At 52.8% G+C, this 57671-nt stretch carries 34 protein-coding genes (1 of these 34 only partly in view); 20 read left to right on the top strand and 14 right to left on the bottom strand.

Annotation, left to right across the window (positions count from 1 at the left end):
* Positions 1–388: 388 nt before the first annotated feature.
* From ACO0LC_RS21475 to ACO0LC_RS21490, 4 genes are all read right to left on the bottom strand, one after another.
* Positions 389–2050 (bottom strand): sulfatase-like hydrolase/transferase, encoded by a 1662-nt coding sequence (locus ACO0LC_RS21475; RefSeq protein WP_423006913.1) that lies wholly within the window; start codon positions 2048–2050, stop codon positions 389–391.
* A gap of 59 nt (positions 2051–2109) precedes the next feature.
* Positions 2110–2925 (bottom strand): metal-dependent hydrolase, encoded by an 816-nt coding sequence (locus tag ACO0LC_RS21480; protein WP_423006915.1) that lies wholly within the window; start codon positions 2923–2925, stop codon positions 2110–2112.
* A 9-nt stretch (positions 2926–2934) separates the two neighbouring features.
* Positions 2935–4605 carry an AMP-binding protein gene (locus tag ACO0LC_RS21485; protein ID WP_423007122.1) on the bottom strand — a complete coding sequence of 557 codons (1671 nt, stop codon included), beginning with the start codon at positions 4603–4605 and terminating at the stop codon, positions 2935–2937.
* A 359-nt stretch (positions 4606–4964) separates the two neighbouring features.
* Positions 4965–5735 carry a hypothetical protein gene (locus ACO0LC_RS21490; RefSeq protein ID WP_423006917.1) on the bottom strand — a complete coding sequence of 257 codons (771 nt, stop codon included), beginning with the start codon at positions 5733–5735 and terminating at the stop codon, positions 4965–4967.
* A gap of 213 nt (positions 5736–5948) precedes the next feature.
* On the opposite strand from ACO0LC_RS21490, the gene pgeF reads away from it, so the two are divergent.
* The 3 genes from pgeF (at position 5949) to ACO0LC_RS21505 (ending at position 9529) form a co-directional block, all read left to right on the top strand.
* On the top strand, positions 5949–6695 hold the full coding sequence (gene pgeF, locus ACO0LC_RS21495) for a peptidoglycan editing factor PgeF (RefSeq protein WP_423006919.1): 747 nt from the start codon (positions 5949–5951) through the stop codon (positions 6693–6695).
* A gap of 63 nt (positions 6696–6758) precedes the next feature.
* Positions 6759–7250 (top strand): (2Fe-2S)-binding protein, encoded by a 492-nt coding sequence (locus ACO0LC_RS21500; protein ID WP_423006921.1) that lies wholly within the window; start codon positions 6759–6761, stop codon positions 7248–7250.
* Positions 7247–9529 (top strand): molybdopterin cofactor-binding domain-containing protein, encoded by a 2283-nt coding sequence (locus ACO0LC_RS21505; protein ID WP_423006923.1) that lies wholly within the window; start codon positions 7247–7249, stop codon positions 9527–9529. The genes ACO0LC_RS21500 and ACO0LC_RS21505 overlap by 4 nt, the downstream gene beginning before the upstream one ends.
* A gap of 169 nt (positions 9530–9698) precedes the next feature.
* On the opposite strand, the gene ACO0LC_RS21510 is transcribed toward ACO0LC_RS21505, so the two are convergent.
* From ACO0LC_RS21510 to ACO0LC_RS21535, 6 genes are all read right to left on the bottom strand, one after another.
* Positions 9699–10349, bottom strand: a complete 651-nt coding sequence (locus tag ACO0LC_RS21510; protein WP_423006925.1) for a polar amino acid ABC transporter permease — start codon at positions 10347–10349, stop codon at positions 9699–9701.
* Positions 10346–11920 carry a transporter substrate-binding domain-containing protein gene (locus tag ACO0LC_RS21515; protein WP_423006927.1) on the bottom strand — a complete coding sequence of 525 codons (1575 nt, stop codon included), beginning with the start codon at positions 11918–11920 and terminating at the stop codon, positions 10346–10348. The genes ACO0LC_RS21510 and ACO0LC_RS21515 overlap by 4 nt, the downstream gene beginning before the upstream one ends.
* A gap of 78 nt (positions 11921–11998) precedes the next feature.
* Positions 11999–12826, bottom strand: coding sequence for a class I SAM-dependent methyltransferase (locus ACO0LC_RS21520; RefSeq protein WP_423006929.1), 828 nt, complete (start codon positions 12824–12826; stop codon positions 11999–12001).
* Positions 12823–13719: a transporter substrate-binding domain-containing protein gene (locus ACO0LC_RS21525; protein WP_423006931.1), complete on the bottom strand. Its 897-nt coding sequence runs from the start codon at positions 13717–13719 to the stop codon at positions 12823–12825. Before ACO0LC_RS21525 ends, ACO0LC_RS21520 begins: the two co-directional genes overlap by 4 nt.
* Positions 13716–15794: a SpoIIE family protein phosphatase gene (locus ACO0LC_RS21530; RefSeq protein ID WP_423006933.1), complete on the bottom strand. Its 2079-nt coding sequence runs from the start codon at positions 15792–15794 to the stop codon at positions 13716–13718. The genes ACO0LC_RS21525 and ACO0LC_RS21530 overlap by 4 nt, the downstream gene beginning before the upstream one ends.
* Positions 15795–15848: 54 nt before the next feature.
* Positions 15849–16292, bottom strand: a complete 444-nt coding sequence (locus ACO0LC_RS21535; RefSeq protein WP_423006935.1) for an ATP-binding protein — start codon at positions 16290–16292, stop codon at positions 15849–15851.
* A 377-nt stretch (positions 16293–16669) separates the two neighbouring features.
* On the opposite strand from ACO0LC_RS21535, the gene ACO0LC_RS21540 reads away from it, so the two are divergent.
* The 13 genes from ACO0LC_RS21540 (at position 16670) to ACO0LC_RS21600 (ending at position 47930) form a co-directional block, all read left to right on the top strand.
* Positions 16670–17356, top strand: a complete 687-nt coding sequence (locus ACO0LC_RS21540; protein ID WP_423006937.1) for a hypothetical protein — start codon at positions 16670–16672, stop codon at positions 17354–17356.
* Positions 17357–17485: 129 nt separating this feature from the next.
* A complete protein-coding gene (locus tag ACO0LC_RS21545; RefSeq protein WP_423006939.1) occupies positions 17486–26290 on the top strand; it encodes an aminotransferase class III-fold pyridoxal phosphate-dependent enzyme in 8805 nt (2934 codons plus the stop codon).
* Complete coding sequence (locus ACO0LC_RS21550; RefSeq protein ID WP_423006941.1) at positions 26287–27336, top strand: TauD/TfdA family dioxygenase; 1050 nt, start codon at positions 26287–26289, stop codon at positions 27334–27336. Before ACO0LC_RS21545 ends, ACO0LC_RS21550 begins: the two co-directional genes overlap by 4 nt.
* A gap of 28 nt (positions 27337–27364) precedes the next feature.
* The gene (locus ACO0LC_RS21555; protein WP_423006943.1) at positions 27365–31303 is read left to right on the top strand and encodes a non-ribosomal peptide synthetase; all 3939 of its coding nucleotides are present in this window, start codon (positions 27365–27367) and stop codon (positions 31301–31303) included.
* A gap of 66 nt (positions 31304–31369) precedes the next feature.
* Positions 31370–35998 carry an amino acid adenylation domain-containing protein gene (locus ACO0LC_RS21560; protein WP_423006945.1) on the top strand — a complete coding sequence of 1543 codons (4629 nt, stop codon included), beginning with the start codon at positions 31370–31372 and terminating at the stop codon, positions 35996–35998.
* Complete coding sequence (locus tag ACO0LC_RS21565) at positions 35995–37233, top strand: hypothetical protein (protein WP_423006947.1); 1239 nt, start codon at positions 35995–35997, stop codon at positions 37231–37233. Before ACO0LC_RS21560 ends, ACO0LC_RS21565 begins: the two co-directional genes overlap by 4 nt.
* A complete protein-coding gene (locus ACO0LC_RS21570) occupies positions 37230–38252 on the top strand; it encodes a 1-aminocyclopropane-1-carboxylate deaminase/D-cysteine desulfhydrase (protein ID WP_423006949.1) in 1023 nt (340 codons plus the stop codon). The genes ACO0LC_RS21565 and ACO0LC_RS21570 overlap by 4 nt, the downstream gene beginning before the upstream one ends.
* Positions 38249–39190 carry an MsnO8 family LLM class oxidoreductase gene (locus ACO0LC_RS21575; protein WP_423006951.1) on the top strand — a complete coding sequence of 314 codons (942 nt, stop codon included), beginning with the start codon at positions 38249–38251 and terminating at the stop codon, positions 39188–39190. Before ACO0LC_RS21570 ends, ACO0LC_RS21575 begins: the two co-directional genes overlap by 4 nt.
* Positions 39187–40962 carry a fatty acyl-AMP ligase gene (locus ACO0LC_RS21580; protein WP_423006953.1) on the top strand — a complete coding sequence of 592 codons (1776 nt, stop codon included), beginning with the start codon at positions 39187–39189 and terminating at the stop codon, positions 40960–40962. The genes ACO0LC_RS21575 and ACO0LC_RS21580 overlap by 4 nt, the downstream gene beginning before the upstream one ends.
* 25 nt (positions 40963–40987) lie before the next feature.
* The gene (locus tag ACO0LC_RS21585; RefSeq protein WP_423006955.1) at positions 40988–41272 is read left to right on the top strand and encodes an acyl carrier protein; all 285 of its coding nucleotides are present in this window, start codon (positions 40988–40990) and stop codon (positions 41270–41272) included.
* A 7-nt stretch (positions 41273–41279) separates the two neighbouring features.
* Positions 41280–42437 (top strand): efflux RND transporter periplasmic adaptor subunit, encoded by a 1158-nt coding sequence (locus tag ACO0LC_RS21590; protein WP_423006957.1) that lies wholly within the window; start codon positions 41280–41282, stop codon positions 42435–42437.
* 105 nt (positions 42438–42542) lie between these two features.
* The gene (locus tag ACO0LC_RS21595) at positions 42543–45602 is read left to right on the top strand and encodes an efflux RND transporter permease subunit (RefSeq protein WP_423006959.1); all 3060 of its coding nucleotides are present in this window, start codon (positions 42543–42545) and stop codon (positions 45600–45602) included.
* A 75-nt stretch (positions 45603–45677) separates the two neighbouring features.
* Positions 45678–47930 carry an ABC transporter transmembrane domain-containing protein gene (locus ACO0LC_RS21600; protein WP_423006961.1) on the top strand — a complete coding sequence of 751 codons (2253 nt, stop codon included), beginning with the start codon at positions 45678–45680 and terminating at the stop codon, positions 47928–47930.
* A 69-nt stretch (positions 47931–47999) separates the two neighbouring features.
* Here the strand turns inward: ACO0LC_RS21600 and ACO0LC_RS21605 are convergent, their stop codons facing one another.
* Positions 48000–48311, bottom strand: coding sequence for an STAS domain-containing protein (locus ACO0LC_RS21605; RefSeq protein ID WP_423006963.1), 312 nt, complete (start codon positions 48309–48311; stop codon positions 48000–48002).
* 270 nt (positions 48312–48581) lie between these two features.
* Here ACO0LC_RS21605 and ACO0LC_RS21610 point away from each other — a divergent pair, with 270 nt between their 5' ends.
* Positions 48582–48815 carry a hypothetical protein gene (locus tag ACO0LC_RS21610; protein WP_423006965.1) on the top strand — a complete coding sequence of 78 codons (234 nt, stop codon included), beginning with the start codon at positions 48582–48584 and terminating at the stop codon, positions 48813–48815.
* A gap of 82 nt (positions 48816–48897) precedes the next feature.
* Here the strand turns inward: ACO0LC_RS21610 and ACO0LC_RS21615 are convergent, their stop codons facing one another.
* Positions 48898–49692 carry a 4'-phosphopantetheinyl transferase family protein gene (locus tag ACO0LC_RS21615; protein ID WP_423006967.1) on the bottom strand — a complete coding sequence of 265 codons (795 nt, stop codon included), beginning with the start codon at positions 49690–49692 and terminating at the stop codon, positions 48898–48900.
* A gap of 56 nt (positions 49693–49748) precedes the next feature.
* Here ACO0LC_RS21615 and ACO0LC_RS21620 point away from each other — a divergent pair, with 56 nt between their 5' ends.
* The 3 genes from ACO0LC_RS21620 to ACO0LC_RS21630 all read left to right on the top strand — a co-directional run bounded on the left by ACO0LC_RS21620 (position 49749) and on the right by ACO0LC_RS21630 (position 53685).
* Positions 49749–50414 carry a thioesterase II family protein gene (locus tag ACO0LC_RS21620; protein WP_423006969.1) on the top strand — a complete coding sequence of 222 codons (666 nt, stop codon included), beginning with the start codon at positions 49749–49751 and terminating at the stop codon, positions 50412–50414.
* 390 nt (positions 50415–50804) lie between these two features.
* Positions 50805–51815 carry a ferritin-like domain-containing protein gene (locus tag ACO0LC_RS21625; protein WP_423006971.1) on the top strand — a complete coding sequence of 337 codons (1011 nt, stop codon included), beginning with the start codon at positions 50805–50807 and terminating at the stop codon, positions 51813–51815.
* 16 nt (positions 51816–51831) lie between these two features.
* Positions 51832–53685, top strand: coding sequence for a hypothetical protein (locus ACO0LC_RS21630; protein WP_423006972.1), 1854 nt, complete (start codon positions 51832–51834; stop codon positions 53683–53685).
* A gap of 104 nt (positions 53686–53789) precedes the next feature.
* On the opposite strand, the gene ACO0LC_RS21635 is transcribed toward ACO0LC_RS21630, so the two are convergent.
* Together ACO0LC_RS21635 and ACO0LC_RS21640 are read right to left on the bottom strand one after the other, a co-directional pair.
* Positions 53790–56366 (bottom strand): DUF4962 domain-containing protein, encoded by a 2577-nt coding sequence (locus tag ACO0LC_RS21635; RefSeq protein WP_423006974.1) that lies wholly within the window; start codon positions 56364–56366, stop codon positions 53790–53792.
* A gap of 430 nt (positions 56367–56796) precedes the next feature.
* Positions 56797–57671: the end of a di-heme-cytochrome C peroxidase gene (locus tag ACO0LC_RS21640; RefSeq protein ID WP_423006976.1), read on the bottom strand. 1162 nt of this gene lie beyond the right edge of the window; only the last 875 of its 2037 coding nucleotides appear in the window; the start codon falls outside the window, past its right edge — the gene reads right to left on this strand; it ends in the stop codon at positions 56797–56799.

Consider the following 57671-nt stretch of genomic DNA (forward strand, 5'->3'; position numbering starts at 1 on the left):
AGCAACAGCAACAGCAACAGCAACAGCAACAGCAACAGCAACAGCAACAGCAACAGCAACAGCAACAGCAACAGCAACAGCAACAGCAACAGCAACAGCAACAGCAACAGCAACAGCAACAGCAACAGCAGTAATGCGACGTCCGGTGCTATTACTTGACGTGTGTATTACACATAAAAAAAGCGAACAGCCTTAACCATTCGCTTTAAAGAACCTTATTACGAAGAGCCTGTTTACGATCTGTAGCGAGCGGGCGTCAGCGGGGTCAGGGTAACAAAAAACGCAGCGCAAAAAGCGGAATGTACTCTAGTACATGAGCATTTTGAGCAGCGCATGAGCCCCGATCACGCTCGCGCAGTAAGATCGTACACAGGTTCTAGGCCCGCTTTCAATTTGCCCAGTAGGTGTACTCATCATTCTTGTCACGCGGCTGGTCCAGGGTTTTGTCTATGTAGATAGGGGCGGCGACCAGGGATGGCCAGAGCGATGCAGGCATGCTGGCGTGGTGTTGTTGAAGTATGAGCTTTAACTCACGCAATTTCTCTGGCTGCAGTACTGCCAGGTTGGTTTTTTCTGTGGGGTCGGTTTGCAGATTGAATAGCCAGTCTTTTTTTGGCAACTCGGATGAAATCAGTTTCCAGCCCTGGTAGAGCACGGCGCGGTAGTCGCCGTCGCGCCAGAACAGGGGGCGCTGGGCTTGTGTGGCAGGCTGGCTGCCCAGGAAGGGCAGGAGGTTGACGCCATCTATGCTGCGGCCCGTGGGTAGTGCAGCGCCCGTGGCGGCGGCGATGGTTGGGAGCATGTCGATGTTGGAGACGGATTGTGCATAGCGTTGGCCAGGCGTGATGTGGCCTGGCCATTTCGCCATATAGGGTACGCGTATGCCGCCCTGGAAATGGGTCAGTTTCCAGCCACGGTAAGGGCGGTTGACTTCTGGCAGGCCTATATACCCGGGAGCACCGTTGTCGCTGGAGAAGATCACCAGGGTATTGTCATCCAGACCTTGTTCGCGCAGGGTTTGCAGTATCCTGCCTACGCTGCGGTCTATAGAACGCACCATGGCGGCGTAGACACGCTGGCGGTGATCTTTGATACCGCTCAGTGCGTCGTAATCGGCCTTGCTGGCTTGTAACGGCGTATGTACACCCCAGTGTGCCAGGTACATGAAAAAGGGGCGGTGACGGTTTTTCTTGATGGCAGTGACGGCTTCGTCAGTGAAATAATCGGTCAGGTATTTGTTGGGTTCAAACCATTTTCCACCGTTATAGCTGACACCAAAGCGCATGTTCGGCCACAGGAATTTATCGATAGGATCAAAATCCTGTTTGGAATTGACCACGTCAGGACTGTCCTGAGGCAGGTAGAGGCCGCTTTCCATGAACAGGCTTTCATCAAAGCCCTGGTTATTTGGTCGCATGTCTTTAGTGCTACCCAGGTGCCATTTTCCGATGTGGATATTGTGGTAGCCGCGTTGCTTCAAGACTTCTGCGATGGTGACTTCAGACGCTGGCATGCCCAGGTCATCAAAGTCTTTCATCTCTGTGATTCTCTCTTCATTCAGGATGGTGGGATGCAGTTGGTCTGCTTCGGTATTGAGCTTTGCCACTACCCTGGCCATAGCACCGGGCAGGGGCGTGAACTCTACCCCAAAGCGCCAGGGATAACGGCCAGTCAGCAAGGCCGCGCGTGATACCGTGCAGACGGCAGCACCAGAATAGCCTTCAACAAAATTGACACCATCGCGGGCAATGGAGTCAATATTCGGGGTTGCTGCCCCTAGCCTGGTATAGCCGCCACCATTGGTGCTGACATCATTGATGCCCAGGTCATCTGCCAGGATGATGATGACATTCGGCAGGCGTGGACTAGTACTTGCGGTTTGCGCTGGCCCATCCATCCACTGCACTGGCCTGTAAGACTCCCGCGGATGCTTGATATCGGTGTACCAGCCCAGTGAATAATGCAGGATATTGATGCGATTGAGATACAGCGTGCCAGCGGCGACGACAATAAAGCCCAGTGTTACCAGAGTTGCAGATTTTAATTTCATGCCAGATTTTTTTGTAAATGTGTTTTATGCAGAGCTTGCTCGCTATTACTTCAGTACGGTCAACCCACCACGGCAAATTGCCCAGCATTATCCGCCAGCCATTGCTGAGACAGGCTGGCATCATGCTGATCGGGATGAAAATCCTGGGCCAGATAATCACGCCATGCCTGGCGATTGGCACTGATGATGCCGTCCCTGCCAAACAGAAAACGCCAGCCACTGCGCCAACTGGATAACTTGAACAGCGCCCCATCGTGCCAGAGATTACGCATGGTCTGGTACAGCACATCCGTCATGAATACCATGGTGATATAGCGAAATACCTTGATGCGTTTGGGATAGTCACCGCCTGCGGCTTGGTAGATGTCATAGGCGGTGCAGCGATGCTCGGATTCTTCTGCACTATGCCATAACCACATGGTTTTCAATCTGTCTTCACTGCCCTGCAAGGCATGTGGATGACGCAGCATCCAGTTCGCCAGGATGGCGGTGAAATGTTCAGTCGCTGCCGTGGCTGCCAGATGCAGGCGTACATCGAGATGGGCATTTTTTTCCAGGCGTCGCAAGGCCCGTCTTTCTATAATGTTGGGAAAGCCCAGTTGCTCCAGATGGGCATTGAAAAGGCTGTGTATGCGTCTGTGGGTTGCCTCTTGCCCTATGAAACCGCGCACTTCCTGTTCATGCTTTGCGCGTGCGGCATCCGGCAAGGTCTTCAAGCCAGCTTTAACAGAATCGATGAAGTATTGTTCACCCACAGGAAAGCTCATCGACAGCGCATTGAAGAATGCCGAGCGAAAGGCATCGCCGCCATTCCAGCGTGCCGGTACAGGGGCGGCCAGGTCTATCAGCAAACGGCGGACGACAAGTTCAGTCATGATTTTTCCTCAGTCCAGATTGCGCAATTCACGGCGCAATATCTTGCCCACATTACTCTTGGGCAGTTCGGCGACAAAGCGTATTTCTTTGGGGATTTTATAGCCTGTCAGATGCTCGCGGCAGTGGGCCAGTAAGCTTGCTTCATTCAAGGCGGGGTTCTTTTTGACGACAAAGATTTTCACGACCTCACCCGCATAGGCATCGGCCTTGGCGACGGCAGCCACTTCCATGACCTCAGCATGCATCATGACGACTTCTTCAATTTCATTGGGGTAGACATTGAAACCGGACACCAGGATCATATCCTTCATCCTGTCGACGATTTTCAAGAAGCCCTGTTCATCCATGATGGCGACATCGCCAGTGCGCAAATAACCATCGGCTGTCATGACCTTGGCGGTTTCGTCCGGGCGCTGCCAGTAGCCCTGCATGACTTGCGGGCCCAGTACGCATAATTCACCCGCTACCCCGGGCGGCAATTCCTGCCCGTTGTCATTGCGTATTGATACATAGGTAGATGGCAGGGGCAGGCCTATGCTGCCACTGTATTCTTTCATGTCCAGAGGATTGACGGTGACCGAAGGCGAGCACTCCGTCAGGCCATAGCCTTCCACCAATGGTGAGCTGGTGACTTGCTGCCAGCGTTCTGCCACCGGCCTTTGCACGGCTGTGCCACCACCTATGGCAAAGCGCAACTGGCTGAAATCGACCTTGGCAAATTCAGGGTCATTCAGCAGGCCATTGAACAAGGTATTCACTGCAGGCAAGGAGACAAAGGGATACTTTGCCAGTATCTTGACAAATTCAGGTATCTTGCGCGGATCAGCCACCAGTACATTGGTGCCACCCAGGCCAACAAAGCCCAGACAGGAACCCAGGGCAAAGATATGGTAAAGCGGTATCGCCGTGATACTGGTGATCTCTTGCGACTTGTCGAGGAAAGGCGCGCTCCATAACTCACCCTGCTTGGCATTGGCGAGTATGTTCAAGTGACTGAGCATGGCTCCCTTGGATACCCCCGTCGTGCCACCGGTATATTGCAGGAAAGCCAGCTCATGGGGTTCTACCCTGACAGTGCGATAGTCAGCTACCTTGCCCTGTGCCAGCACATCCAGAAAACTGACATGCCCAGGCAGTTTATAGGGCGGCACCATTTTCTTGACTTTGCGTATCAGGAAATTGCCCAGCATGCGCTTCACAGGCGGCATCATGTCAGCCAGGCCAGTGACGATGACATGTTTGACGCTGGTATTGGCAATCACCTTTTCCAGCGTATGCGCATATAACTCCACCACGACCATGGCGACTGCACCACTGTCCTTTAACTGATGCTCAAGTTCGCGCGGCGTGTACATAGGGTTGACATTCACCACCACATAACCAGCCCGCAAGAGGCCAAACAGGCAGACAGGATATTGCAGCACATTCGGCATCATCAGTGCCACCCGTGCCCCCTTGGACAGCTTCAACTGATTCTGGAAGTAGCTGGCCAACTGCCGTGACAGCAGATCGAGTTCATCATAGGTATAGCTGACACCACTGCTGCCGCTGATGAAAGCACGGCGCTTGCCATAGGTCTTGACGGCTTGCTCAAAATACTCGCCTATCGAAGTCAGCGCCGCCACGTCGATATCTGCCGGTACCCCGGCACTATAACTGCGCGTCCAGATTCTCTCCACCATCAGCAGTCTCCATATTGGATTTGTTTTCAATACAGTAGTGTATTGAAAACTGGATGTCAATGAGAATTGTGTTGCAAAGTGGAAAGCGGGATATGGACAGCTTTTTTTGTGGGAGGCGATGGGGGGCATGACCGAGGTAGATAGTTCGGTCAGTGCATCGGGACAGCGGCAGGTAGAACAAGGTAAGCGCCAGGTTGCCTTGTCGTTGTAGGAGCGGCTTCAGCCGCGAATTTCCGATGAAGGGTATTGCCCAGTCTCAAGATAAGCCTGGGTAGTCAATGTTCGCGGCTAAAGCCGCTCCTACGAAACAGGCACTAGTTGACTCAATATATGACCGAAACGCTTGCTTTAGTACGTCAATCTATCAGCGTCTTGACCAGAATACGCCCATCCGGCATTTTGCCCTCTTGTCTCAGCATGACCTGGCTTTGCTTGGCAAACCAGAATTTGGCCACAGATCCGGGGCGGTTGTAATCACTGGTCACCAGCCAGCAATCGACATTACCATTGGGCCCGGCTATGCTTTCTTCGCCTATTACTTTGAATGTATAGTAAGTCGGTGCAGTAGGGCTGCCGGGGTGGTAGAAATTGACCCTGGTTTCATAACCCGGCGCTAGCGGCAGGGTCTGGAAAAATTCCAGGTCGGTTTCAAAATTGTAGCTGGGCTCAGCCGATGGCATGAGGAAGTCTTTCTGACTATTCTCTGCCAGGTCTTTCATGCCGGTTATTTTGTCGGCGCTAAACAGAAAGCCTTCAACCAGATGCTTGCCATCTTTGTCGGTGATACGTTCGTGGCTGATGGGTTTGAAGCTGGGGAATTGAGCCCATGAATCCAGACGCTTGGTAGTTGCTGGACTGCCCGCCGGATTGCCCGCACCATCCCAGCGTTGGCGGATACGTATGCGTTGCTCACCATCCCGCTCAACAATCTGCAACTCACGCGACCAGATGTCCAGAGGCGTATTGCTGTCACCATCCTTGAAATAACGCAGATAATGATGCGTGCCTTCTTTTAACAAAGCTATGCGCGACAAGGTTTTGCCAGGGTACAAAGTTTCACTGGCAGCCTGAGCTTGGCTGATGCAGGCAAAGAGCAGGGCCAGGGTAGGAAATACAATTGATTGCATGATAGTCTCGCTGAATAAGGATTATTAAGGGTTATGGGTATTGCAAGGCTGAATTCTGGAATCAGACTTATTCCTTATCACTAAGTTCCAACGCAGAGGTAGGAGCGGCTTTAGCCGCGAATATTGAATATGCCTGATATTGAATAAAAGCTTCGCGGCTGAAGTCGCTACTACAAAACAGTAGTGGGTATTTAAAAGCAAAACCTGTTGCACATGCCGGACCAAAAACTCGCTAAAATCTTGCTCTCAACGAATTTACTGGAGCCAGCCTTGTATCAAAGCCATCATAGCCAACACCATAGCAACATTCTCTCCAGCGTCCCCGGCATACACTATAGCTTTGGTAATGCCCGCAATTTCGTTCCGGCCATTTTGAGCGGGTATTGGGATGCCGTACCCAATAAATTGCAGGTTCATGGCATGCGCGTGGTGGAAGTGACTGAAAAATTTCAGCAATGTGGCGATGCTGATGCTTTTTTCACGCGCCTGCCTGGCATACCCGTAACCGTCATCACTGCAGATTGCGTGCCAGTCTTGCTGGCCAGGCGGGACGGCAAGATGATAGCCGCTGCCCATGCGGGCTGGCGCGGCATCGTCGGTGGTGTGGTGCAAGCGCTGTGGCAAGAGTTGGCAGCGCAAGGTGAGCAGCCGCAAGACTGGGTGGCGGCCATAGGCGCGCATATAGGTCCATGCTGCTTTGAAGTCAGTGAAGAACTGGCAGCGGATTTTGTGCGGCAATTTCCTGAGCTGGAGGCCAGCGCCATTAACCCGCGTTATCGTCACATTGACTTGAGTGTGTTGGCACGCCGCGCCTTGCAAGAAATCGGCATCAGCGAGATTGATCATGCCGTGCCATGCACCATGTGCAGCAAGACGGTGGAAGGCAAGCATGTCTACCGCAGTTACCGCCGTGGTGACCGTAATTCTTTTCAGCATTCAGGGCTGGTGATTTTGCCGTAGAATCTCTGCTCAGACTGAATCCTTAACCAGTATTTTGTCGGCCAATTATGGGATGGACGCAATATGAGCAAACAGACTCTTAATATCAACGGCAAGGGGCAAGCGGTGGATGTTGCACCGGATACACCACTGCTTTGGGCGCTGCGTGACAGTTTGAACCTGGTTGGCACCAAATATGGCTGCGGCGTAGGGCAGTGCGGTGCCTGCACCGTGCATATCAATGGCTCACCTACCCGCTCCTGCATGGTGCCGGTATCTGCCCTCAGCAAACAAAAGATCACTACCATAGAAGGCCTGGATGCCAAGGCCATGCACCCATTGCAAACTGCCTGGCAAGAACTGGACGTGCCGCAATGCGGTTATTGCCAGGCAGGCCAGATCATGACGGCTGCCGCCTTGCTCAAAGACAAACCCCATCCTACTGATGCCGATATTGATGCGGCCATGGGCGGCAATCTGTGCCGCTGCGCTACCTATATCCGCATAAGAGCTGGCATACACAGGGCAGCTGAGCTGGCTAATGGCAAGAGCGGCAAGAAGAAGGTGGCGAAATGAACAAGATCGAGAATAGCTCGACACAGCCAGAAGTCAGCTCCCCGGCTCGCCGTGACTTTTTACGCATGTCGGCATTCACGGGTGGTGGTTTGGTATTGGCTTATCTGGGGGCTGGTGACAGTGCGCTGGCACAGATCAGCAAGCCTGCGGCTAATGCAATGAGTGCCACTACAGATTTTGTCCCGCATGCCCTGATACGCATAGGCAGCGATGGTACGGTGACCCTGGTATCCAAACAGCCAGAGATAGGCCAGGGCATCAAGACTTCTTTGCCCATGGTGATCGCCGAAGAGCTGGAAGTGCGCTGGAAAGATGTGCGCATCATCCAGGGTGACCTCAATCCCGCTTACGGCAGCCAGGGCGCTGGTGGTTCAACTTCCACGCCAACGAATTACAATGAATTCCACAGGCTGGGTGCGACGGCGCGTACCATGCTTGTCAGCGCGGCTGCACAAATCTGGAATGTACCAGCATCTGAATGCCATGCGGCTGACAGTGCCGTGCACCATGCCGCCAGCCAGCGCAAGCTGACATATGCAGCACTGGCCGCCAAAGCTGCTACATTGCCCGTGCCAGATGCCAGGGATGTCAAACTGAAAGACCCTGCGCAATTCAAATTGCTGGGCACCCGCATAGGCGGGGTCGATAATCCATCCATCGTTGCTGGCAAGCCCTTGTTTGGTATCGACGTGAAATTGCCCGGCATGTTGTATGCCGTGTATGAAAAATGTCCGGTCTTTGGTGGTAAGGTCCTCAGTGCCAATCTCGAACATATCAAGGCCCAGCCTGGTATCAGGGATGCCTTTGTCATTGAGGGTACAGACAACCTGCGTGGCCTCATGCCCGGTGTCGCCATCATCGCCGAGACTACCTGGGCAGCCTTCAGCGCCCGCAAATTACTGGAAGTAAAATGGGATGAGGGCAAGGGGGCGAACGCCAGTTGGGCAGACTTTACTGAGCAGGCGAAAAAACTATCTACCCAGCCGGGCACGACTATGTTGCGCAAGGATGGTGATGTCGCTGCTGCCTTTAGCAAGGCGGCCAAGACGGTGGAAGCTGCATATAGCTATCCCTTCATCTCACATGCCAGCATGGAGCCACAAAATTGCACAGCTGCATATAACGCGCAAGACAGCAGTCTTGAAATATGGGCACCAACCCAATTGCCAGAATCTGGCCAGGCATTGGTGGCCGATGTGCTGGCCATGCCCAAGGAAAAAATCAAGCTGCATATCACCCGTAGCGGCGGTGGTTTTGGCCGTCGTCTTAGCTCAGACTTTATTGTGGAAGCTGCCGAGATTGCCAGACGCGTCAATGCACCGGTCAAGCTGACCTGGTCGCGTGAAGATGATATGCGGCATGATCATTTTCGCGCGGGTGGTTTCCACTTCTTGCGTGGTGGGCTGGATGAGAAGGGCAAGCTCACGGCTTGGCATAATCACTTCGTCAGCTTTGGCAATCAAGTCATGCGGGATGGCAAGCCGCAATTACAGGCCGGTAGTGGTGCTAGCTTATCCGGCGATGAATTCCCTGGTCGCTGGCTGGAAAACTGCCTGCTGGAACAGACGCTGATGGATAGCCATATCCCCATGGGCCCATGGCGTGCACCTGGCAGCAATGTGTTTGCCTGGGTATTCCATAGTTTTATTGATGAACTGGCCCATGCAGCAGGGCGTGACCCTATGGAGTTCCGCCTCGATATCCTGGGTGATAAAGAGATCGTGCCCGGCACAGGTGAGCGTGGTCAGCCTTATCATGTGGGGCGTATGAAGCGTGTCTTGCACGAAGTAGCGGTCAAGGCAGGCTGGGGTAAAAAGAAATTCCCACGCGGCCAGGGCCAGGGCATCGCCTTCCATTTCAGCCATCGCGGCTATATTGCCGAGGTGGCCGAGGTCACCGTCAGCAAGCAGGGAGAACTCAAGGTCGACAGGGTGGTTGTGGTTACTGATATAGGTTTGCAAATCGTCAACCTTAGCGGTGCTGAGCATCAGGTGCAGGGCTCAGTCCTGGATGGTATCAGTACCCTGATGTATCCTGAGCTGGATATTCAGCATGGCCGTGTCGTGCAGGGTAATTTCAATGAATACCCGCTGCTGCGCATCAAGGACAGTTATACCAAGGTGGAAGCACATTTCCTGAAGACGGATTTTCCCGTGACAGGCCTGGGTGAACCGGCTTTTCCGCCGCTGGCACCGGCGGTGTGCAATGCGATTTTTGCAGCGACCGGCAAGCGGGTCCGGCAGTTGCCGTTGACGCATACGGATTTGAGTTGGAGTTGATGGGGTGAAATCCCGTTGGGCGGCTTCGTAGGTTGGCAAGCGGTGTAGGTTGGGCTACGATTCACCAGCCCAACACTCTGCGCTTAAATAACGTATACGTTTGCAGATGCCAAGTGTTGGGCTGATACCCCGTAGCCCAACCTACGAATTTGCCCAACCTACCTGTACCTCAACTCTCCATCCCATACCGCAACTTCAACTGTCTTGAAATCCGCTTCATCAACAAAGTCAGCGGATAACAAAAACAAAAAAAGAACAGACAGGCATACAAATAAATCGGTAGCATCAGCCGCGTATTCCCTGTCGCATTGATGACGGTATTGCAGCGACTGACGAGTTCGCTGACGCCGATGATGGATGCAGTGCTGGATGCCATGACGATGATGAGGGCATAGCTGGTCCAGCTGGGGATGAACAGGAAGGCTGCATGATGGTTACCTTTCTTCCACTCGTCCATGGCGATAGTCAGGTTATCGCTGGTGAAACCGATGACGGCGATCGCCAATGCCAGTGCCGCCTTGATCCACACCGGGAAGCTGATGATGGTTTTGAAATAGGGCAGCAAAATTTCGGATGGCAGCATGAAGGCCAGGTAAAACTGGAACACGATAGTGGGTATGCTGCGTGAAAATTCAGTTGCCACCAGGCTGATTTTGGCGCGACGCGCATGGCTGGACAGGCGCAAGGATGCCAGCAACCAGCCTATGCCCGTACCTATCAGCATCGCGACGATGGATATCCAGATATTCATGGCAAAGCCACCCAGCAGATAGGGTGTCCAGGTCAGCAGATGCTGGAAGACTTCAGCGGTTTCCATCATGCTACCCTCGCCAGGATTTTTTGTTCAAGCTTGCGTATGACACGCACCACAGCAAAGATGATGTGCAAAAAGGTCAAGAGCAGGGCATTCATCATGACACCGACATTGCCGCGTTCATTAATGATGGATGTCGTGGCTGACAATAGTTCAGGCACGGCGACCGCAGACGCCATCATGGTGGCCTTGGAGACATTGATGAGAGATGCCGTGACTGAGCCGCTGGCCAGCCTGGCGATGTGGGAAGTGTTGGCAAAACGCAGGCGGAATTCGCCATGCTGCAAACGGTAGGCAGCGGCAGCATCCAGCAAGGCAGTCATGACCCCTGCACCGGTGTACACGCTGAGACAAAATACCACCACACCAAAGGCTGGCAGCGCGATGCCGACAATTTCACTGAGTATCGCACCCACGCCAAACAGCAGCAAATACATGCACAGCAGAGGCGGCGTCATGCGGCCCACTGTGCCCAGCAAGCGTGCGCTGGCAGACAATAAGCACACGCTGGATTCGGCAGACACTGCACCAGCCCAGCCCAGCAAGAGGCTGCAAGTGATGCACAGGATGGTCAGCACCAGCGTGACCAGCAAGCCATAAAAGAACTGGCTGCGGTCAAAGCTGTCATACACCAGGGTCAGGTTGATACCCGTGGTTTCATTGAGCCATAAACCAAGTTGTGCCAGGCCGCCTACATCGGTTGATGTCAGGAAAACCTGGTTACGACATTCTGCGCGCCAGTTACCATCTGTCATGCGATGGCAAAAGGCGGTATTGTCGTCCTCATTCTTTTTCCAGAGTGCGTGAGTATCGGCCAGGAATCTGGATGGGGGAATGCCCCAGATTTTTTCTCTTTCCTGCAAAAAACCGCTGCGATGCCAGTCTGCGACTATGTCACCTAGCATTTTTTCAAACTCCGTGCCTTTTTCATCTTTGCTGATGGCCATCGCCCAGGGCGTATTCAGGGTAGGTGGCAAGGGGGCCTTGTAGCCCTGCCATTCAGGGTTGGCGAGATCATTGATGACAGCTGTATTGTCAAACAAGTAGCCTATGCAGCGGCCATCCTTGACGGCCAGCTTGGCATCTCTGGCATTGTTATACATCTGCAATTCCATCAGGTAGCGTTGTTGCATGATGCGGTTGAAGTAAGAGCCTTGTGTCGCGCATACAGGATGACCGCGGGTATCTGCCCAGTCCTTGATATTGGCTGTCGGTGGCATGAACAGGGTGACGCCAGAGGCATAGTAATTGGGCTCTATCATGGTCACTATCTGGCGACGTTCTGCCGTATCGCCGGTCGTGGCAACAACCAGGTCTATCACGCCTTCCTGCAATTTTTGCAGACGATTACTACCAGTGACGCTGACTTTGCGCAGTTGGACGCCCAGGCGTTTTGCGATATCGGCGGCCAGGTCATGCTCAAAACCTTCGGGCACGCCATTGGTGTCCAGCATGCCAAAAGGTGGGTAATCGGTTTTGACACCGACGATGATGGCGCCACGCTCGTGTATCAGTGCCAGCCTTTCACTGGGGCCGGGGTTTTTTGCTGTTTGCGTCTCAGCCTGAACTGCGCCCATGAAGAAAATGAGAGGCAAAAAAAGCAGGCGGCAATAGGATTTTATTTTTCTCGGATACATCGTCATTTTGTATCAATTTTATGTGGGCACAGCAACCGCACGTATGCCATACCCAAGGGCGGCAGGCAGCAAGGGCAGCAGGGCTTCATCAAGCTTGCCCAAGAGATCAGACTGGGTAATCATCCATTCTGGCAACAGGCTTTCTGGCGACAGGGCCGTAATGGCAAAGCCAGCTTCCTGCAATTCTGCACGCAAGCTGGCGACTGAATACAGGTGATAAAAAAACTGATGCGCCTGTTTGTCTATATTGCGGGTGAAGAAAATATTACCTGGTTCTTTTTGTGTGTCGCGTGCCTTGCCTCTCATGCGTTGCCAGTAAGCGGCAAATAATTCCAAAGGGCGGCGGCGGAAAATGCTGGGTACACTGAGTACCAGCTTGCCCTCAGGCCGCATCAGGCTGCGCAATTGCCTCAATGTGGCTATCCTGGCGGTATGGTCGCCGACATGGCTGAGTACCCCAAACAGCAGCATGATCATGTCATAGCCACCCTGGGCGTTGAGTTTTTCTGCGTCACCATCGAATAAACGCATGCGTGCTGCATCTGGGTGGTTTTTTAAAAAACGTGACAGTTCGGCAATCGCGGCATGCGAGATATCATAGGCCGTCAGCCTTGCCTTAGTCTGTTGCAGCAGGGGCAGGGCATAGCGGCCATTGCCACAACCAAAATCGAGGATGTCTTTTGCTTCTTTTGCACCATTGTCGAACAGGAAGTGCAGGGTGCTTTGGTTAGGCTTGGGATAACGTTTTTCGTATTCATGGCTGGTGTAATAGCGGTCATACAAATCCGTCATCGCCTCGGTGATTTGATGATTGTCACGGATAGGTGCTGGCAAATCATCTTTCACAGGCATTCTTTCGGTGTGCTGGGGCTGATACTCTCACCGCATAACCATTGATGACCGACTTTCTTGTTCCAGGTTTTATGCATGTCATCGAGAAAGCGCGATGGCGGTATGGACCAGGATTTTTCGACTTGCTGCAAATACCCATTTCTGTGCCAGTTGATGATGGTTTTGGACAGGTATTTTTCCAGTTCACCACCACGTTCTGTGGGTGCAATCGCAATCGACCAGGGCGTAGTGAAGATGGTCGTCATAGGCATGACAAAGTCATTCGCCCATTCTGGTGCGCGCAACATGGCGGCTATCGCTGTGTCGTCATACACCAGGGCGGCACAGCGGCCATCGTGCAAAGCCTGCTTGGACCAGTCATTCGAATACAGGGCAACTACGTCAGCACCATAGGTGACAGTGACACGGCGATTATAAAAGGCACCACGGCGGCTGCAGACGCGGCGGTTTTTCAAGTCTGTCCATTCCTTGAGGTTTTCAGTCTTGCGGGTCAGCAGGTTGACGCCTGAGCTATAGTAATGCGGCAGGATAAGATTAAGTTCTTTTTGCCTCTCCGGGGTATCCGTCAGGGTGGCGATCAGGATATCGACCTGGCCGCTTTTGACGGCGTCTATGCGCTCAGCCGTCAGCACACCCACCAGTTCCAGTTGCACACCCAGCTCAGTGGCGATACTCTGTGCCAGATCAGGTTCCATGCCTATGATTTTGCCGCTACCTGTATCCTGGTAACCCCATAGCAGCACGTCTTTTTTAACGCCGACGACGAGCTTGCCGCGTTGCTTGATTTCTGCCAGGCTGGTCGCCTGCACGACGCTGCCCGGCATTAATATTGTGCTGAGCATTGTTGCATAGGCCAGGCTAAAGATGCTGGATTTGTATGTCATCATGAGGCCTGCTGATCTTCTTGTGGTTTATTGTCGGCTGCAGGGTCTTTTACAAAATGGAAGTGCAGGGCGACACAGGTAATATCATCTGATTGTGCTGCGCCATTGGCATGCAGGTCTACATCAGCCACAGTGCGGTTGACTGCTTCATTGACATCTGCAATCGGGCGGTGTTCAAACAGGGGTGGCAGGCGCTCTGGCGTGTATTCTTCATTTTGCGGATTGAAGGCTTCAGTCACGCCATCGGTATACATGAGTACATAATCACCTGCCTGCAACTGTATGGTTTTTTGAGCATAAGATATGCCATCCATGATACCAAGTGCACTGCCACCCGTCATGGGCAGGAATTCAGTGCTGCCATTACTATGTATCAGCAGCGGTGGTGGGTGGCCACCATTGACATAGGTAAGTATGCCAGTCGCTGGATCAAGCACTGCATAAAAGGTGGTGACGAAGATGCATTCATCATTGTCTTCCGCCAGTATGTCATTGGCAATGGCGATAATCTCGCCAGGCTCGCTGGCATTGCGGGTGGCGGTGGCGCGTATCAGGGTTTTTGATACCATACCGAATAGCGCTGCAGGCACACCCTTGCCGCTGACATCGGCTACAACTATGCCTATCTTGCCATTGCCTAGCGAGAAGTGGTCATAAAAATCCCCGCCTACTTCTTTGGCCGAGCGCATGATGCCCCATAGTGAAAATTCTCTCTCATTCGGCCAGTGACGCGGCAAAATCGATAACTGCATATTGGCAGCAATATCGAGTTCCTGGCGTATGCTGACGAGTTGCAGGCTTTGCTTGAAGGCTTGCGAGATGGTTTCAAACCAGGGCTTCCAGCTGCCGGGTACTGCCGGTATAGGGGCGGGGGTGAACTGGCTTTCTTGCGCGATATGTGCCACCAGTTTGGAGGCCGGTGAAATGAATTCGCGTGTGGTCACATAATAAGTGACTACCATCAGCAAAGTCAGACCCAGTATCACCAGCAGCATGATGGGGCCGCGTTCCCACAAGAGATTTTTCCAGAGCTGGTTCTTGGGAACGACATATACCAGTTGCCATGGTGCTGAAATGAAGGGATGGCGTATCAAGAGGTAGTCACCCAACTCGACTGCCTGATTGGCGGGAATGTCGGTCAGGCGTTTGCCATCTCTGAGTATGCCTGCTGGCATGATTTTTTCTAGTCTTTGCGTCGCTTGCACTTCCAGGGCATTGGCGTGAGCCTCAGGATGGGCAACCACTTCGCCATAGGCATCCACCAGGAAGGCAGTGCCAGGCGTATAGGCAAAGTCAGCATTGATGCGGTTCAGATAATCGAGACTGGTATCGATGGTGACCACGCCGCGGAATTTGTCGTCATGATAAATGGGGGCCGCAGTCGGCACCAGCAAGCCTGCAGCCGTGCCACCGTAATATACGGGAGCCCAGTACTTTTCACCGGTTGGGTTTTTCTCAGGCGTGCCCATGAGCCAGGCCTGGCTTTGATATACCTTGTCGCTATGCGGACGCTTGGCAGAATCCATCCATGGATAGGTATTGGAAAAATGATCGACCGAAATGAAACGGCTTTCACTGGCATTTGGCAAATTGAAAGCGATGGCCTGGAAGATCTGGTTCAGGTTCAGCGCCATTTCCACATCCAGATAAAACTCAGGTGTGCGGCCTGACAGTTTGCCTATACCATTCAGATTGCCAGTGGCATCTTTTTCTGGTGCCTTGTTGAGATCAAAGCTTTGCGCTTCCTGTTCCAGTTTTTTGAACAGAGGAGTATGTCCGGGATGCGTTTCTGCTTCGCTCCATACGGGTGGCGCACTATCGTAGAAATCGGCTGCTGAAATGCGCATGGCTTCCAGGCTATCGAGAGATGAGCGCAAGATGAATTCAACAAACTGCCCATGTCTGTCTACATGACCTTGTATGACCTTGATTTCTTCCGTGTGTTTTTGCCGTATCTGGAACAGGAAAAACCCCATGGTCAGCACGACGATGGCGATATAGGTGAAACCAACCAGACGATTATAGTTGCGGAAGAAGTTGATATTGTCATTGTTGACTGGTAGCACAGTGCTGGGCATTTTCTGATCCGGTGTCTGGGGGCTGGGTGTCTTTGGTCTGTTTTCTGGAAATGTTCAGGATGGAAAACTCTTGCTAAAGCGCACTTCATTGATCTCGCCATCGCGGCGATAAGCAAAGCTGTCAGCCATCTTCCTGACAAAATGCACACCCAGGCCGCCGATGTCACGTTCATCAACATCCAGTGTGGTATCTGGCTCGGCGATAGAGAAGGGGTCAAAGGCAGGTGCGCCGTCGCGTATGATGACTTCAATGCCATTGGCGATGCTCAGCACTGTGACTTCGATTTCGCCACTATCAGTTTTTCCATAACCATGCATGACGACATTGGTCAGTAATTCATCCAGCATGAGGATGATACTGTTGACAGTGCGCGCAGGTATACCCAGCCTGTCGGCCCAGCCACGCAAGGCTTCAGTCAGTGCTTCAATTTCGGCGATATGACCGGGAATGACGTGGTGGAATCTGGCATGGTCCGGCGCTGTTTTGTCATTCGGCATTCATGACTCCTCAACTGATGGTATTCGCCCGTCTATAGGATAACAAACCTGGCAATATAAAGACTCAGTATGCACATGGTTAAAGAATGTTAAAACTGATTGCTGGAAAACTAGCCGCGGGGAAAGCAGTAAAAGGTCAGTGCCATGCAGGAATTCCAGATCTATGGACAGCCATCGAGAACTGATGCGACTAACCCAGACTATTATTCCCTCGATGGAATTTTTTGTCGATGATTTCTAACGCAAAATAACAGATTTGTCGTGTTTTCTTCGCAATTTATTTTATCTGTCCACAAGTGTTGTTTGCCTGCATTCATATTGCTGTGGTGCTGCCAGATGGGTTAAACTTTTTACATCGACTCAGCCGGTTAAAAACAATGAATTCTCAATGGTTGTTTCCTACCCCGTATTGTCTTTTCGTGCGCCTGTCTGTGCGCCGCGAGCGCTATGTGCAATTCAAGGAACTGGCTGGCAAAGTGGCTTTTGCCTATCAACAGCATAGCCGTCGCATGCGCTGGATGGCTTATGCTACCGTTGCTGGCCCCGCCAATTATGTCTATATCATGCTGCCACTGGCTGAGCTGGCAGACATGGACCGTATGCCTTCACTGGACCAGGTCTTGCACGATGTGTATGGTGCTGAGAGCACGCCCTTGCTGGAAAAATTCCAGGAATGCGTCTTGCAGATGGAAAGCTTTGTACTCAACCGTGTCAATGACGGCATAGACCCGATAGAGCGCGAAACCCCACCCCCTTATTTGTATTACCTGAACCTGCAAGCCCAGCCGGGCCGCATGGGCCAGCTCATGCAAAACCTGCAGCAACTTGGTGTTGCCACCGCTGGCAGCCCCTTGTTCTGCTTCGCTACCTTTGCAGGGCCGGTCAGGCTGCATGCTTTTACCATGGGCAATACTATAGCTGAGCTCGGTGAGGTTGCCACGCTGGAAAGGCGGGTCGTGCAACACTATGGCGCCGAAGAGGGGCATAAAGTCATCGCCCAGATCCATGACACCCTGGTCGATATCGATGCCTCGATATTGCGCTATATAGGCCATCTGGATTAAGGCCGCTATGCATACCAGGGATTTGATAGCCATGTTGAGCTTGGATGCAAAAATAATTTACCGATGCATTGCCTTCAGGCATGATTTCCCCTGTCTTTTGATTTGTCCATCATGAACGATGAAAGGGCAATGACTACAAGAGTCGCATCACATGCGATTGCTGTCATCGGCATGTCATGTGTTTTTCCTGGTGCTGCCAATATAGAGGCATACTGGTCCCTGCTTGAGCAGGAAGTATGCGCCGTAAAACGCATACCGACCGAGCGCTGGGACGCGGCAGACTTGCCCGTCTCGGCAGCTCCCTATGCGGGCTTTATTGATGATGCAGCGTGTTTTGATCCAGCCTTTTTTGGCATCTCACCCAAGGAAGCATCTGCGCTGGACCCACGCCAGCGTCTGACCCTGCAACTGGCCTGGTGGGCACTGGAAGATGCTGGCATAGCTGCCGACAACCTGAAAGAAAGCCGCCTGGGTGTTTTCATCGGTGCAGTCAATGGCGAATTCCTCGGCAGCTTTGCTCATACTGATGATGTGGAAGCCCATATGGGCATAGGCATGTCAAATGCCATCATCGCCAATCGTATTTCCCATGTGCTGGGTTTGCGCGGCCCCAGCATGACGATAGACACCGCCTGTTCATCTTCACTGGTGGCAGTACACCAGGCCTGCCGCAGCTTGCAGGCAGGCGATGCCGACATGGTGCTGGCTGGTGGTGTCAGCCTGATGTTGAGGCCAGACAGTAGTGTCGCTCTGGGCAAGGGTAGCATGCTGGCTCCAGACGGCTTGTGCAAGACCTTTGACGCATCAGCCAATGGCTATGGCCGTGGCGAAGGGGCGGGCCTGGTCTTGTTGAAACGTCTGTCAGATGCTCTGGCAGATGGTGACCGTATTCATGCCGTCATACGTGGCTCAGCTACTAACCATGACGGTGTCTCGAACGGTATCACCGCCCCCAATGGACTGGCGCAAGAGAATTTGATACAGGCAGCGATTGCCGATGCTGGCTTGTCGCCATCAGCGATACAGTATGTAGAAGCACATGGCACTGGCACCTTGCTGGGTGACCCAACCGAGACCCGCGCTTTGGGGCGCACCCTGGGCCAGCAGCCAAGGCAAACACCCTTGCTGATAGGTTCAGTCAAAACCAATATCGGCCATCTGGAAGCAGCTGCCGGTATCGCTGGCCTGATCAAGCTAATCCTGGCGCTCAAGCATAAAAAAATACCTGCCAGCCTGCATTACACCCAGCCTAATCCACACATCAATTTTGAGCAATTGCGCTTGCAGGTGGTGGCGCGGACGATGGACTGGCCAAGCAATCCTGAGGCTGGCGCGCGAGCTGCTTCCATCAGCGCCTTCGGCTTTGGTGGCGCCAATTGCCATGTTGTGCTTGAAGAATTTATTCATGGATCAACAACGGAAAATCTGCAAACCAGTGAGCCAGGGATTTTGCTCTTGTCAGCATCCAGCAATGAAGCCCTGAGCTTGCTGGCACAGCAAACAGCACAAAAGCTGAAAGCTGGTGTTCAGCAAGACTTTGCCGCTATTTGCCAATTGTCTCAGCATGGTCGTGCGCACCTGCGTCACAGATTGGCGCTGGTGGCGGCAAGTGGCGGTGAAGCGGCTACACATCTGCATGCATGGCTGGATAAAGCCTATGCTGAGCAAGTTGTCACTGCTGTTGCTGCCAGAAGACCACCCAAGCTGGCTTTTCTCTGCCCCGGTCAGGGCTCGCAAAGGCCAGGCATGGCCAGGGGTTTATTCCAGTTTGCCAGCTTCCGCGCCACAATCGCAGAAGCTGATGCGGTGTTGCCCTGGTCGCTAAGCGAGTTGCTGCTGAATTCTGATGAAAATATCGACCAGACTGCTTACACCCAGCCAGCTTTATTGGCGTTGGGCGTAGGGCTGGCGCGGCTGTTGGCTGAATATGGCATCAAGCCCACGGTAATGGCAGGGCATAGCCTGGGTGAATATACGGCGGCTGTCATTGCTGGTGCTTTGAGTTTTGAGCAAGCCCTGCGTCTGGTTGAAAAGCGCGGCAGGCTCATGGGTGCCTTGACTTCAGATGGCGCCATGGCTGCAGTGCGTGCTGATGAGCAAACTATCCTGTCTTATCTGGCTGGCACAGATATCAGCATCGCTGCCGTGAATGGCCCGCAATCCGTGACTATTTCCGGTGCCAGAGATCAGCTGGATATACTCAGCCAGAAGCTGATTGCAGATGGCATACGGGTGCGCATGTTGCGCGTAAAAACTGCTTTCCACTCAGTGTTGCTCGAACCCATGCTGGCAGAGTTTGAACAGGCTTTGCAAGAGCTGGAGTGGCAGCCACTGCAAGTGTCAGTGAGCTCTAATCTGACGGGTGAATTGCTGCCCGTCGGCCATGTTTACGATACAGCTTACTGGTTAAAACATACACGCGAAGCCGTGCGTTTTGCTGACAACATCGCCGCGCTGAGTAAAACCGGCATTGATGTTGCACTGGAACTGGGTGCCATGCCCGTGCTGTCAGGCATGCTTGAAGATGTTGCAAGCGCAAACGCCAGCAATATACGCAGCCTGCCTTGTCTGGATGTGACTCAGGATGACAGCGTCGCATTCCTGAAAACAGTCGCGCACCTGCATGTACTGGGTAGCAAGCTGCAATTTGCAGACAAAAAAAATACCGCGGCTGGCGATTTCTTGCCCTCGTACCCTTTTGCCAAGGATGTCTTCCCCCTGCGCCTGGGTTTGAACAGTTTCAATGGTGGCGATGGTGGCAATGTTGTAGCGCCATCAGGCAAGGCTGTCGCAATCAGCAAGCCAGTAACAGCAAGCGCGCGCATGGTCATCAGCGATCCACTTGTTATCCGCAAACGCATCATTGCCATCATCGCAGGCTTGCTGGCGATAGATGCCAGCAAGGTAGATGCGGCTGCGCCCTTGCTGGAAATTGGTGCGGATTCATTGATACTGATGCAGGCTGTGGGCCGTATAGAAAACGAGTTCGCGGTCAAGATACCGGTACGTGCTTTCTTTGAGAATTTATCATCCATTGAAGCAGTGGCAACTTATTTGGCGGAACAGCAAGTTGCTAAAGTATCGACTGATGCAGCCGTCGAAAAAGAAGTTGAAACTGATATTCCAATAGAACCTGTCGCCAAACCCAAAAGCAATATCCTGCTCAGAACAAATCTGAGCGAAGTGCAGCGCCAGCATCTAGCGGAATTTAGTCTCGACTATTGCAAAAAAACTGCTCTGTCCAAACAACAAGCCCAGCAATACCGTCACGTGCTGGCAGACAGCCGCGCTTCGGCGGGTTTCCGTTTCTCGATCAAGGAAATGCTCTATCCCATCGTGGGCCAGCGTGCTGCCGGTTCCAAAATCTGGGACTTGGATGATAACGAGTACATCGATATCTCCATGGGTTTTGGTGTGCAGTTGTTTGGGCATGAGCCGAAATTTTTAAAAGAAGCATTGGCAGAAAGCCTGTCGCGCGGCATACGCATAGGGCCGCAGTCAGACATGGCTGGCGAGGTTGCCAGCCTCATCAGTGAATTGACGGGAGTAGAGCGCGTTGCCTTTTGCAGCTCAGGCACAGAAGCCATCATGACAGCGCTGCGCCTGGCACGGACTTTTACTGGCCGCAACAAGGTAGCGATATTCCGCGACAGTTATCACGGTCATTTTGATGGTGTGCTGGGTGAGGTCAATGATGACCCATGGAAAGTGATACCACGTGTGGCTGGCATTACACCTGGCATGGTCAGTGACCTGGCTTTTTTTGAATACGGATCGGCAGAGGCACTGGAGTTATTGCGTGGCCGCCTGCATGAATTCGCTGCGGTGCTGGTCGAACCTGTGCAAAGCCGTAACCCCAGCCTGCAGCCGCAAGACTTCTTGCGCAGCCTGCGTGCCATGACCAGGGCGGCTGGCAGCTTGTTGATCTTTGATGAAGTGCTGGTCGGTTTCCGCATACACCCCGGTGGTGCCCAGGCGCATTTTGATGTACAGGCCGATATAGTCACCTACGGCAAGATAGTCGGTGGCGGTTTGCCTGTGGGCGTCATTGCTGGTCGTGCCGATATCATGGCAGGTATTGATGGCGGGCATTGGCAATATGGTGATGCTTCTTACCCGGCGGCGGATACGACTTTCTTCGCTGGCACTTTCAACAAGCATCCGCTGGTGATGGCCGCAGCCCATGCTGTACTGACCGAGATCAAGCGAGGTGGCCCAGCTGTCTATCAAAAACTGAATGACAATACCGCCAGGCTGACTGCGGAACTCAATCAGGTTTTTGCTGCGGCCGGTGCACCTATACACATGAAGAATTTCGGCTCGCTGTTTCGCTTCGTGTTCAGCGAAAACCTTGATCCCTTCTTTTATCACTTGCTGTATCGCGGCCTGTATGTGTGGGAAGGACGTAATTTATTCCTGTCGACTGCGCACACTGATGACGATATAGCTCAGATAGTCAGCCGGGTCAGTGAGAGCGTGGCATCCTTGAAATCGGCGGGCTTTATTGCCAATGTACCTCAAGTACCAAAAACAGTAGAAGTAATTCTCTCTTTATCCAAAGCACAAAAACAATTAGCAACACTGGCAGCTTTATCTGAACAGGGTTCGGCAGCTTATGTCGTCAGCGTTGCTTTGGATTTGCAGGGCGATATCAACCATGCTGAAATTGCACATGCATTTACAAGACTGGTAGCCAGGCATGATGCCCTGAGGGCATCCATAGACCTGGAAGCAGGTGTGCAAAAAGTCGCAGCTCATGTAGATGTAAAAGTGCAGCGCCATCAAGTCACTGCCAGCACGTTGGATGCAGCCTTGCAAAACAGCGTCGCAGCCAGTTTTGACCTGACGCAGGCTGGCGCTTTCCGCATAGACTTGTTTGAGCTTGATGCACACCATGCTGTTCTGCTGTTTGCTGCCCATCATGTCTTCATCGACGGGCAATCCATGCAGATGCTGTTTGAAGAATTTGCCGTGCTCATGCATGGTCGGCAGCCAGACAGCAAACCAGACTATGCCTTATTGGCGCAACGCATGACAGATGCAGGCTCATCGCCAGAAGAACAAGAGCACAAGCAATACTGGTTAAATAAATTGCAGCAAGCACCAGTTGGCATAGAGCTGCCATGTGCCCATGCCAGGGCCAGCATGCGAGGTTTTGCAGGCCAGCGTCTGACACATGAACTTGACAAGGCCATCTTGCGCCAGCTGGAGCGAAAAGCAGGCAAACTGGGCATGTCATCCAGCATGGCACTGATTGCGGCCTTTGCTGCGACGCTACGGCGTGCCGGGGCAGGGCGGGATATGGTACTCGGAGTCCCCTATTCTGGACGCGATGAAGCGCTGGCGCATACGCCTGGGTATTGCGCACATCTCTTGCCCTTGCGTCTGAACATTCCTGCGCAGGCGAATACCAGCACGGTGCTGGCAGAAGTGAAGCAGCAATTTCTTGATGCCATCAGCCATGCCAACTATCCGCTGTCGCAACTGGTGGATGATCTTCGTCTGGCGCGCGACCCAGCCAGGCCGCCATTGGTGAATATCACCTTCAACGTCGACAAACTGGCGACCATGCCGAGCTTGCCGGGCCTGACGGTGCAGGCGTATTCCCTGCCTATACGCCATGCACGTTTTGACCTGGGTTGTAATCTGGTCGATTGGCAAGACGGTGCGCGAGTAGAACTGGATTACGATAGCCAGTTATTTGATGCTGCGGATATGCAAGAATTGCTGGACAGTTTTGTCGCCATGATAGAACGCATGGCAGGCACTGACCAGGATTTTGATGAGCGTGCTGCTGCCCGGGCTATCTGGTTACCTGCCAGGCTTGTACCAGTTTCTGATAAGCCTGGTTTGCTGCAAACATTCCGTCAGTCAGTTGAACAAGACCCGCAAGCCGTTGCCTTGCGTGTAGATGCAACTGAGCACATGACGCGTCAGCAGCTTGACCGCTTATCAGACAGGCTTGCGCGGGATATTTTAAAAGCTGAACAAAGTGCAGGCCCTGTACTCTTGCTGCTGGGCCGCAGCCTGGCTTTCCCCGTTGCCATGCTGGCGGCATGGAAGGCAGGTAAAGCTTATCTGCCGATAGACAGCAATCTGCCACAAGGACGCGTACTGGAATTGATAAAACAGGCAAAGCCTTGTTGCGTCATCTTACAAGACAATCAGGATATGGGTGATGCCTTGGCAGCACTGGACATTCCCTGCCTGCAATTGCCAGCCAGTCTTGCAGAAATCAGTGTCCCGGATCATCAGCCATTGTCCTTGCCTGAGATAGATCCTGAGTCATGCGCCTATCAGCTATTTACTTCAGGCTCCACAGGCAAGCCCAAACTGGTTGCTGTGCCACAAAGAGCAGTTCAGCATTATCTCGATGCCATTATCGCCGCCTTTGATTTGCAGCCTGGTTTGCGTTATGCCGTGATATCGACTTTTGCGGCTGACCTGGGGCTGACTACGGTTTTGCCCGCACTATTCCGCGGCGGCTGCCTCTCTATTATCAGCAACGCCCTTGCGCGTGATGCCGACGGTTATGCAGCATTGATGCAACAAACGCCGGTTGATGTATTAAAGATAGTCCCTTCGCATCTGGAAGCCATGCTGGCAGCGCAGGATAAGAAGACCATCTTGCCATTGACGCATCTGATACTCGGTGGAGAAACTGCCAGCGTCAGGCTCCTGCAAGAACTGGGTAAGCTGCAACCAGGCTGTGCCATCTTCAATCACTTTGGCCCAACCGAAGCGACCATAGGCGTCATGGTGGGCAAATGGCAGGGCGATTTGAGTGGCATGCGCTTCAGTCAGCCTTTGGGTAGTAACCGCATACACATACTCGATGCCGCAGGGCAGCCATGTGCTTTTGGCGAGGCTGGCGAGATTTATCTAGGTGGCCCTGGCCTGGCACTGGGTTATGTAGGTGTGCCTGAAGATGCTGCCAGCTCTTTCCTGTTTGCCGATATCGCTGGTGAACCTGAGCGTCTGTATCGTACGGGCGACCTCGCAGTCATGCATACGGATGGCCGCATACAGATACTGGGCCGCAAGGATGAGCAACTGAAAATACGTGGCTATCGCATAGAACCTGCAGAAATCGTCGCTGTCCTGATGGCGCAAGAGAATGTGGCGAATGCGACGGTGATCTTGCATAAGCCCGAATCCGCAGAAAAAGCAGGCCGCCCATATTTACTGGCTTATGCCGTTGCTACCGATCAGAATAATCCACTTGATACGCAAAGCCTGCTGGAGAAACTGAAGCAGAATCTACCCGACTATATGCTGCCTAAAGCTGTGATCGCCATAGACAGCATTCCGTATACCTCGAATGGTAAACTGGACATGGCTGCCTTGCCCAGACTGGATGATGAACAAGATAATCCAGTGACGCCAAATGCCATAAGCTCAGAAGCCGAGACTGTGGTACTGGTAATCTGGCGCGAACTCTTGCAGCGCGAAAACCTGAATACGCAGGCAGATTTTTTCCAGAGCGGTGGCGATTCCATCCTGGCGATACAGATGATAGCCCGTTTGCGCCAGGCTGGTTGGCAGGCCAAGGCCATGGATTTATATGCAACGCCGCAATTGGCGGATTTTGCAAAGAAACTCTTGCCTGTCGGTGAGGTGGCTGGTGCGGATATTTCACCTGAAGGCATATGTGGACTCTTGCCTGCGCAACTCAGATTGCAAGAGCTGATGCATGAGATGCCGGCGCATTTCAATTTATCCGTCTTGCTGGAAATGGCAGACTGGGTCAGTGCTGAAATGCTGGAGCAGGCATTGCAAGTGCTGATAGCGCAACATGATGCATTGCGCCTGAGCTTTAGTGATGAAGCTGCGCATTTCAATGAACTTCCTGATACGCCAGTTTTACATCTGACTAAAGACTACCAGAAAGTGCAGGCCTCATTGCAGCCTACACAAAGGTGTTTGCTGGCTGCGGCATGGACACCTGCAAGCGAAGGACGCGCATCGCAACTTTTGTTAGTAGTGCATCATCTGGTCAGTGACGGTATCTCCATGCAGATTTTGCTGGAAGGCTTGCGGCAGACACTGCTGGATTTGCAGGCAGGCCGTGCCCCTGCATTGGGTAGAAAAACAGCATCAGTACAAACCTGGGCAGAACACCTGAAGCGCCAGGCCAGCCAGGATGCCGTACTGGCAGAGGCTGAGTATTGGGAAATCTGCACCTCAATCCCCGCGCCGGAATTACCTGGCAGTGGTGATGGCTATGGCTGCATTGCCGAAGAAGCACAAATCAGCGTCATCCTGCCCGCAGAAATCACCAGCCGCTTTTTACAGGGTCTGCCAGATGCAGCAACGGAAGATATTCTGATTGCTGCCCTGACTCTCTGCCTGGGTGACTGGACAGGCGAGCCTGTCGCTTATCTGGAACTGGAAGGCCATGGTCGACAACTGGAACAGGCTGAGCTGGATGTCAGCCGCAGCGTGGGCTGGTTCACCAGCCGTTACCCGGCCTGGTTTGACCTGACAGATATCAATGCAGAGTCTGCTGCCAGTGAGATTGCAGCGCAGCGCAGCGACATACCTGCGCATGGCTTTTCTTATGGGCTGTTGCGCTACCTCGGCCCGGACAAAGTGCGTGCCACGCTGGCACAAGGGCAGATGCCTGAGATCAGCCTGAACTACATGGGGCAGATCAAGCCACCGCCTGATGATGTCTGCAAGCTCTTGTCATGGTCGCCAGACCGTCAGGATAGAGATGCAGAAAGAGCAGGGCACTTGCCACGCCTGCACAAGCTCGCGATAGAAGCTTACATTGTTGATGGTTGCCTGCACTTGCTGTGGCAATACCATGCAGCCAGTTATCAGGAACAGGAAATACGTAGCGTCGCGCAGAAAATGGCGGCACACATTGCCAGCATCTTGAACAGCAGCACTGCGACAGAGGTAAAACATAGGAAGGAAGAAATAGCATGAACACGATGCCCAAACCCGGACTGAACCTGCGCCGCCCTGCTGTGCGCCTGTCGGATGGCAGCCTGGTCGATAAGCAGCCCTTTAACAGTGAATCAGGTTTGCCACTGGTCTTGCGGCCACATGCAAAAGGAGTGGATTTTCTGGGCTGGATCAGAGACAACCAGGCGCAGTTGCAGCAGGATTTATTGCAATACGGTGGTTTGCTATTCCGTGATTTTGATATGCGCGGCGTGCAGGATTTCCAGGCTGGCCTGAATGCCTTTGGCGTGCAGCTCATGAACTACATAGAAAAAGCCACGCCGCGCAAACAGGTGGATGGCCAGGTATATACCTCGACCATTTTCCCGCCTGAACATGTGATTGCCCTGCATAATGAATTGTCTTATGTACGCCAGTGGCCGGGGCGTATCGCCTTTTTTTGCGAAGTCGCTGCCGAGACTGAGGGCGAGACGCCTATCGCCGATGTGCGCCGTGTATTGGCTGCGATAGATACTGAAGTTAAAGAGAAGTTCCGCCGCCTGGGCTGGATGCTGGTGCGTAATTTTGGTTCTGGCATAGGGCCATCCTGGCAGCATTCGCTGGCAGTAGAGAGCAGGGAAGAAGCCGAAGCCTATATGAAAAAATCAGATACGCAATGGACCTGGATGGAGGGCGACAGGCTGCGCACTTCACAAGTGCGTTCCAGCATACGCTGCCATCCGCAGACCGGTGAAGACCTGTGGTTCAATCACATCGCTTTCTGGCATCCATCCAGCATGACAGATGAAATCCGTACCTCACTGACAGGTGACCTGGGTGTGGAGAACCTGCCGTATAACACTTTCTATGGCGATGGTACGGTGATCCCGGATGAAGTAGTGGCGCACCTGCGTGCTGCCTATGATGCAGAAACCGTCAAGTTTCGCTGGCAACCGGGTGACCTGCTCTTGCTCGACAATATGCTGGTTGCGCATGGCCGTTCCAGGTTCACCGGTGAACGCAAGATACTGACGGCCATGGGTGATGAAGTGCACCCGGCCAGTGTCTTGCCAGGATCAACAAGCTAAAAAAACAAATGAAACCAGGGATGCGCAAGTGAGCAGCAAATTAAAAAGCGGTTTTTCATTGTCACCAGTCCAGCAAAGACTGTGGCAACTGGCGCAAAGAGATGGTCAGCAGACTTATCTGGTCAGCATTGACTTTCGCTGCGCTGGCGTGGATGAAGTAATATTGTGCCGTGCCTTTGACCATGTACTGGCCAGGCATGAAATCCTGCGCATGGAATTTGGGGTATTGCCCGGCATGCAGTTACCCGTGCAGGCACCTGCCGAAACACTGGAATCTGCACAAATAGCGCCACCGCAGTTGGCCGCGATCCATGAAGATCAGCGCGCCTGCCTGCAAAGACTGAATGACAGTCATTATCGGCTCGGTCTGTCTGCGCTGTGCGCAGATGCGCAGACTGCCTTGCTGATATTGGGAGAAGTCGAAGAAGAACTGGCAGAAGGACTGGCAAATACAGCATGGCGTGCCGCGCCGCATGCTATAAAATTTGAGGAAGAAGACCTGCCTTTCACCAGCCTGGCGCAATGGCAGCACGATATGCTGGCAGAACCCCAGGATGTGCAGTTGCCAGTCTGGGATGCGACAAACAGTCTGGGGGCAGGCAATCTGCCAGACTGGCCTTTCATGCGTAGGCAGCGCCAGGCCACACCCTATGTCAAGCGCCAGCCACTTGCATTGCCAGCGGACTTGTCCGCCGCCCTCAATGCCCTGGCTGACAAAAACCAGTTGCCAATCGCGCATTTGCTTTATCTCTCCTGGGCAGTATTGTTATACAGATTAAATCTGCATTCACCTGCCGTGGCCTATCAGGCCAATGGCCGTGCTTATGAAGAAATGGCTACAGCCATAGGGCCTATGGCTCGGTTTATCCCGCTGCATACTGTCATTAATCCGCATGCCAGCTTTATTACATTGCTGAAGACGTATAGCACTACCATCGATGAAGTCTGTGCCCTGCAAGACTATATCGCGCCGCTGGATAGCAAACAGGGCCTGGCGTCAGGTTTTTGCTGGCAGCAGGCGAGCCCAGGCAAACTGATAACAGCAGATGCGCCTTTCGCCTGGACAGATGAATGTCTGCTGGTGTTGTCAGCTTATGCAGACGCAACAGGCCAGCTGCAACTGTATGTTGATTACGATATGGCAGTCTGCGACTCTGCCTGTATGCATCATCTGGAAGAAGAATTACTGACCCTGCTGGCATCCATAGTCGAGAGCCCGGACGCACAGATAGATCAATTGACACTGCTAGGCCCCAATGAGCGGCAGCAGATCATGCATGAATTTGCCGGGCCGTCAGTGCCGCCAGCAGGACCATGGCAGGCACCAGTGCAAGATATTCTTGCTAGCCTGGCAAAGCATCCCGAACAGATATTCATACAAAGCCCGCTGACACTATTGAGTGGCCAGGCTTGTTCACATCGCATAGCGGAACTGGCACAACATGTGTTGCTGGCCAGGCAGCAGGACGAAGCCAAGGCCAGGGTGGTGGCAGTATTGCTGGACCGCAGTGTGGACATGATCACCAGTATGCTGGCGATACAGGTGGCCGGGGCAGCTTACCTGCCGCTCGATACAGCATATCCTGAAGAGCGCATTGCCTTCATGTTGCAAAACAGTGGCGTCAGCGTATTGCTGACCAGCGCGGCTATTGCAGCTCAATTCAAGCAGCAAGCTGCATTTGCAGGTTTGCTGGAAAAGATAAAACTGATCACGGTTGATACCTTGCCTGCACTTGAAGATATAGCGGAACCGCAATTTCCTGTCTTGCGAACCATTGACCTCGCATACCTGATTTATACCTCGGGTTCGACTGGCCAGCCCAAGGCTGTCGCCGTAACACATGGCGCACTCGCCAATCACATGCAATGGATGCTCAGGGATTTACCGCTGGATGCAGACGATGCAGTGCTACAAAAAACTGCCATCAGTTTCGATGCTTCGGTCTGGGAAGTATTTGCCCCCTTGATGGCAGGCGCCAGACTGGTACTGGCTGCACCCGGCGTCGAAAGAGATCCAGAAGCCTTGTTGCAGACTCTGCAGGATTTCGATATCAGCGTGCTGCAACTCGTGCCCAGCATGTTGCGCATGATGGTAGGTCAAGCTGAATTCGCCAAATGCCTGCGCCTGCGTCGCCTGTGTTGTGGCGGTGAAGTGCTGGATGCCGAGCTGGCGCGCCAGGTGCTGGCGGCTTTACCAGCCGGTGCAGAGTGTATCAACCTGTATGGCCCTACTGAGGCCACAGTGCAAGTCGTCTATGAAAAAGTCAGCATGGATGATGTGGTGCTTGCCATCGGCAAGCCCATAGACAATACCCGCATCTATGTCCTTGATGAATATCTGCAGCCGCAAGCCATAGGCGTACGTGGGGAAATGTATGTGGCAGGTGCCAGCCTGGCGCAAGGCTATTACCAGCGTGATGCCTTGACGGCAGAACGTTTCGTCAGCGATCCATTCGTGCATGGCGAACGCATGTATCGCACGGGCGACCTTGGTGCCTGGCGCATGGACGGCAAACTCGATTGCTTTGGCCGCGCAGACCGGCAAGTCAAACTGCGCGGCTACCGTATAGAACTCGGCGAGATAGAAGCCATTGTTGCCGCACAGACCGGGGTGTTGATGGCTGTCGTGGTAGTCGATAGGGATGCCGCAAACATAGACCAGTTATTGTGCTTTTATACGCTCAAGCCAGGGGCGAGCCTGACAGTCGCCAGCATCAAGGAGAAATTGGCTGCTGCCTTGCCTGACTATATGCTGCCAAACTGGCTGATACCGATTGATGACTTCCCCTTCATGCCCAATGGTAAGGTCGATAACAAGGCCTTGCTGAAGCTGCGGCCATCGAACACCGCCATCTCGCAGGCACCGCGCGACACGCTGGAAATGCGTTTGGAACGTATTTGGGAAAGTGTCCTGCATGTATCCCAAGTTGGTATCACCAGCAATTTCTTTGACCTCGGTGGGCATTCCCTGTTGGCCGTACGCCTGATGGCTGAGATAGAAAAAGAATTTGCACACAGGCTGCCACTGACTTCGCTATTTTCTGCGCCCACCATCGCAGCCCAGGCAGAGCTGTTGCGCAATGAGAGCCTGCAACTTGATCCTGTCGTGATACCTATACGTGCAGGCAATCCCCAACATACGCCCATCGTGCTAGTACATCCTACCGGCGGCAGTGTCTTGTGTTATCGCGACCTCGCCAGTGGTCTGACGACAGACCGGCCAGTCATCGCCCTGCAAGACCCTGGCCTCATGGGAATAGCGATTTATGAAAGCGTGGAGGAATTGGCTAGCCTGTATCTGGACAAGATTACCCCACTGGTCAAGGACCAGCGCTATCTGCTGGCAGGCTGGTCATCGGGTGGCGTCATCGCCTATGAAATGGCAAGGCAGGCGCTGGCGCGCGGTTATGAAATTGCCTTCCTGTGCCTGATAGACAGCCAGGTTGCACCTTTGGCTGAATCTGCGCCGCCGCGTGAACGTTTATTGCGCTCCATCTCACGCCTGATTGCGCACAAGGCAGACATCGCCTGTCCAGATTTATCTGGCCTGCCATTTGATATCGCATTGCAGCGCTTGCTGGAACTGGCACGCGAAGCCGACTATGTACCACCACATGCCGATGAAAAAGAAATCGCCCGGCTGTTCCATGTGTTTGAAAAAAATGTGACTGTCATAGGCCGCTATGCTGCTGGCCCTTTGCCACGCCGTACTTTGCTCATGAAAGCCACACAGGCTTTGCCAGAAGCGATACGTGAAGCAGCAGTGCACTACAACTCGGAAGAAAAACACCTGGGCTGGGACAAACTCTGCTTTGTCAAGGTGCGCGATATTGTCGGCGACCATATGTCGATGATGGAGACACCGAGAGTCAATGCGGTAGTAGTAGCCCTGGACCAGGAATTGAAGGAAGTCGAGCGCCTGCATGGCCTGGGGCGGCAAATACTCTTGCCCATGCTGGGCCTGTAGCTAGTAATGAAAAACTTGTTTTTGTACTTTTCCCTACTGTAAACATTGATGAGGGCTGGAACAAATATGGAAATGGTTTTCCCCCTGACGGCCATGCAACAAGGCATGCTGTTTCACCACTTGCGTGAACCGGCCAGCGCTGCTTATTTCCAGCAATTGCAAGTGCGCCTGCAAGGTGATCTTGATACCGCAAAATTGCAGCAAGCCTGGGAAACCGTCATTGCCCATCACTGCGCCTTGCGCATGCGTTTCTTGTGGACAGGGGATCAGCCGCGCCAGCAATTGCAGGCTGCGATCGTCCTGCCATTCAAAGTCGTCGATTATCAATGTTCACCCAGGTACGAGCATGAAGCCTTGCGCCAGCAATTCTTACAGGCAGACAGCCAGCAAGGCTTTGCACTGGATAGCGCGCCGCTGATGCGCGTCAGCATATTACGCTGGGCCGAACATGAATGGGAGATGATATGGAGCCATCATCACCTGATACTCGATGGCTGGGCATCTGGCCTGGTGCTGGCTGCGGTGGCACAACAGTATGCAGATTTATTGCAGGGCAAGGCAGCCAGCCTGCCAGCCGAGCGCCCCTATACTGACTTTTTACACTGGCTGGGCAAACGCGATAACCTGGCAGCAGAAGATTACTGGCGTCATACCCTGCGCGGCTTTGAGCAAGCGACCAGTTTACCGGTGTTGAAACGCAACACAGGAACGGCTGCAAAAGTCCTGGCTTTTGAAAGCCTGCTGGCTGCTGATGACTTTAGTGCATTATCAGCCCTGTCGCAAAAAACTGGCGTCACCACAGTCAGCGCCATCATGGCTTGCTGGGGTTTGCTCTTGTCACGATATGCAGACAGCAAGGACGTGCTGTTTGGCATCACCACATCTGGCCGGTCTGCTGAACTGGATGGGGTAGAGCAGATGGTGGGCCTGTTCATCAATACTATCCCGCTGCGCGTCAGGCATGGCGCAGACCACAGTATTGCCAGCCTGCTGAGCGATGTGCACAGACACCTGGCAGCATCGCGTGAACATGAGCACAGCAGCCTGAGTCGCGTGGCTGAATGGAGTGAACTGCCGTCGGGCCAGGCACTGTTTGACACTATCGTCGTCTATGAAAATTACCCGCTGGCGGTGCAGGGCAATCAACTGGGTGGTGCCAGCATCATCGATTACCATTTGCAGGAAGAATCGAATTATCCGCTGACCTTGATCGTCGAGCCGAAAGATGATGGCCTGCATTTGCGCCTGCTGGCAGACACTACGCGCATAGAGCCCGCAACAGCGCAAGCCATGCTGTATCAATACCGCTTCTTGTTGCAGCAACTGGCGCATGCGAATAGCGAGCAGCCTGTCAGCGATTTGTATTTGCTGACAACAGAGCAGCGTGAACTGCAATTACAGCAATGGAATGACACTGCCTGCGCATATGACACTACGGCCACGCTGGCGAGTATTTTCATAGATCAGGCAGCTCGTACACCGAACGCAACAGCCCTCATTGACGCGCAAGGCAGTATGAGCTATGCCAGTTTGCAAGACAGGGTCAGCCAGGTGGTGCATGCCATCAATGCCCTGGGATTGAGCGCGAATTCACCAGTCGCCATCAGACTCACGCGTGACCGCGACATGCTGGTTGCCCTGTTGGCGGTAGTCGCCAGCGGCCATCACTATGTGCCTATCGAACCGCAACTGCCTGCTGCCCGCGTCATGGCAATTTTTGATAGCCTGCCGGTGCGCTGCATACTGACGGTCGGCACTTTGATGGATAGCACGCAGGCCCTGGCAAATGAACGGCAATTGCAAGTCGTCTGTGTTGATAAGACGACAGTCTTGCCAGTCGCAGCCTTGCAAAATCGGGCACGCCCGCAAGACCCGGCTTATGTGATTTTTACATCCGGTTCCACCGGCAAGCCCAAGGGTGTGCTGGTCTTGCATCAAAAAGCCATTAACCTCATAGAGTGGGTGAACCACACATTTGACATAGACGCGCAGGACAAACTCTTGTTTGTCACTTCACCCGCATTTGATTTGTCCGTGTATGACATCTTTGGCATATTGGCCGCAGGCGGCGTCGTCAGGATCGCCAGTGAGGCCGAGATTGCTGATCCTGAGCGTTTGCTGAAAATAATAGAAACGGAAAATATCAGCTTCTGGGATTCCGCCCCTGCGGCTTTATGGCAACTGGAATCATTATTGCCACAAGGTTCTGCGGTCACTGCCACTGCCAGGCTGCACCTGATCTTCCTCAGTGGTGACTGGATACCGCTGGCCCTGCCAGACCGCATGAAAGCCGCTTTCCCCGGCGTCTGCGTCGTTGCCCTCGGAGGTGCGACTGAGGCGACGATCTGGTCTAATTACCATATCGTGGGACAGTTACAGCCAGACTGGGTCAGCGTCCCTTATGGCAGACCTATACAGAACGCCCGTTACTATATCCTTGATGCAGACTTGCAGCCTTTGCCTGTGGGCCTGCCCGGCGACTTGTATATAGGTGGTGATTGCCTGGCCGAAGGTTATGTGGGCCAGCCTGAGTTGACGGCAGAGCGCTTCCTGCATGATCCCCATGCAAGACCGGATGTGCAGGATGCACGCATGTACAAAACGGGCGACCGTGCCCGTTTTTATGCTGATGGTGTCATGGAATTCCTTGGTCGTCTCGATAACCAGGTCAAGATACGCGGCTTTCGCATAGAGCTGGGTGAGATAGAAATCGCCATGGGCAGGCATGCAGCGATACGTGATGCGATTTGCATAGTCCATGACCACAATGACGCTGGCCCGGCCTCGGGTAAATCCGACAAGGAATTGATTGCCTACTATGTCCTGCACCACGGCCAGAATTTGGGAGCAGAGGAGTTGCGCCTGCATCTGCAAGCGCAACTGCCCACCAGCATGCTACCCTCGCATTTCTTGCAGCTGGACAGTGTGCCAGTGTCAGTCAATGGCAAGGTGGACAGGAAAAACCTGCCACTGCCTGAGCGCAAGGGCAATGCACATGCACAGCAGCAGGCTAGTACTGATGCCGTGCAGGACATCATTGCAGCGGCCTGGTCAGAAGTATTGTCTGTGCCGGGCGTGCATGCCAGTGATGATTTCTTTGCCTTGGGTGGGCATTCATTGCGGGCAACAGTCGTCATGGCAAGGTTACGCGCTGCCTTCTCGGTGGACCTGCCTTTGCGCCTGATATTTGAATATCCAACCCTGCATTCTTTGGCAAGAGCAGTACGCGAATTACTGAGCGGTCATGCGCCAGTAGAGGCTGCGGCTTTACCCACATTGAATCGGGCTCAGGGTTTGCCCTTGTCACGTGCGCAATCGCGCCTGTGGTTTTTGCACCAGATGGAGCCAGCCAGCGCCAACTACAATGTCGCACTGGCGGCACGGTTGGATGGCAATCTGGATCAGGCTGCTTTCCAGCGCGCGGTACAACAAGTGGTGGCACGCCATGAAATCCTTAACCTGTGCATACAAAAGCAAGGGCAGGGTGCTGTCATGCAGGTTGTGGCTGATGACGCTGAGTTGTCAATTAATGTTGAAGATATCGCTAAAGAAAATCTGGATGAAATACAGATCAATGCCAGACTCAAACAACTGGCCAGCCAGGTCTTTGATCTGGAAAATGAAAGACCGGTACGTCTGAGCCTCTTGCTCAATGGCGAGCAGCAAACCTATGTGCTGATACTGATACATCACATCGCCACAGATGGCTGGGCGATTGCGCTGTTTGCGCAAGAACTCTTGCAAGCCTATGCCGCTGAGATAAGCAACGCCCAGGCATTTGCAGAACCCGCATTGCAATACGCTGACTTCAGCCACTGGTGGGAACAACAGGTGCAGGCGCAATATCTGGATAAGGAAATGCAATACTGGAAGCAGCAACTTGCTGCCTTGCCACGCTTGAACTTGCCTGCCGATTTTCCTCGCCCGGCAAACAGCAACCATGCTGGTGCGCGTATCGGTTTCGGGTTTGATAGCAAACTGTCCGATGATTTGCGCCGTGTCGCACGCCAGCATTCCGCTACCCTGTTCATGCTCTTGCTGACGGCTTTTCATGTCGTCCTGCGCCACAGGTCTGGCCAGGATGATATTGTTGTTGGCAGCGATATCGCAGGCAGGGATCATCCACTGGCAGAAAAAATACTGGGCTTCTTCGTTAATCAACTGGTCTTGCGCAGCAATTTTGCTGACTGCCACAGCTTTGCCGATATACTGGGCAAGGTCAGGCAAACCAGTTTGCAAGCCTATTTCAATCAGCACCTGCCATTTGACTTGCTGGTGCAGGAGTTGAACCCACCACGCGATGCTGGCGGCATGCCACTATTCCAGCACAAGTTTGTTTTGCAAAATGCACCGCTGGCGCAACTCGACAATAAACACTTCCAAATACAGGCAGTCGATTTACATACTGACACCGCCAAATACGATTTGCTGCTGACTGTCATTGATGAGCCACAATTGCGTGCCACACTGGAATTCAGTACTGACTTATTTACCGTAGCAACTGCACAAAGCATACAACGAGAATTTATCGCCGTGCTGGGCCAGGTCGCTGCCGACGCCAGCATCAGCTATGCCAGCCTGACCAGCATGTTGTCACTCGATGGTGCAGAGCGTCAGGAAGCGGCAAAACGTGATTTGCGCAAGAGTGGTTTGCAAAGACTGAAAGAATTGCGCAAGCCAGGGGTAACACCATGAGCAACACCATCATGAAAGATGCGATGACGGAGCAAGCAAGCATTACTGCCCATAAAGTAGAACGGGTTTTGTGGGATGTGACGACAGTAGCGGCTGAGCTGCATACAGCCCTGTCAGCCATTTTGCCCGATCTCGATGCGCGGCTGGCAGCACTGCGTGTCAATCTGCCTTGCGCACATGGCATTAACCCTTTTCAGTCTGGTGCATACCAGCGGCCTTATCGCCACTTGCGGGCTTTTTACCAGGATACTGGCGCAGGTGTGCTGGCGCACAAGGGTACGGAAGTGTATGCGCATGACCGTGACCAGCATCTGGCGGTCCTGGCGCAATTTCGCATTGATTATCCCGTGCGCGGTAAGTCGCTGTTTTCTGCGGCTGAGCATTTTGCCCTGGTCGAACAAAAAATCCCGCTGGCCATCAGTGCCTTTGAAGCAGTGGAGGATGCGAAAGCTGCCTGCATGTTGCAGCAGGCGCATCTACGGCGTTTCGGCCAACTGGCTTGCATACCGACGCCCTTGCTGGTGCTAGCCTGGCCTGCGTCGGCACGCGATAGCCATCTCACGGCCTTGCGTAGTCTGCTGTCAGAAAGGGCAATGCGCATAGTGGAAACTTCATCCGCAGATGGCCTGGCGGCAATTATCTATCATTACCCCAGTCTGCCATTACGTGTTGCGCATTTGCCTGTGGAATTGAAAAAGCTTGGCGATACACCCTGGCTGCAGAGACTGAGCAGCCTGACGGCGGGCTATGGCCTGACACCAGAACAGGTGGTAGACCGCTGGATAGACCTGGTCGCCCGCATGCTAGTACTGGGTTTCTTGCCTGGCCGCACAGAACACATAGGCATAGGTCATTGTCTGGAAATGCAAAATGCCGTCATCGATGGTGGTTTTGTCGATCTGGGTTCCATCATCCCCATGGCTGAAGTCAGGAGCGATGCTGCTTTCATGGAAATGCTGATGGCTGCTTTTGCTGACCTTAGTAAAACCGTGCGCCACTTCATGCTGGGGCCGGTGGCCGATGTAGAGGCGGAATACCGCAACCCATCCCTACTCATGCTGGCCTGCCTGCAAAGAGTCGTGCCTGCACTCTTGCAAAGATTGCGCACCTATCCTGATCTGGAGCCACGCCTGCAAGCTTATCTGGATCGCAGTGAGGCTAGCTGTTTCAGTGCACTGGCGGAAGAATTTCAGTACCTGAGCCCGGCCATGCTCAATCCAGCGGAGCATGCATGATGACAGCGCGACTGCTTACCGCCATGGTGCCCGGCCTGGATGCGATGTATAAACCTGTCGATCTGGTACAAAGGCCGACACCCATCAGCCATGAAACCAGCCTGGCAGCACGCTGGAATTTGCAAGCGCTATGGGTAAAGCGTGATGATCTCAGCTCACCGATATACGGCGGCAGCAAGGTCAGGAACCTCGAATATTTCTTTGGTGACGCTATCGCCAAAGGCGCGACCAGCGTCGCCACCATGGGGCCACTGGGCAGCCATCAGGTATTGGCGACAGCGACTTTTGCACGCATACACGGTCTGCATGCACGTGCCTTGCTGACACCGCAGCCAAATGTACATGAGGCAGGCTTGAACAAGCGCCTGCTGCCAGCATTGGGGATGGAATTCCTGCGCTGTGAGCGCTTCCTTGACGTGCCGATGGCTTTCCTGCGCATACGTTATCGTCGTCATCAGGGACAGCGCCCTTACTGGATACCACCAGGCTCGCATCATCCCATAGGCGTGCTGGGCGTCATCGAAGGCGCTCTGGAAATTGCGGCTGCCATCAAAAGCGGTGAGCTACCGATGATCGATGACATCGTCATACCCACCGGTACTTGCGCCACCGCATCCGGCGTCTGGCTGGGCCTGGCAATGGCGGGTTTGCCCATACGTGTGGTGGCGGTGCGCATGGTACCGATGATGATCACGGGGCCTGCCAAGATGAAAAAACTGGCGATGAAAACCCTGGACCTGTTGCGCCAGGCTGGTTATGCCAAAGAACCACAGTTTGGCGACATACTCTGGGTTGATGACTTTGCCGCACCAGGTTACGGGCAAAGCAATGCAGATGCCGACGAAGCTGCCAGGGAAGTGGCAGAGGCCAGCAATTTCCGCACCGAGACTACCTATATTTCCAAGACCCTGGCGATGTTCCGCAAATCCACCTTGCAAGGGCGGCGTGTGCTGTTCTGGAATACCTATAGCGCGGTTGATCCTGACCCTTCCACAATCACTGCAAAGGCGGCCGCATGAGTAGCTTGAGCTTATCCCTGCTGGATCTGGGTATTATTGCCCCCGGCCAGAATGGTGTCGATGTGGTGGCGCAAACCTTCAGGATGGCGAAGCTGGCCGATCAACTGGGTTATGAGCGCCTATGGCTGGCCGAACACCACGAATCCCATTTCTCATGGGCAGCACCAGAAATGATGCTGGCTGCGCTGGCGCAAGCCACGCAGCGTATAGGCCTGGGTTCTGCGGCCGTATTGTTGCCGCTATATAGCCCGCTGGCCGTGGCAGAGAATTACCGCGGCTTATCTGTCTTGTCAGGTGGTCGTGTCGTGCTGGGAGTTTGTGGCGGCGTGCCTGCTGATCCAGTTGCATTGGCCGCATTGACAGGTTCTGATGAACCACCCGCTGTCATCACCAAACAGTTTGCTGAAAAGCTGGCGAATCTGAAGCGCTACCTGGATGGTGATTTCCCTGATGGACACCGCTTTGCCCACGCAGCAACGCCATGCTTTGCGGAGCGTCCGTCACTGTGGATCATGGGCTCAGGCTTTGGTACGGCAGAGCTGGCAGCAAAGTCGGCAGCCAGCTATGCCTACTCGCTATTCCACCGTGCCAGTACGCAAGATGCTGCCATCACCGCAGCCTATCAACGCCAGTATGGCGAATACCAGGGTAATACAGACAAGGCAAAAATCGCCATTGCCCTCAGTTGCGTCTGTGCTGATACCGAAGAGATTGCCCAGGCTCAAAAGCAACAGGTAGAAAGCTGGATAGGCAGTACCATGTGCGTCAATATCTGTGGTACGCCAGCATCCTGCCGCGACCAGATACTGGCGATACAGGAGCGCTACGATGCCGACAGCATCATCATCTACCACATGTGGCATATCGAAGAACGCAAGCGTGCAGCCATAGTCGCACTGGCTGAATTATTTCAATTGCCAACGGATATGCAGACATGAAGGCCAGTCCCCTGACATTACTGGATCAATACCGTGCCCACATGGACTTGGATGCTGATGCCGCAGCCATGTCCTGGGTGCCAGAACGCTCGCAAGACCTGGCCGAGCACCTGAGCCGTCAGGAGCTGTATGCCGCCAGTGAAAGCATAGCCCAGGGCCTGTTGCAATTGAGCTGGACTGATGATCATCCGCGCATGATGATACTGGCGTTTTCGCCGGGGCTGGATTTCATACTGGCTTTCCTGGCTTGTCAGATTGCGGGCATCATCGCCATCCCCATTGCCATGCCCAGACGTGGTCGTGAGGCGCATATACTGGAAGCCATCGTCAGCAATTGCGGTGCGACGATGTTGCTGACCAGCGAGACTGAAGTGTTGCGATTACAAGATGTGTTTGCCTCCAGCCCGGTTCTGGAAGGCATGCATATACTCAGCACTATACAGTTGAAAGTATTGGGTGTGGGCAGGGACATGACGGGGCGCAAGGCGCAAGACTATGCCTTCATCCAGTACACCTCCGGCTCCAGCAGCTTACCCAAGGGCGTGCTGGTCAGCCACAGCAACCTGGCTGCCAATCTGGCGCAGATACAAAAAGACTTCAGGGTCGATCCCGAGTTTGTCATGGTTAACTGGCTGCCGCATTATCATGACATGGGTTTGATAGGTGGCTTGTTGACGCCCATCTACGGTGGTATACCCTGCGTCAGCATGGCACCATCGGCCTTCATCAAACGCCCGGTGCGGTGGCTGCAACTGGTGTCGGCGCAAGATGATGGCCGCAAGGTCATGTCCGGCGGCCCCAATTTTGCCTATCAGCTTTGCGCTGACCGGATAGCGGATGAGGATATATGTAGTCTGCACTTGCAAGCCTGGAAGACAGCCTACAACGGTGCCGAACCGATACGTGCCATCACCCTGCAAAAATTTGAACATCGTTTTGCCCAGGCCGGCTATTCCAATACAAATATGCTGACCTGCTATGGCCTGGCAGAAACCACGCTGTTTGCCACCGGCAACCATGATCCTGTCATACGCATGGTGTCGGTATTGGGTTTGGAGCAGGGCAATCTAGGTGCACCGCTGAATGAAGATGACAGCCGTCAACTGGTCGCCAGTGGTTATGCCGACCCTGAGCGCATAGCCATTGCCGACCCTCTCAGCAAACTCAGGCTGGTCGATGGCAAGATAGGTGAAATCTGGATCACTGGCCCCAGTGTGCCCGAGACCTATTTCAATAACCCTGAACAAAGCCAGCTGACTTTCCATGCCCAGCTCGCTGACCAGCCTCAATCGCGCTATCTGGTGACAGGCGATATCGGTGCCGTTGTTGATGGGCAACTCTACGTCACCGGGCGCAGCAAAGAGTTAATGATACTGAATGGCCGCAATATATATCCACATGATGTGGAAGCATTGATACAGAATACAGTCGCCGGGATTGAGGATGTTGCCGTTTTTTCCTATGATGATGCGAGTGCCAAAAATGAAAGCATTATCGTCATCTGCGAGTTGGCACGTACTGCCAGAAGCTGGTTTTCTGACAGCCATGAACAGATCCTGAATACGGAATTGGAAAAACTCGCCAACCAGATCAGGCTGGCGATAGCACCGGCAGAAATCACGATTACGCATCTGCGTTTTGTTGGCCCCATGGGCATCAGCAAGACCACCAGTGGCAAGACCAGTTATGGGCAGAACCGCAGGGTTTTTGCAGAATTGCCTGACAACATCAGATCACGCACTGCATCGGCAGAATATCGCAATAAAGAGTAAGTCAAATTACATTCCAGGGTAGACAATGACGGACGCAACCGCAAATAGACAATGGAAGGCAGATCAGCTGGAAGACTGGCTGGTCAAGCGTGTGGCAAATATACAGGGGCAGTTGGCGGACGATATTGATCCCGACATGCCCTTCAATAGCCTGGGCCTGGATTCTGTTGATGTCATGGACCTTATCGTGGAACTCGATGAATTACTGGGTATGGAAATTGAATCAACCATCATTTGGGATTATCCGACGATACGCCTTTTGTCTGGCTATCTTGCCGATTTGCTTTCCGGGACACACGCACTGAAATGAGGTCATCATGTCAGTTTCTCGCCGCATCGTATTCTGTGATCCGAGACAGCACTGCCTGAGCAGTTTGCTGTTATTCGTTTTGCTGCCTTTTTTCATGGCTGCCTGTGGTGACAAACCCAAGGCAGTACAGGCAGATATCACCCCCAGGGTGAAAACTGTGACGGCACAGGCTGGTGGTGAACAGCGCTTCCGTTCCCTGGTTGGGGAGTTGCAGCCAGCAGAGGTTTGGAACCTGGCATTTCCGGTACAGGGCAGGGTTATACAACTTGCCGTCAATGAGGGGGATAAGGTTAAGAAAGGTCAGGTGTTGGCCAGGTTGGACCCCATGGCCTATGAACTCAAGTTGAAAAACGCCCAGGCCGGTCTGCAAAGTGCGATGACAGAGCGCAAAGAAAAGCGCGATGCCCTGGCCGCCCAATCCAAACTCAGGGAGCAGGGCTATATGACAGGCAATATGCTGGAGAAGCAGAGGGTGGAACTGGCAGCTTCAGAGACTCGTCTCAGCAATAGTGAATCTGCCCTGGCGCTGGCAAAACGTGATCTCGATTACACCCTGTTGCTGGCACCCGCCGATGGCAGGATTTCTGCCCGCCTGATAGAAGCCTTTGCCGATGTGAATGCCGGGCAAGCCATCATGCGCCTGGATGGGGCAGCCGGTTTGCGGGTAGCGATACGTGTACCCGACAAGCTGATGACTGGCTTTGATCTGGGCACAGCCGTCAAGGTGCAGATAGGTGAGCGCAAGCTGGAAGGCAAGGTCAGCCGTATTGATGCCAGGGCCACGGCTGGTGATGCTTTTCCCAGCTATATCAGCCTGTCTGGCGATACCACGGGTTTGCGCCCTGGTGTGACGGCTAATGTGCAGTTTGCACTTGCAGGCGTAGCAAACCAGGAAGTACAGTTCGGGAAAAACATTATTGTTCCCCTGCAAGCCATTGTTCCAGGCAACGCGCCAGGCCGTGGTTTTGCCTTTGTGCTGGATGGGCAGAGCAGCAAAGTCAGGCGTGTGGAAGTCAGGATCAAGGCAGTCAATGAGCAGGATGTAGAAATCGATGAAGGGCTGAAGGCTGGTGACGAAGTGGTGGTGGCAGGCGTGGCTTTTTTGTCGGATGGGCAGGTGGTGAAGGCTTTGCTGAAAGATGGCAAAGGCGGCAGCAGGATTTGAATGGGGTTCCCTGCTGGTACCAGGCTGGGGTCAAGGCCAGGGCTGGGATCAGGAGTTAACGGGCATCCGGCAGATTATCCGAAGTGATTTTTCACAGGCTTAGTAATGATCAAGCTCACCGCATATGCATTCAAGAATCCACGTCTGCTGCTGGCCTGTATCGTCCTGATTACTGGCCTAGGCATCAGCCTGTTCCTGAATTATCCTGCGCAGGAAGATCCACCTGTCAAGGTCAGGGAAGCCATCGTCAGTGCATATTATCCCGGTATGTCACCAGAACGGGTAGAGCAACTACTGACACGCCCACTGGAAGAAAAGATACGCGAAATCCCTGAAGTGCAAAGAATCACTTCCACCGCCTTTACTGGCGGCACCATCATCAGCGTCAAACTGTATGACAAATATTTCCAGCTTGAACCGCTATGGCAAAAGCTGCGCAACAAGATGGCGGATGCCCGTTCATCCCTGCCAGATGGTATCAGCGGCCCCAGCGTCAACGATGATTTTGGTAATGTCGCAATCGCCACGCTGGCCATCACTGCGGATGGTTTCACCATGGCAGAGATGCGCCAGGTGGCGCTCAAGTTGCGTGACAACCTGAGCAGTTTTCCTGGTGTGCGCAGAGTCGAAGTGCATGGACTGCCGTCAGAAAGAATATACCTGGAAGGTTCACCGGCACAGTTGTCGCGCCTGGGCCTGTCGCTAGGTGATGTGCTGGCCAGCCTGCAAAAGCAAAATGTGGTCTTGCCTGGTGGCCAGGTCGTCGCAGACAAAGCCATCGTCACGCTGGAACCTACCGGCAATTTCAATGACATGGCGGATATAGAAAAAACCCCCATCCTCATCCCCAGGACCGGCCAGGCGATAGCCCTGTCCGATGTCCTGACTTTGCGTCGTGCCTATGTAGAGCCACGTAGTACCGGTGCCTTGTTCAATAACAAGCCCGCCATCGTGCTGGCCATCTCCATGGCGGAAGGTGGCAATGTGGTGGCCTTTGGTAACAGCCTCAAGGCACGCATAAGCGAAGTCAAGGCCGGTTTACCGCTGGGTTTCATGCTCGATTTTGCGACTTTTCAACCGGAAGTGGTCAGTCATCTGATCGCCGATGTGGAGCGCACTCTGTATGAAACCCTGGTCATCGTGCTGATCGTGGTCATGGTTTTCCTGGGCATGCGCACGGGTCTTATCGTGGGCATCATCGTGCCGTTGACCATGCTGATGTCACTCATCATCATGAGCCTGATGGGCATAGAATTGCAGCGTGTCTCCATCGCCTCCATGATCATTGCCCTGGGTTTGCTGGTGGACAATGGCATCGTCATCGCAGAAGATATCATGCGTCGCCTGGTGGCTGGCGAAGAGCGCCGGCAAGCCTGCATAGATGCAGGCGTCAGTTTATCGACCCCCTTGCTGACCTCGGCCCTGACGATAGTCTTGGCCTTCATGCCACTCTTGCTGGCAGATGACCAGACCGGGGAATATGTGCGCTCACTGGCCCAGGTGACCAGCATTGCAGTGCTTAGTTCCTGGGTGCTGGCGCTGACTTTCACGCCTCTGGTCTGCTACCATTTCATGAAGGTATCTGCCAGCCATCAGCAAGAATCAGAAGAGCATTATGACAGTCGCTTTTATCGTGGTTACCGTCGCTTGCTGGAAAGCATACTCCGGCAGCCACTGATTTTTCTGGGTGTGGTCAGCTTCGCTTTTGTTCTTGCCATTTCAAGCTTTGGTCTGGTGCCACAGCAATTTTTCCCGAATTCTGAACGCAACCAATACATGGTGCTCATCAATCTACCGGCTGGTTCTCCCTATGCGGAAACCGAGCAGGCCATCAGGAGGCTGGATGCCTGGCTGCTGGATAAAAAGACCAACCCCGAAATCAGTAGCGTAGTTGCTTATGCAGGTTATGGCGGCCCGCGCTTTGTGCTGGCCATGGCACCGGTAGCGGGTGCGCCGCATCGTGGTTATATCGTCGTCAATGTACCGCTGGGCACCAGTGTCGATGCGCCGCTGGAGCGCACCCGCAACTACCTGTATGCCAACTTCCCTGAATTGCGGGCTGAGGTCAAAAAATTCTGGCTGGGTGGATCGGAAACCGGCCTGGTTGAATTTCGCATCACCGGTAGTGATGCTACCGTACTCAAGACCCTGGCAGAACAGTTGAAGCAACAGATGCGCGGCCTGCCAGACACCATTGATGTCAAGGATGACTGGGAAAACCGCACCTGGAAATTGCAGGTCAAGATAGACCAGGCCCTGGCCAGGCGGGCAGGCATCACCTCTTCTGATGTGGCGCTCTCCCTGAATGGTGCACTGACTGGCATACAAGTCAGTGTTTTTCGCGATAGCGACCAGACCATCCCTATCGTCGTTACGGGCAAGGACAAGGAAATGATGTCCTACGACAGGTTGAAAACCCTGAATGTGTTTTCCGAAAATGGTCAGACCTCGGTACCACTGGTGCAAATCGCAGAACTCATAGGCGTGCCAGAAGACGGTGCCATACGCAGGCGCAATGGTGTCAGGACTGTGACAGTATCCGGTAAAAGCCTGAGTCTGTCAGCCAATGCACTGGTCAAACTGATGCGGCCACAGATAGAAAAGATCAAGCTTGATGAGGGATACCGCATAGGCGTAGGCGGCGAGCTGGAAACCTCGGGCAATGCCCAGGGGGCACTGGTGAAATTTTTACCTGTAGCACTCGCATCCATATTGCTGTTGATGCTGTGGCAGTTTTCTTCTTATCGAAAAGTATTGGTCATCGCCATCACCATACCCTTATGCCTGGTCGGTGCGGTTGCCGGTTTATTGTTGACCAGGGCGAATTTTGGGTTCATGGCCATCATGGGCATTCTGGCATTGGCAGGCATCATCATCAACAATGCCGTCTTGCTGCTGGAGCGTATCGCCGAAGAACTCCATGAAGGAAAATCTCATTATGAAGCCGTGGTCATGGCTGCACTTAAGCGCTTGCGTCCCATAGTCATGACCAAGCTCACTTGCATATTGGGCCTGGTGCCCTTGATGCTTTTTGGCGGTGAGTTATGGTTTGGCATGGCAGTTGTGATAGTGGGCGGCCTGGCCCTGGGGACGGTCTTGACCCTGGGTGTCATACCGGTGACATACACAATTTTGTTCAGAGTTAAAAAGCAGATTCAGAGTTAAAAAGCAGAAACAGTCAATATGAGTTATCTCACTTCCACAGATGCAGTGACATCGAATCGGTAAACTGGAGCAACCATGAGCAATCAAACGGTAACACCCAAGAATGAATCAGGTAAGACAGGGGAAGAACATAAAGTCAGTTTCTGGGGATTTATCGGTCAGGCGCTGGGCCTGGCTTTCACCTACAGGTTGCTGGCCAGCCTGGTGGCACTGGCTTTGCTGGTGCAAATTGCCTTCAATCTGCTCATGCCTTTAAGCTACCGTTACATCTTCGATAAGGCCATCGTCAACAAGGACATGGGTTTGCTGGCGATCTTGCTGGGCGTCCTGGCGGTCGGTTTCATACTCAATGCGGGGGCAGGCTTGATGCAGGATTATGGTACGGCCACCATAGGTTCGCGCATCTCCAAGAGCTTGCAGGAAAGAATGTTTGCCAACCTGCAAAAGCAATCCACTGACTTTTTCAGCAAGACACCACAGGGCGACATCATCGCCTGTTTTGGTCCTGACGTGATGGCGATAGAAACTGCCCTGGTGCGTGGCCTGCCCAGTTTTTGTATGCGCCTGGTCACCATCGTCACCAGCCTGACCCTGCTATTCGTCATTGAATGGCGGCTGGCCATGGTGGCGCTGATACTCATGCCCATGATTGCCTTTGCGCCCAAGCCTTTTGGCCCACGTGCGCGCAAGTTTGGCCGCTCGCGTGATGACCTCCAATCCGGGAATGCCGGCATGGTGCAAGAGAATTTACTGAATCATCTGACCATACGCACCTTCAATCTCAGCAAATACCGCGAGCAGCAATTTGGCGACAGATTGACACGTTTGCAGGAAGATGATTTCAGGGCTAATTTTTTCACCTCCATGATAGGACGTTCAACCAATGTTGCCGCCGGTTTCCTGCAGATAGGTGTGCTCGGTGTGGGTGCCATTCTGGCTGTCATGGGTTTTCTGACCACGGGTTTGCTGATTGCCTTCATAGGCTTATTGTTGAACATTGGAGGAGCCACTGACAACCTTACCCAGGCCATCCCCTTGCTGGTGCAGGGTATGAACAGTTATTCGCGCATACAAAAACTGCTGGGTGCGCAGGCAGCATTGCCGGATAGTCCAACTGCAAAGGTGCTGCCAGCGATACAAGAGAATTTGAAATTGCAAAGCGTGGAATTTGCCTACCAGGCCGACCACCCCATCTTGCGTGGCGTTGATATAGAAATCCCGGCGGGCAAGACAGTGGCCATCGTCGGCGGTTCAGGTTCAGGCAAGTCCACGGTCTTGTCCTTGCTGATGCGACTATATGATCCCAACAAGGGCAAGATATTGCTCGATAACGTGGACTTGCGCGATGGCACAGAGGCATCGCTGCGTGCACAAACCAGCGTGGTCTTGCAAAACACGGCCTTGTTCGATACCAGCATCGCTGAAAACATACGCATGGGCAGGCTGGACGCAACAGATGAAGAAATTATCGCTGCCGCCAAGGATGCTGGCATCCATGACTTGATCGAGACTTTTCCGAATGGCTATCAAAGCGTGGTCGGCAGCCAGGGTGGCAGCCTGTCTGGTGGTCAGCGTCAGCGTATTGCGATTGCGCGGGCACTATTGCGCAATCCACGCATACTCTTCCTGGATGAAGCCACCTCGGCACTCGATGCCCATACCGAGGCCGAGATAGGCGCGACCCTCGATGCCATCTCTGCCGACTGGACCGTGGTATCCGTGACCCATCGCTTTACCCATATCACTAATTACGATCTCATCATCGTCATGGAAAAAGGTCTGGTGGTCGAGTCTGGCACGCATGAAGAGTTGCTGGCCAAAGATGGCCGCTATGCCATGCTGTGGCGCAAGCAAAGCGGCTTCACGATTACCGACGATGGCAAGGCCAGTGTTTCTGTCGAACGCCTCAGGGGTATCCCTTTCCTGTCAGAATGTTCGGACGAAGTCTTGCAAAAACTTTCAAAATCACTGGTGTCAGAATCTTTTGCCGCAGGCAAGCCGGTATTTGAAGAGGGTGAGCCTGGCAGCAAGTTCTATATTGTTGCCCGTGGCAAGCTGGAAAACTACGTGAAGATAGAAGGCGACAAAGAAACAACGCTGGGCATGCTGGATGATGGCGACTACTTTGGCGAAATGGCCTTGATACGACCAGTACCTCGTACCTGGTCTGTGCGTGCCGTGGTCGATAGCACTTGCATCAGTCTTGACAGACAACAATTCATGGAACTCATGGATGCTGATCCTAAACTGAAAGAAGCGGTGACGACGACAGCCTATGAAAGAGCGGCAGAGTGGACGCTGGCTATCATGGAAGCAGCAGACGCTTGATGTTCATTGCGCAAAGTCAAAAGCCCTCGCAAAAAAAATCGGGGGCTTTTTTATGACCGTTTGATGAATTCAAAAACGTGCCAGCGCCGCATCCTTGTTCGCCTGTATATCCAGGATGGTATTAAAGCCACTGACCAAAAATACTTCATTGATAGAATCATTCAGGCTGCAGAGTACCAGCTTGCCGCTGGCGGCCTTGGTTTTCTTGGCGGTCAGCAAGATAACACGCAGGCCCGCACTGCTGATGTAAGCCAGCTCAGAAAAATCGATGAGTATGTGTACTTCACCAGCCTCGATAGCAGTGAGAATTTCTTTCTCAAATGCAGCAGAATTATTGCTGTCGAGGCGGCCAGCAGGCGTAAAGGTTTTTATATTCGGCATAATGATCCTGACAGGAAAGTTTGTGGTCCAGATGCTGCATATTCTAGACGTAATTTTGATCCAAACCGTACTTTTTACAACGCAAAAATAATAATATATTTTTATGATTTGTTAAAAGCTAGACATCATTTCTGTGCGCGTGTAGTATAGCCTTCGCTGCCTAAAATTTGAGCTTTGGTTTGAACTTGAGTTTTAAATTTGCGGCAGCAGAGAGTTTCGTTTCATTCCGATAAAATCTTCGTTGAACTACGTAAACTAGGGGTAAGAAAAATGGCACATTTATATGACCAACTGGCATCTGCAATCGCAAAATCCGCACAAGATCCTGCATATCGTACCAAATTGCTGTCTGACGCAAATGGCACACTGAAAGCTGATGGCGTTGACATCGGCGGTGCAAAAATCACTATGGAATGGACAGAAATCACCAATGTTTTGAGCATCCTCGTTGAAAACGGTGGTGCAAACTGGAATGGTTCTATCGTCCTCAGTATTAAGAAATAATTCCCCGCTAGCAGAGTAGAGCACATGGCTCATCCGGGCTATGTGCCTGATGCATTCAAGTCTGACATGATCTCGTTTTTTACTATCTCGTTTTACCTGAGCAAAAATCCCTGAACAAAGACGCTGCATCCATGAAAATAGTCATGCCCTGCGCTGATATGCCTTTGTCTTTTAGTTTCATCCCTGATGTTTTTCTTCTTGCGAGTGCGAATACGTGCTGCTGGTCATATGGTTTCAGTAAAAAGTCCCATGCATGACCCGGGCTATTGTCCAGTCCTTGCAGTAGGCTGACTGCAGATCCATAATCCACGCTGAACACCAGCCGTCGGGCATCGGCAGACAAACCGTCGCCAGTGGCTTTCAGATAAGCTTCTTTTAATACCCATAACTCGTAGAATTTTTGTGTCCGGCTTTTCTGATCACGGCGATTGATGGCAGCGATTTCCCGGCAGTCGCAAACCACGCCCATCAAATCATCAAGATTGACATCGTGATGTAATAATTCCACGTCGACACCGATATCGGCGTCATGCCCTAATGCCACGACGACCAACTCGCCAGCATGCGAAATGCTGATGGCCGGTGCCTTGAAATCCTGCTTCGCAAGCGCTATCGCTGGTTTGCCGGATGATGCCAGAATGATGCTGATATCTGTCAATGGCAGGCCCGTCATTTTGGCTGCCGCCAATTTGGCGATGGCGCGGCCGCCCAAATACCTGTCCCTGTCATCCTGTTGCAAATAGCGCGCGCAACGGGTATGTTCAGTATCGCTCAATAGTGCCAGTAGCTCTTGCCTGTATTCGCGCAGATCCGTGAGTCTGGCTATCCAGATTTCTGCCTGCGCATTCAAGGTCGGATTGTTATTGTGGTCGGACATGCGTGACTTATATTCTTTACTAGTGCAATCTATTTTTGTGTCAAAGGAAAACCATATTGAAGATTATCGCCTATCCATACGCTGGTGGCAGCACTTATAGCTATGCCAGGCTGGCGCGTGAACATGGGCATGAGTGGATCACCTTTGATCCACCTGGCCATGGCAGCAATATGCGTTATCCCCTGATGCACAGCATACCCGAGATGGTGACAGCCTTGCTGGAACCCACTCTGCGTGCCACGGCGGGCCAGCCCTATGTCATGTTTGGTCATAGCATGGGGGCCTATATTGCCCTGGCCATGCTCGACAGGTTGGTGGAACTTGGTGCCAGCCTGCCACAAAGGCTGGTGCTCTCAGGTGCAGCTGCACCACATAGCCGGGTTTTGCAGCACCATGCAGATTTACCGCAAAAAGAATTTCTGGCATGGGTGGCAAACATGGGTGGCATCAGCGCAGAAGTGCTGGCAGAACCACAGCTCATGGAATTATTTGAACCCATCTTGCGCGCTGACGTAGGTGCGGCAGAAGCCTATGTCGATGGCAGCCTGCGTGACTATGATGTGCCTGTGCGCATCTTGCTGGGCAAGGACGACAGGATAGCCCTGGCCGATGGTCTGGCCTGGGCCGAATGTTTTGCGCAGGCACCGGAAGTGCACCTGTTTGCGGGAGGACATTTCTTCCTGTTTGATGAAATTGCAGCCGTGCAAGCCTTGATAGCCTGATCTTCTTCCCATCAACTGAGCGGGATGGGCTTGCTTAAGCCTTATCTGCGCAACTACCGGGTAACTTTCAATTACCCGGTAAAAATACAATCTTTGTGAAAATGTTGACAAATGTCTCATTAATGCAAATTTGTCAAAATAATCAGTGCAAAATTATTATCATATAGTAAAGTTAAAATAATAATTTCTCGCCTTCTCAAGCTTGCTTCAACAGCCAGAGTATTCCATTCAAGCACATTAAGTATTGCCCGCCATTGCATGTACTGCATGAGGCAAACCCGCGATTGCCGCATCCGCAATCTTTTTTGTCATAGGTTCTTCAATACTAGGAGAAAGTCATATGAACACGCAAATTCCCGCCGTTTATCCCAAAGCCTGCAAGGAGGGAACATGATACTGTTAAAGCTAGCGCCCATTACCAGTATTGCCCAGGCGCAGGCCATGCTGGAAACGGCCATCAATGTAGAATTCGGTACGCTGCCACCGTATCTGTATGCGCAATTGACGATACTGCCAGGTAGCAATGGGCCAGCCATGGCGCGCCTGCAATCGATTACCCACCAGGAAATGATACATCTGTGCCTGGCGGCAAATATACTCAATGCCCTGGGTGGCAGCCCCAAGCTCAATCCGCCCACTTATCCCGGCCCTTTGCCTGGGGATATAGGGCATGACGGCAAGGTCCTGACCCTGCATATCCTGCCGTTTGGCAAGCCTGCCATGCAACAGGGCATGAATATAGAAATGCCGGTTGATCCTATCGATTTCCCGCAGTTAAAGACACTGGCTGCAGCACCCTTAGTCAAGGCCGTCACCATAGGGCAGTTCTACGAAGCCCTGGACGCCTACTTGAAAACCTTGCCTGCCACGGCCTGGCAGGCAGGCCGCAACCAGATCGCCGACAAGCAATTCTTTCCTGGCCAATTATTTGCCGTGAATAATTATGCAGATGCACATAGGGCGATCCAGACCATTATTTCCGAAGGCGAGGGCAGCAGTACTGACCCGCTGGATTTTGGCAAGGAACTGGCGCACTTCTATCGCTTTGAAGAAATCTATCGCAACCAGGTATTGACCAGCAGTGATTCACCGCAAGGTTTTTCCTGGGGCGGGCCTTTGGGTGTGGACTATGACAAGGTATTTCCCGCGATTGCTGATCCGCAATTGCATGATTTTTCCAAAGAACCAGCCGCTGCCAGGGAGGCGCAAGACGCTTGCACCATCGCCTACAGCGCCATGGTTGATTCCCTGAACCTGGCTTTGAATGGCAATGCGGCGCAACTGGGGATAGCGGTGCGCAAAATGTTTGATTTGCGCATGGCAGCCATCCAGGCTTTGCATGCCCCTCTGGCAGACAAGCACAAAGTTGCTGGTCCGGCCTTCATCTACAAAAAAATCTGACACGGGAGAGAACAGCATGAGTATCCTGCAAATACCGCGTATCCATTTCAAGGGGCAAATTTCCTGGGACCCCATCGTCACCAATAATTACGAGAATTTTTATAATGAAGACACATCTCAAGCGGTGTTGACACCACCCGAGAGCATGAGCCAGTTTCGCCAGTCTGCCATTGATGCAGTAAAAACCGTTGGCAACTGGAACCCGCATGGCACGCACAGGGTCAAGTTCTTTGATGCCTTTGTATCCTCCGTTGACCTCGGCCATGGCCTGGTGACGACAGACAAACTCTGTGGTGCACCCTGCAGCCTGAATGCCATGTTGATAGACCTGGAACCCTATGGTGCCTGCACCTCGCAATTGTTTTTTGATGCCGTCAGTTTTGGTATAGACGGCGGTTGCCGCATCGTCGCACCGCGCAATGAGCGCTTTACGGCACGCTATATCAATTTCGCACGCAATTCATTTGGCTATACTGCTGGTGGGGCTTCAGTCAACTGGCAAACCTCGTTCGCAACAGCAGGTTTGAAAATTGATGGCCACAAAAGTGCCGCCCTGGCTGCCTTGCAACACGCCTTGCAAGAACCAGATGCACAAGGCCTGGTCATCAGTTTCAACGCCTATCGCACGATCTATTTTGACGACCCTACGCTCAGTAATGCCGTCGATGGATCTGGTGACGCTCAGTCTGCGCAGTTGTACGACAAATTGATGGCTGGCGGTTTTCAACCCAATCCGGCGCGCAGCATGGTAGTCGGCACTATTGGCGTCTGGCGCACAGGGGAGCCCATGCATGAACCAGGTGACAGGGCACTGCTGCCGCCGCTACCCAAAGTCAGGCCATTGTTTGCGGCTGCCCATGCGCGCCTGGATAAAAACCAGGTCAGCCTGGACTTGTCCAATAGCGTCAGCGAAACCGGGGCTGATTTGAAAAAATATGATTGGGGTACATTACAACTCTTTGCCGTCGACAAACTAAGCAAGAAAGAATATTTGCTGGGCAGCCTCAACTACAACCAGTATGACCGCGCTGCCTATGAGGCAGGCTCAGGTATAGTCAGCATGAACATTGACCATGCTACTGAAGCCGCTCAGGCTGACTGGGAGTTGCGCACCGCTGATGGCAAAGTCTTGCTGGCAGAAGCTCCCGTGCGCCTGATACCACGCACGCCTAACCTGTATCTTGATCAGGGGCCGGCAAATTCAGTCAAGTTCCAGGCGTATAAACATGGCAAGCCCTTGTTCCAGGCCAGCGATGTCACCTTGTTCCAGATGTCGGCAGATGGCAGCACGGTAACCGCCACGCAAAACCTGCATACTGATGGGGAAGGTAGCTTGCGTGTCAAGGCTGACGCCAGCAAAGGTCAGGTATATGCCTATATCCCGGTGCCTGGTAAAGACGTACCTGCACCAAAAGATGGCCTGAGCACCCAGATCTACACCTATGCCTATGTGCGTGTGCGAGCTGCCGACAGTGATATTGCTGCCCTGCCAGCCACCTGGGACAATGTCTACAAACACGTGCTCATCAACTGGAATGCCATGGCCCCCTGCATGGATAACTGGCTGGACCTGGCCAATCCGGCGCAGATACATGGCTATGCCTCGATACTGCGCCGTCTGACCGATCCTGCTGCATTTGAAAGTTATTTATTCATGCCGGTAACACGCGACCTGACGGCAGGGCAGCGCAGCCTGCTCTATAAGTTCCTGGAAAGACCTGCAGCCGAGATTGCCACTGAAGCGGTGGCAAGCACGGCAAACAAACCAGTAAGGGCAACACTCACTGCGACCAAGCCTGTGCAAGAAACGACAAGCCTGCCGCATTTCACGCAATTGAGTCGCTCCTTGCGTAATCCTGGAAAAGAATAGTTTTTTTGAAGTACTGAAGTAGCCAGTAACAATGAAAAAGCCACCTGATATCAGGTGGCTTTTTCTATAGATTGACCAGTTTCAATATATAAACATGATCTGTTTTAGTTATTGAATATGTTCACCACTTTCTGATTGAATTCCACACCCTTGCTACCTATGCTGACGACGGCATCGCTGCCATTGATGCTGACATTCACTGCTGTGGCTGAGCAATTTTCCTTGATGACGGTGACTGTGCTCAACTCTGTTGACGCCTGATTGGCGGTTGAGCGCAAATGGAATTGATTGGGTGCCAGGGTTCCACTAGGTGGGTCTGCTGGTACTTCAAATTGGTCTGTGGTCGCCATGCTGGATGGGAAATTCTGATGATAAATGCAAATCGATGAATTGCCATTGACCACTTTGGCAAAACCCGGTGTGCTTAAATCAAATGCCTGCAAGGCGTGGAAGTTCAATTCCCATTTTCTCGGTGTGGTACTGGTCGCCCAGTCATAGATAACACTGATTTTCTCTTCCTTGAAATAGGCTATTGAGCGTATCGCATTGTTGAGCAAAGGCACCCAGTTGGTCGGTGCCGGTGCCTGGCGACGATAAGCCTTGGCTGCATCACCGGTGACAATGGCAATGCCATTCGCCTCTCCACCATTGATCAGGTCGCCAGATGAATCTGTGGTGTCGACCGGGTTGGTCGGTTTCAAGGGGATGGCACTGGATGCCGCTTCAGATTGGCCTATGCCACCGTCAAAAGTGAGTACATTGTGCGACTTGCTGGCCCTGGTCTGCAAATGATGAGGCGAGCCGTATGAGAAATAATAGCCGCTGCTGATCAGCATGTCCTTGCCATTCGATACCAGGGTGAAACTGTTCTGGTCTGCATAAGAATGGTTATAGGCACCCCATTTGCTGGACCTGAAAGCCAGGCTGGACCTGTTAGCATTGCTGATATCTGTGGTCAGTGAAGCCAGGCCTGCATCCGGGAAGTACCAGTTATTTTTATCTGGTGTTTTTTTAGTTACCGGGCGCTGGCCCATTCCCACCAGATTAAAGTAAGTAACAGGTCGCAGCGTCTGATTAGTGGCATTCTGTGCATTTGCTTCAAAATACCATTGGTGATAGGCATTTTGGGTGAATAATGCATAAGGTTGCAAGGTGTCAAAGGAAGAAGCCAGATAAAAATACGTATAGGCGTGGTCATCGCCAAATGGCACCATCAACTCCTTGTATAAAGGCGCGGTGAAAGCCATCAGGTAATCTGGATATTTTGCATAATACGGCAGACTGCTGAGATCTATACCTGTCACTGATTTGATGGTGACCAGGGTTTCCAGCAGGGTAGCCACATACCAGCCATAGCCATTACCATTCTGGAAGGCACCGTCATCACCGCCGAATGCGGTGCTGCTGATCAGGAAAGTATTGTAGGCATCTGTCAAATAAGTTTCTGCTTCAGGGAAGTTACTGTCACCAGCCAGCAGCAACAAGACATTAACCATGAAACCTACATCAGTCACCCCATGCGAATTCAATTTTTTCGTATGTATGCTGGTGATCAGCGCAACCATCTGCTTGGTTCTGTTCTTGATGACAGCAATCACTTGATCACGTTCTTGCGCACTCAGGTCTGCGTAAAAGTAGTCATATCCCTTGGCTAAGCCTAGCAGTACTTGTCTGGCAGCCTGATCCTGAAACTGGAAGCTGGTCGTGCCCTTGTCTGCATCCCATTTTGTCATCTCCAGCAACCTGGCTTTGCCAGCTGCCTTGGTAGTGGAATCATTTGTCAGTGCTGCCATATAGCCGAGGTAGGCGATTTCACTTGCGGCGGTGGTGGCTGTCGTATTCAAGGAGTTGACCCAGCGCGTATAGTCCGTCGGCACAGTGAAGTCGCCGGGCTGCATCATAGGAGGCTCGGTAATTACTTTTTGTGCTTGTATCGTTTTAATTTTGGCGTTCAAGACAGCAAAAGGGGCTGTTGCATTGCTGGTGATGTTGTCGAGCATTTGCTCACGGCTGACATTGTGTGGCAAACCACGTGGACGGCTCGCTATTTTTGCAGCGTCTACGATATTTTTCGGCGTGATGATAGGTAAGGATACTGCACTGACATCAACAAAAAAACGACGTGGACTACTGGCGATGATGTTGCCATTACTAGCCTTGTAGTTGACTGTCCATTGATATTCACCAGCGGGAAGCTCGGCAGGAATTTGGAAGTGCGGGAATTTGCTGCTGGCTGTCAAATAAGACTTGCCGTCTTTATTGATCTGTATATTCCATGGAGTGGTATCCGTGGCGGCAGGATAGATATTCCCTGCAGGCCATTGCAAGACGGGTGACGTATTATTTGCAATAGCACAGTCTTCAGGATAGATTTTGCCGAATACCATGGGCAGGACTGAGATGAAGTCCGGTTTTTGGTTGGCGGTGCAAGTCTGGCTATATCTGCTTTTTAGCAAATTGCTGTCGAATGTCGCGACCAATTGGCTTGCTGGCGGTGGCCCAGCAGGAATTGCCTTCAGGCTGGCTGAGTCGCCATTATTCAGACCTAGCCGCGCCATGTCTTTATTTGCAGTGGCTCCATTGGGAGCGCCGCCGCAAGCACTTAACATGATGGTGGCCATACAGCTTGCCAATATACTCAGCTTGTGCTGACCTAAGGTAGGGGAATTCTGTGTCGTCATGAGGGGATAACTCACTTTCTTTTTCAAGGAAATGGAAGTGGTGGTCAGAGAACTTGGGCTAACTGATATTAAATAAGCCATGGATTGTGGACAGTAGCAAACCCGCTGGCTACCCAGGCGAGGTCTATCCTGCTGACAAGCAAGGTATTTCGATAGCAATGCCATAAGGCAATGGATTATCCGGCGAATATGGATTGGGTCAATATTTAAAGTGAGGATACTGGTAAGTGTTTGTAACATTGAGGTGATCGGGAGATGCCAGGGCGTCTCCAGCCTGCAAGCGCTACTTGGCCAGCAGCTATCAAGACCTTTGATATAGTCAAAGGATGGCTTGGTGCCAGAATGGATTAGCTCACTGGTGCTGACGGTGGGCCAACACCAGTGATGTCAAACTGTTTTGAGTCTTGCGCTGAACCTTGTAGCGAGCATTTTATTGGGCCTTCAAATACTCCAGCAAATCCAGTCTTTGCTCTTTCGTCAGCATAGGCAAATCGCCAGGTTCTTTTGCTGCCTTGGTGCCGTATTCATGGCCAAAATTGCGGTTGCCATTCAACCTGGTATCGAAAGTAAAACCTTCATACCCACTACTCCTCAGGCCGACTTTTTCTGCATCAAATTCACGTGAGCCTACAAGGAATTTTTCAGGGCGGCATTCTGCATCTTTTTGATCTGCAGGGCAGGTCGCTGGCAGCAGTAAATCATACAGGGTAGGCACAGAACCATTATGCAGATATGGCCCGGTTGCCCAGATGCCATTCAATGAACGCCCCTTGTAGGCTTGCAGTGAAGAGTAGGGCGCCATCGTCGTATCAGGGTTGTAATTGCCATGCTTGTTCGAGTCATGAATTTCATTGCCAAACCAGGCCTGGACAATATTATGCAGCCACTCAGACCAGCGGCGTATAAAACCCTTATCGGCATCTGGCGTAGTGACCACACCCAAAGTTGCCTTGGTCAGCAGGGCAGCAATAGGAGCTTTTTTGTCGAGCAAGACATCACCTACACCGGCACCCACGTATTGATTGCGCAAGATGCCTGAATACCCTTCATACTTGATGCTGTTATCGGCCATGGTAGGGTCGGTGCCGACTTCTTCCAGCTTGGACATATGGGCCACCACACGCCTTTGTGGCGAAGTGCGTTCTATCTCAGCATGGCAACGGATACAATAACTGGCAAACAGTTTTTCACCACGTTTGATGCGGGTCTGGTCCAGATTGCCCAGAATTTCTTGCGGCCATTTGGGCGACTGTAGTTCTGTCAGCTGGTTTTCTATACGGCGTAAATTCTCTGTATTGACCGAGC

Source organism: Undibacterium sp. JH2W (assembly GCF_049340425.1).
Taxonomy (GTDB): domain Bacteria; phylum Pseudomonadota; class Gammaproteobacteria; order Burkholderiales; family Burkholderiaceae_D; genus Undibacterium.

Excerpts from the sequence above, each read along its gene's own strand:
- ACO0LC_RS21615 (WP_423006967.1), bottom strand. The coding sequence starts at position 49,692 with ATGTCCGACCACAATAACAATCCGACCTTGAATGCGCAGGCAGAAATC.
- ACO0LC_RS21535 (WP_423006935.1), bottom strand. The coding sequence starts at position 16,292 with ATGCCGAATGACAAAACAGCGCCGGACCATGCCAGATTCCACCACGTC.
- ACO0LC_RS21510 (WP_423006925.1), bottom strand. The coding sequence starts at position 10,349 with ATGATGGAAACCGCTGAAGTCTTCCAGCATCTGCTGACCTGGACACCC.
- ACO0LC_RS21580 (WP_423006953.1), top strand. The coding sequence starts at position 39,187 with ATGAAGGCCAGTCCCCTGACATTACTGGATCAATACCGTGCCCACATG.
- ACO0LC_RS21540 (WP_423006937.1), top strand. The coding sequence starts at position 16,670 with ATGAATTCTCAATGGTTGTTTCCTACCCCGTATTGTCTTTTCGTGCGC.
- ACO0LC_RS21525 (WP_423006931.1), bottom strand. The coding sequence starts at position 13,719 with ATGATGACATACAAATCCAGCATCTTTAGCCTGGCCTATGCAACAATG.
- ACO0LC_RS21475 (WP_423006913.1), bottom strand. The coding sequence starts at position 2,050 with ATGAAATTAAAATCTGCAACTCTGGTAACACTGGGCTTTATTGTCGTC.
- ACO0LC_RS21575 (WP_423006951.1), top strand. The coding sequence starts at position 38,249 with ATGAGTAGCTTGAGCTTATCCCTGCTGGATCTGGGTATTATTGCCCCC.
- ACO0LC_RS21500 (WP_423006921.1), top strand. The coding sequence starts at position 6,759 with ATGAGCAAACAGACTCTTAATATCAACGGCAAGGGGCAAGCGGTGGAT.
- pgeF (WP_423006919.1), top strand. The coding sequence starts at position 5,949 with ATGCCGGACCAAAAACTCGCTAAAATCTTGCTCTCAACGAATTTACTG.
- ACO0LC_RS21595 (WP_423006959.1), top strand. The coding sequence starts at position 42,543 with ATGATCAAGCTCACCGCATATGCATTCAAGAATCCACGTCTGCTGCTG.
- ACO0LC_RS21630 (WP_423006972.1), top strand. The coding sequence starts at position 51,832 with ATGAGTATCCTGCAAATACCGCGTATCCATTTCAAGGGGCAAATTTCC.
- ACO0LC_RS21600 (WP_423006961.1), top strand. The coding sequence starts at position 45,678 with ATGAGCAATCAAACGGTAACACCCAAGAATGAATCAGGTAAGACAGGG.
- ACO0LC_RS21480 (WP_423006915.1), bottom strand. The coding sequence starts at position 2,925 with ATGACTGAACTTGTCGTCCGCCGTTTGCTGATAGACCTGGCCGCCCCT.
- ACO0LC_RS21515 (WP_423006927.1), bottom strand. The coding sequence starts at position 11,920 with ATGGGCGCAGTTCAGGCTGAGACGCAAACAGCAAAAAACCCCGGCCCC.
- ACO0LC_RS21610 (WP_423006965.1), top strand. The coding sequence starts at position 48,582 with ATGGCACATTTATATGACCAACTGGCATCTGCAATCGCAAAATCCGCA.
- ACO0LC_RS21625 (WP_423006971.1), top strand. The coding sequence starts at position 50,805 with ATGATACTGTTAAAGCTAGCGCCCATTACCAGTATTGCCCAGGCGCAG.
- ACO0LC_RS21550 (WP_423006941.1), top strand. The coding sequence starts at position 26,287 with ATGAACACGATGCCCAAACCCGGACTGAACCTGCGCCGCCCTGCTGTG.
- ACO0LC_RS21565 (WP_423006947.1), top strand. The coding sequence starts at position 35,995 with ATGAGCAACACCATCATGAAAGATGCGATGACGGAGCAAGCAAGCATT.
- ACO0LC_RS21605 (WP_423006963.1), bottom strand. The coding sequence starts at position 48,311 with ATGCCGAATATAAAAACCTTTACGCCTGCTGGCCGCCTCGACAGCAAT.
- ACO0LC_RS21490 (WP_423006917.1), bottom strand. The coding sequence starts at position 5,735 with ATGCAATCAATTGTATTTCCTACCCTGGCCCTGCTCTTTGCCTGCATC.
- ACO0LC_RS21560 (WP_423006945.1), top strand. The coding sequence starts at position 31,370 with ATGGAAATGGTTTTCCCCCTGACGGCCATGCAACAAGGCATGCTGTTT.
- ACO0LC_RS21570 (WP_423006949.1), top strand. The coding sequence starts at position 37,230 with ATGATGACAGCGCGACTGCTTACCGCCATGGTGCCCGGCCTGGATGCG.
- ACO0LC_RS21590 (WP_423006957.1), top strand. The coding sequence starts at position 41,280 with ATGTCAGTTTCTCGCCGCATCGTATTCTGTGATCCGAGACAGCACTGC.
- ACO0LC_RS21530 (WP_423006933.1), bottom strand. The coding sequence starts at position 15,794 with ATGCCCAGCACTGTGCTACCAGTCAACAATGACAATATCAACTTCTTC.
- ACO0LC_RS21545 (WP_423006939.1), top strand. The coding sequence starts at position 17,486 with ATGACTACAAGAGTCGCATCACATGCGATTGCTGTCATCGGCATGTCA.
- ACO0LC_RS21635 (WP_423006974.1), bottom strand. The coding sequence starts at position 56,366 with ATGACGACACAGAATTCCCCTACCTTAGGTCAGCACAAGCTGAGTATA.
- ACO0LC_RS21505 (WP_423006923.1), top strand. The coding sequence starts at position 7,247 with ATGAACAAGATCGAGAATAGCTCGACACAGCCAGAAGTCAGCTCCCCG.
- ACO0LC_RS21585 (WP_423006955.1), top strand. The coding sequence starts at position 40,988 with ATGACGGACGCAACCGCAAATAGACAATGGAAGGCAGATCAGCTGGAA.